Annotated in this window: 46 protein-coding genes and 6 pseudogenes; 24 read left to right on the top strand and 28 right to left on the bottom strand. The window is 59.8% G+C overall.

The annotated features are described in order from the left end of the window. Window positions 1-316: 316 nt before the first annotated feature. Together PQR42_RS41845 and PQR42_RS41840 are read right to left on the bottom strand one after the other, a co-directional pair. The gene (locus tag PQR42_RS41845) at window positions 317-469 is read right to left on the bottom strand and encodes a hypothetical protein (RefSeq protein WP_408495566.1); all 153 of its coding nucleotides are present in this window, start codon (window positions 467-469) and stop codon (window positions 317-319) included. Between the two features lie 505 nt (window positions 470-974). Further along, the gene (locus PQR42_RS41840; RefSeq protein WP_408391649.1) at window positions 975-1109 is read right to left on the bottom strand and encodes a DUF3563 family protein; all 135 of its coding nucleotides are present in this window, start codon (window positions 1107-1109) and stop codon (window positions 975-977) included. Window positions 1110-1978: 869 nt separating this feature from the next. Between PQR42_RS41840 and PQR42_RS41835 the strand changes: the two genes are divergently transcribed. After that, the gene (locus PQR42_RS41835) at window positions 1979-2929 is read left to right on the top strand and encodes a YncE family protein (RefSeq protein WP_408495569.1); all 951 of its coding nucleotides are present in this window, start codon (window positions 1979-1981) and stop codon (window positions 2927-2929) included. 69 nt (window positions 2930-2998) lie between these two features. Beyond that, window positions 2999-4006: pseudogene (locus PQR42_RS41830) on the top strand (sterol desaturase family protein). A gap of 513 nt (window positions 4007-4519) precedes the next feature. Here PQR42_RS41830 and PQR42_RS41825 read toward each other — a convergent pair. From PQR42_RS41825 to PQR42_RS41785, 9 genes and pseudogenes are all read right to left on the bottom strand, one after another. Continuing rightward, window positions 4520-5835: pseudogene (locus tag PQR42_RS41825) on the bottom strand (MFS transporter). A 23-nt stretch (window positions 5836-5858) separates the two neighbouring features. Continuing rightward, window positions 5859-6623, bottom strand: a complete 765-nt coding sequence (locus PQR42_RS41820; protein WP_408495564.1) for an enoyl-CoA hydratase — start codon at window positions 6621-6623, stop codon at window positions 5859-5861. Continuing rightward, the gene (locus PQR42_RS41815) at window positions 6620-7786 is read right to left on the bottom strand and encodes a CaiB/BaiF CoA transferase family protein (RefSeq protein WP_408495562.1); all 1167 of its coding nucleotides are present in this window, start codon (window positions 7784-7786) and stop codon (window positions 6620-6622) included. The genes PQR42_RS41820 and PQR42_RS41815 overlap by 4 nt, the downstream gene beginning before the upstream one ends. Window positions 7787-7951: 165 nt before the next feature. Continuing rightward, window positions 7952-8842 carry a LysR family transcriptional regulator gene (locus PQR42_RS41810; RefSeq protein ID WP_408391662.1) on the bottom strand — a complete coding sequence of 297 codons (891 nt, stop codon included), beginning with the start codon at window positions 8840-8842 and terminating at the stop codon, window positions 7952-7954. 385 nt (window positions 8843-9227) lie between these two features. Next, the gene (locus PQR42_RS41805; RefSeq protein WP_408495560.1) at window positions 9228-10724 is read right to left on the bottom strand and encodes an efflux transporter outer membrane subunit; all 1497 of its coding nucleotides are present in this window, start codon (window positions 10722-10724) and stop codon (window positions 9228-9230) included. A 17-nt stretch (window positions 10725-10741) separates the two neighbouring features. Beyond that, window positions 10742-13846, bottom strand: coding sequence for an efflux RND transporter permease subunit (locus PQR42_RS41800; protein ID WP_408495558.1), 3105 nt, complete (start codon window positions 13844-13846; stop codon window positions 10742-10744). Between the two features lie 16 nt (window positions 13847-13862). Further along, window positions 13863-15137: an efflux RND transporter periplasmic adaptor subunit gene (locus PQR42_RS41795; protein WP_408391671.1), complete on the bottom strand. Its 1275-nt coding sequence runs from the start codon at window positions 15135-15137 to the stop codon at window positions 13863-13865. Between the two features lie 279 nt (window positions 15138-15416). Beyond that, the gene (locus tag PQR42_RS41790; RefSeq protein WP_408391674.1) at window positions 15417-16811 is read right to left on the bottom strand and encodes a heavy metal sensor histidine kinase; all 1395 of its coding nucleotides are present in this window, start codon (window positions 16809-16811) and stop codon (window positions 15417-15419) included. After that, window positions 16808-17479 (bottom strand): heavy metal response regulator transcription factor, encoded by a 672-nt coding sequence (locus PQR42_RS41785; protein ID WP_408259785.1) that lies wholly within the window; start codon window positions 17477-17479, stop codon window positions 16808-16810. Before PQR42_RS41785 ends, PQR42_RS41790 begins: the two co-directional genes overlap by 4 nt. A 221-nt stretch (window positions 17480-17700) precedes the next feature. Between PQR42_RS41785 and PQR42_RS41780 the strand changes: the two genes are divergently transcribed. The 3 genes from PQR42_RS41780 (at window position 17701) to PQR42_RS41770 (ending at window position 19188) form a co-directional block, all read left to right on the top strand. Next, on the top strand, window positions 17701-18006 hold the full coding sequence (locus PQR42_RS41780; RefSeq protein WP_408391676.1) for a hypothetical protein: 306 nt from the start codon (window positions 17701-17703) through the stop codon (window positions 18004-18006). 371 nt (window positions 18007-18377) lie between these two features. Continuing rightward, entirely contained in the window at window positions 18378-18689 is a 312-nt protein-coding gene (locus PQR42_RS41775; RefSeq protein WP_408391679.1) for a DUF4148 domain-containing protein, read from the top strand. Between the two features lie 106 nt (window positions 18690-18795). Continuing rightward, window positions 18796-19188 carry a hypothetical protein gene (locus PQR42_RS41770; protein WP_408495555.1) on the top strand — a complete coding sequence of 131 codons (393 nt, stop codon included), beginning with the start codon at window positions 18796-18798 and terminating at the stop codon, window positions 19186-19188. Between the two features lie 700 nt (window positions 19189-19888). Here PQR42_RS41770 and PQR42_RS41765 read toward each other — a convergent pair. Both PQR42_RS41765 and PQR42_RS41760 read right to left on the bottom strand, forming a co-directional pair. Then, window positions 19889-20491, bottom strand: a complete 603-nt coding sequence (locus PQR42_RS41765) for an ANTAR domain-containing response regulator (RefSeq protein WP_408495553.1) — start codon at window positions 20489-20491, stop codon at window positions 19889-19891. Next, entirely contained in the window at window positions 20488-21675 is a 1188-nt protein-coding gene (locus PQR42_RS41760; RefSeq protein ID WP_408495551.1) for a transporter substrate-binding domain-containing protein, read from the bottom strand. Before PQR42_RS41760 ends, PQR42_RS41765 begins: the two co-directional genes overlap by 4 nt. Before the next feature lie 402 nt (window positions 21676-22077). On the opposite strand from PQR42_RS41760, the gene PQR42_RS41755 reads away from it, so the two are divergent. From PQR42_RS41755 to PQR42_RS41720, 8 genes are all read left to right on the top strand, one after another. Then, window positions 22078-23325, top strand: a complete 1248-nt coding sequence (locus tag PQR42_RS41755; RefSeq protein WP_408495549.1) for an urea ABC transporter substrate-binding protein — start codon at window positions 22078-22080, stop codon at window positions 23323-23325. Window positions 23326-23409: 84 nt separating this feature from the next. Next, window positions 23410-25020, top strand: a complete 1611-nt coding sequence (gene urtB / locus PQR42_RS41750) for an urea ABC transporter permease subunit UrtB (RefSeq protein WP_408495547.1) — start codon at window positions 23410-23412, stop codon at window positions 25018-25020. Then, complete coding sequence (gene urtC / locus PQR42_RS41745; RefSeq protein WP_408391695.1) at window positions 25017-26153, top strand: urea ABC transporter permease subunit UrtC; 1137 nt, start codon at window positions 25017-25019, stop codon at window positions 26151-26153. The genes urtB and urtC overlap by 4 nt, the downstream gene beginning before the upstream one ends. After that, window positions 26150-26905 (top strand): urea ABC transporter ATP-binding protein UrtD, encoded by a 756-nt coding sequence (urtD, locus tag PQR42_RS41740; RefSeq protein ID WP_408495545.1) that lies wholly within the window; start codon window positions 26150-26152, stop codon window positions 26903-26905. Before urtC ends, urtD begins: the two co-directional genes overlap by 4 nt. A 2-nt stretch (window positions 26906-26907) precedes the next feature. Then, entirely contained in the window at window positions 26908-27612 is a 705-nt protein-coding gene (urtE, locus tag PQR42_RS41735) for an urea ABC transporter ATP-binding subunit UrtE (protein ID WP_408391701.1), read from the top strand. A 60-nt stretch (window positions 27613-27672) separates the two neighbouring features. Then, entirely contained in the window at window positions 27673-28668 is a 996-nt protein-coding gene (locus tag PQR42_RS41730) for an acetamidase/formamidase family protein (RefSeq protein ID WP_408391760.1), read from the top strand. Window positions 28669-28680: 12 nt separating this feature from the next. Next, window positions 28681-29451 (top strand): SDR family NAD(P)-dependent oxidoreductase, encoded by a 771-nt coding sequence (locus tag PQR42_RS41725; protein ID WP_408495543.1) that lies wholly within the window; start codon window positions 28681-28683, stop codon window positions 29449-29451. An 896-nt stretch (window positions 29452-30347) separates the two neighbouring features. Beyond that, entirely contained in the window at window positions 30348-30950 is a 603-nt protein-coding gene (locus PQR42_RS41720) for an ANTAR domain-containing response regulator (protein ID WP_408495541.1), read from the top strand. 80 nt (window positions 30951-31030) lie between these two features. On the opposite strand, the gene PQR42_RS41715 is transcribed toward PQR42_RS41720, so the two are convergent. The 12 genes and pseudogenes from PQR42_RS41715 to PQR42_RS41660 form a co-directional block, all read right to left on the bottom strand. After that, complete coding sequence (locus tag PQR42_RS41715; RefSeq protein WP_408240441.1) at window positions 31031-31792, bottom strand: SDR family oxidoreductase; 762 nt, start codon at window positions 31790-31792, stop codon at window positions 31031-31033. Between the two features lie 171 nt (window positions 31793-31963). Beyond that, window positions 31964-32851 (bottom strand): 2-hydroxy-3-oxopropionate reductase, encoded by an 888-nt coding sequence (gene glxR, locus PQR42_RS41710; protein ID WP_408183496.1) that lies wholly within the window; start codon window positions 32849-32851, stop codon window positions 31964-31966. Window positions 32852-32903: 52 nt separating this feature from the next. Then, window positions 32904-33890, bottom strand: a complete 987-nt coding sequence (locus PQR42_RS41705; RefSeq protein ID WP_408391717.1) for a 2-hydroxyacid dehydrogenase — start codon at window positions 33888-33890, stop codon at window positions 32904-32906. A 58-nt stretch (window positions 33891-33948) separates the two neighbouring features. Then, window positions 33949-34380 (bottom strand): GlcG/HbpS family heme-binding protein, encoded by a 432-nt coding sequence (locus tag PQR42_RS41700; RefSeq protein ID WP_408391720.1) that lies wholly within the window; start codon window positions 34378-34380, stop codon window positions 33949-33951. A gap of 146 nt (window positions 34381-34526) precedes the next feature. Further along, entirely contained in the window at window positions 34527-34790 is a 264-nt protein-coding gene (locus tag PQR42_RS41695; RefSeq protein WP_408391762.1) for an FmdB family zinc ribbon protein, read from the bottom strand. 188 nt (window positions 34791-34978) lie between these two features. Then, complete coding sequence (locus tag PQR42_RS41690; RefSeq protein WP_317015130.1) at window positions 34979-35911, bottom strand: acetamidase/formamidase family protein; 933 nt, start codon at window positions 35909-35911, stop codon at window positions 34979-34981. A gap of 70 nt (window positions 35912-35981) precedes the next feature. Further along, window positions 35982-36722, bottom strand: coding sequence for an ABC transporter permease (locus tag PQR42_RS41685; protein ID WP_408495537.1), 741 nt, complete (start codon window positions 36720-36722; stop codon window positions 35982-35984). 102 nt (window positions 36723-36824) lie between these two features. Beyond that, complete coding sequence (locus PQR42_RS41680; RefSeq protein ID WP_408391725.1) at window positions 36825-37637, bottom strand: ABC transporter ATP-binding protein; 813 nt, start codon at window positions 37635-37637, stop codon at window positions 36825-36827. Window positions 37638-37654: 17 nt separating this feature from the next. Continuing rightward, complete coding sequence (locus tag PQR42_RS41675; protein WP_408495535.1) at window positions 37655-38719, bottom strand: ABC transporter substrate-binding protein; 1065 nt, start codon at window positions 38717-38719, stop codon at window positions 37655-37657. A gap of 370 nt (window positions 38720-39089) precedes the next feature. Beyond that, window positions 39090-39343 (bottom strand): annotated as a pseudogene (locus tag PQR42_RS41670) (integrase core domain-containing protein); the annotation flags it as partial. A gap of 246 nt (window positions 39344-39589) precedes the next feature. Next, window positions 39590-39883, bottom strand: a complete 294-nt coding sequence (locus PQR42_RS41665) for a hypothetical protein (protein ID WP_408495533.1) — start codon at window positions 39881-39883, stop codon at window positions 39590-39592. 15 nt (window positions 39884-39898) lie between these two features. Next, window positions 39899-40105: a hypothetical protein gene (locus tag PQR42_RS41660; RefSeq protein WP_408495532.1), complete on the bottom strand. Its 207-nt coding sequence runs from the start codon at window positions 40103-40105 to the stop codon at window positions 39899-39901. 44 nt (window positions 40106-40149) lie between these two features. On the opposite strand from PQR42_RS41660, the gene PQR42_RS41655 reads away from it, so the two are divergent. Together PQR42_RS41655 and PQR42_RS41650 are read left to right on the top strand one after the other, a co-directional pair. Continuing rightward, window positions 40150-40368: a hypothetical protein gene (locus PQR42_RS41655; RefSeq protein ID WP_408495530.1), complete on the top strand. Its 219-nt coding sequence runs from the start codon at window positions 40150-40152 to the stop codon at window positions 40366-40368. A 140-nt stretch (window positions 40369-40508) separates the two neighbouring features. Then, window positions 40509-41143: pseudogene (locus PQR42_RS41650) on the top strand (IS630 family transposase); the annotation flags it as partial. Here PQR42_RS41650 and PQR42_RS41645 read toward each other — a convergent pair. Further along, a pseudogene (locus tag PQR42_RS41645) lies at window positions 41143-41643 on the bottom strand (ISKra4-like element ISBusp5 family transposase); the annotation flags it as partial. The pseudogenes PQR42_RS41650 and PQR42_RS41645 sit on opposite strands and share 1 nt — an antisense overlap. A gap of 62 nt (window positions 41644-41705) precedes the next feature. Continuing rightward, a complete protein-coding gene (locus PQR42_RS41640) occupies window positions 41706-42842 on the bottom strand; it encodes a porin (RefSeq protein WP_408495528.1) in 1137 nt (378 codons plus the stop codon). A gap of 487 nt (window positions 42843-43329) precedes the next feature. Between PQR42_RS41640 and PQR42_RS41635 the strand changes: the two genes are divergently transcribed. From PQR42_RS41635 to PQR42_RS41615, 5 genes are all read left to right on the top strand, one after another. Continuing rightward, window positions 43330-43989: a winged helix-turn-helix domain-containing protein gene (locus PQR42_RS41635; RefSeq protein ID WP_408495526.1), complete on the top strand. Its 660-nt coding sequence runs from the start codon at window positions 43330-43332 to the stop codon at window positions 43987-43989. Between the two features lie 115 nt (window positions 43990-44104). Then, window positions 44105-44584 (top strand): YncE family protein, encoded by a 480-nt coding sequence (locus PQR42_RS41630; RefSeq protein WP_408495524.1) that lies wholly within the window; start codon window positions 44105-44107, stop codon window positions 44582-44584. Window positions 44585-44607: 23 nt separating this feature from the next. Continuing rightward, window positions 44608-45126: a YncE family protein gene (locus tag PQR42_RS41625; protein ID WP_408495522.1), complete on the top strand. Its 519-nt coding sequence runs from the start codon at window positions 44608-44610 to the stop codon at window positions 45124-45126. 432 nt (window positions 45127-45558) lie between these two features. Next, entirely contained in the window at window positions 45559-46731 is a 1173-nt protein-coding gene (locus tag PQR42_RS41620; RefSeq protein ID WP_408495520.1) for a LysR family transcriptional regulator, read from the top strand. A 102-nt stretch (window positions 46732-46833) separates the two neighbouring features. After that, window positions 46834-47988, top strand: a complete 1155-nt coding sequence (locus PQR42_RS41615) for a porin (RefSeq protein ID WP_408391743.1) — start codon at window positions 46834-46836, stop codon at window positions 47986-47988. 69 nt (window positions 47989-48057) lie between these two features. Here PQR42_RS41615 and PQR42_RS41610 read toward each other — a convergent pair whose 3' ends face one another. Further along, on the bottom strand, window positions 48058-48345 hold the full coding sequence (locus PQR42_RS41610; RefSeq protein ID WP_408391746.1) for a DUF4148 domain-containing protein: 288 nt from the start codon (window positions 48343-48345) through the stop codon (window positions 48058-48060). Between the two features lie 363 nt (window positions 48346-48708). On the opposite strand from PQR42_RS41610, the gene PQR42_RS41605 reads away from it, so the two are divergent. From PQR42_RS41605 to serC, 4 genes and pseudogenes are all read left to right on the top strand, one after another. Continuing rightward, the gene (locus tag PQR42_RS41605) at window positions 48709-48909 is read left to right on the top strand and encodes a hypothetical protein (RefSeq protein ID WP_408391748.1); all 201 of its coding nucleotides are present in this window, start codon (window positions 48709-48711) and stop codon (window positions 48907-48909) included. A gap of 7 nt (window positions 48910-48916) precedes the next feature. Next, window positions 48917-49084, top strand: a complete 168-nt coding sequence (locus tag PQR42_RS41600) for a hypothetical protein (protein WP_408495518.1) — start codon at window positions 48917-48919, stop codon at window positions 49082-49084. Continuing rightward, the gene (locus PQR42_RS41595) at window positions 49081-50163 is read left to right on the top strand and encodes an ATP-grasp domain-containing protein (protein ID WP_408495516.1); all 1083 of its coding nucleotides are present in this window, start codon (window positions 49081-49083) and stop codon (window positions 50161-50163) included. The genes PQR42_RS41600 and PQR42_RS41595 overlap by 4 nt, the downstream gene beginning before the upstream one ends. Further along, window positions 50160-51255, top strand: a pseudogene (gene serC, locus PQR42_RS41590) (3-phosphoserine/phosphohydroxythreonine transaminase). The gene PQR42_RS41595 and the pseudogene serC overlap by 4 nt, the downstream one beginning before the upstream one ends. The last annotated feature ends 646 nt before the right edge of the window (window positions 51256-51901 follow it).

The following is a 51901-nucleotide window of genomic DNA, read 5'->3' as shown; positions in this document are numbered from 1 at the left end:
GTTGTTCTTGATGCTGCCGCCGCCGCACGTAATCAGCACTCGCGCGTTGGGCGGGACGTGCGCATCGAGTGCGGCGATCTGGCCTTCGCCGAAAATGATTCGTGTGGGGTTATGAAACATGAAATTTTGCATGAAATACCTTTCCGGTAATTTAGATGACCGGTCGTCTTAAGCTTGATGAAAAATTGTGACTGATCGAGATCCAAGGAGGTCAGGAGGATTGAGACGTTAGGCGCGTCGATCACCTCGGCGTCCCGTTCGGCTTGTCTGATAAATGCGCTGAACTCCATAGCTGCCTCCACCACAACTACGTTTTCTATACTCGGACCAAGCCGGCACGGCTGACGGAATGGAAAGCGCCATAACGGCAGGTTGCAATCGCTTCAGCGTCGGACTGTGAAGCGGCCTGTGCGAAGGCGACCGACCAACGGCCGCAGCCAGCGCGATAACGGATCAAATAGATGAACATGGCAATCTCCTGTGGTATTCACTATCAACGCGTCTTGGCGCCTTTCGGCGCTGACCGGACGGGTTGATTCCATTCTGGCCAACCGCTGTTGACTCGGTCCTGTCTCTCGGATTACATGCTTGTTATCTCGAAGCAATTTGTGCGCGTCGCAGCCATCCACCGATTTCTTCCGCACGAACGCTGAACCCAATACGACTTCGGACATGCTGTCAGAGAATGGCTCTCGCCATACGTAAGCGGCGAGCGCTTTCTCGATGAGAGAAGAATAGGTTTTGCCGAAGGGCGAATCTACTCTACGGTCGGGTATGCCGATACCGCGTTAGCGTTGCCTGGTTATACGGACGTATAACCGCGGTAAGGTGCGCTCCTTCGGCGGATGAAAAATGTCCCATCTGAGCCGCCTGCGAAAAATGGCAACGACGACGCATTGTCCTCTTCGCGACGGGCATAGAGCGGGGCATTGGCGCCGCTATCGCGAATCGCTCGCGACCGGGGCCGGCCTGAGCTAACCGTCAAACTCTCTCATCCGGCGCTCAAGCTCGGCAATATCCTTCGAAGCTGCGAGGTGTTCATCACGGCGGGTCCGGTGGAAATTTCTCAGCCACTGGTCGAGGCGTTCTAATAGGAGCGTCAAAAGCATACGTATACCCGATTCGGTTGATGGCTATTTAAGGTTTCGTTGGCGGAAACGCTTTACCGTTGTGCATGCAGAAGCTCTTCTGGCACTGCACGGTATTCCCGAATGGTAGATAGCAATCCGACGGCGTTCCCTTGAGGTCAGTATGTGATGCGGGCGACTCTCATTCAATCGAGTGGATGCATCGAAGCATGCCAAACGTACAGCGTTTCATGCCACGCCGGGCGACTGATTTCTTTTGTGTTCGTTGTCGTGCGGACTGACAGAACCGGGGAGATACTGCCTGGACGTCGATCGGTTGAAATTCCCGGTCATCATGCGGGCTGCGTCCATCGAAAGTGAAAGTATGGGTTGTGCGACAACTGTCCTTGGACAAACTATGGATGCCGCGTAGCGCAGGTGGTACCGCGTTGGGTCCGCTAGCCGCCGTTCGCCTTGCATCGAGGACCGGCCGTAACGGGGTCGCGTGCGGCCGATCGCCGGCAGGCAGTAAGCGGCCAAGGATGGGCGGTCGTCATCCGCAGTCCACGGGCCGTTGCTCATCCTGTAACAGACACTCCCGGTATTTTGATAGTCGACCTTCACGGGTCGAGCGAGATCAACTGGGCAACCGCTTGCCTCGTGAACGCAGAAAACCGAATGGTTCGATAGCCTGGTTGCGCGGCAATTTCTGCATCTGGCCTCGCCTGTCGTGTCATCGATAGCGGCGGTTCAAACGTTAGAAGGGGGACAGTCGCTACCGCGACCAACGAAGGTCCGACATCTTTATTACATTCCACCTCAATGTATCTTTCCGCGTGAATACGATCCAAATGCCATTTTCTATCGTTTCCATTACAAGGATCGGAGCGCTCGCCGCGTCGCTGTGCGGCATGCTGGCCATAGCGAATTGCGCGAATGCCGCGGATAGCGTAATCGTGCTCGATTCCGGTGAAGCGCAACTGACGCTGATCGACGAGGTCACGCACAAAATCATCGGCACGGAGCCGACCGGCAAGGAACCACATCATCTGATGATCACGCCCGACGGCCGCTCCCTGGTCGTTGCTGATTCGGTGTCGAACAACCTGATGCTCGTCGACCCGCACACCGGCAAGTTGCAGCGCATTGTGGAGGGCGTCGAAGATCCGTATCAACTCGGCTTCTCTCCGGATCGCAAATGGTTCGTCACGGCTGCGCTGCGCATGAACCGCGTCGACATCTACCGCTATGACGGTACGAATATGGCGCTGGTCAAGCATATCGAACTGGCGAAGACACCCAGCCACATGACGTTCGCCTCCGACAACCGCACCGTGTTCGTCACGCTACAGGATTCCGGCGAACTCGCAGCGATCGATCTGCCGACCCAGAAAGTGCTTTGGAAAATGCACGTGGGCAATGAACCCGCAGGTCTGTGGATGACTCCCGGTGACCACTACCTGCTGGTCGGCATGACTGGCGAAGACGATGTGGCCGTGGTGGACTGGCACAAGCAGCAGATCGTCAAGAAGATCCACACGGGCCGTGGCGCGCACAACTTCCGCAACCTCGTCGACGGCAAGCATGTAGTGGTCTCCAATCGCGTCGACAGCACCATCAGCATCATCGACTACACCACGCTCACCAATGCCGGCGATATCACCGGCTTGATGCCCGGGCCCGATGACATGGAACTAACTCCCGACAAGCGCTATCTATGGGTGGGATTCCGCTTCGCGAAGCATGTGGGCATCATTGATCTGACCACCCGCAAGCTGATCGATACCATTGCGGTGGGCCGCTCGCCGCACGGCATCTTTTTCGACAACCGTGCGCCGGTCGTGGCGCCTAATCCAGACTAGGCGGGGCAAGTCCTCTGAAACTTGCCGTTACATGCGCTCTGGCAGAACTGCTAAAACACGAGGATTCTGATGTTTCATGAAATCGTCGCACAACTCGACAATATGGTGTCCGCGCTGCAGACGCTCTTATATGTCGACGTCGTGCAGCCGTTCTTCTATCGCTTCGGCTTGATGGGTTACGATGAAGACAGCTATGACGCACTGTACTGGGTGATTATCGGCGTGCTGGAAATCGTCGTGATGTATCTTGCGTTGCGGCCGCTTGAAGCGCTGCGCCCCATTGAACTGTGGCAGGATCGCAAGGCGCTGCGCGCCGACGTGATCTACACGTGGATCATCAAGCTCGGCATCATCAACATTGCGTTCTTTTTCATGTTGCAACCGCTATTCTTTCACTGGCAGAGCCTGATATCGATCTACGACATACCGAACGTCAATATCGACGGCCTCTGACCAGGCGTGACGGATCAGCCAGTCGTGTCGTTCCTGATCTATCTGATCGTGCTCGATTTTGCCGGCTACTGGTATCACCGCTGGCAGCATCGATTCGGCGTGTGGTGGGAACTGCATGCGGTGCATCACAGCCAGCAGCAGATGTCGCTGTGGGCCGATGACCGCAACCACTTTCTCGACGACATCATCCAGGCAGCGTTCTTCGCGGCGATCTCGCTGTTTATCGGCGTGCAGCCGAGCCAGTTCGTGGTGCTGGTCGCGGTCAGCAACTCCCTGCAGAGCATCCAGCACGTCAATGCACGCCTGCCGTATGGCTGGCTGCTCGAGCGCATCATCGTCAGCCCGATCTTTCACCGCCGCCACCACGCGGTGGGCTACGGCCATGAAGGCACGGCTTACGGCTGCAATTTCGGCGTGCTGTTTCCGTGGTGGGACATGATGTTCCGCACCGTTTCATGGAACCCCGCCGTCGAGGCGACCGGCATCCGCGACCAGCTACCCGTGCCGCATGGTTCAGGGCGTTCGTATGGCGACGGATTGATCGCGCAGCAGTGGCTCGCGTTTGGCCGAATTGTGAAACGTCTGCGCGGGCAAAGGAATTACGCGGGTGGTGCCGTGGAGTGAGTGCAACTGACGCCGTGCACCTTGTTGCTGCGGTCGCACAGAGCTGCGCCGCATGTTTGCGACCCGGTCAAAACCCGACAGCGCCGTCGGCCCTGGTCCGCGCGCCCGGAGTTGCGCACGTTTTGTAACCGACCGCTTTGGATGGTGCAGCGGACGGTCGTGAGTCGCACCCGGATGTCTCCGGGGCGCGGCCACTGCCGGTCGCGGCAGGCAGCAGGCGCATTGAGCGTGGCAATGGAGCCATACAGCGGCGCTAGCCGCCTCGCGTCACGCACCGACCAACGAACAGAACAAACCGTGCAACCATGCCGCACGTTAGGGCGGCCCGACGAAATCGACCTCCCCAACTAATGTGATGGTCCACCCCGCCCCGCCGGACGGGTTAGGCTGTTGATTTTTTGGGGGGACTCGCAGTGTCTGTGGTCTGTGGACCGGCAGGCGATATTCTGGAGTGGAGGGCGCTCGTGCCCATCCACTCCCGCTACAAGTCCCCTAAGGCATTTACTTTTTTTTTCAGTTTTTATCGACAATCGGGAACGCTGCATCTCGACCTGCGTACTCCGAAGGCGCCGCTCGCTTCGGCGTTGCGACGAACGGCATATCCGGTTTCATGATAAAAGACAGCAGTACACCGCAGGCCATTACGCCGATGGACAGCAGAAAGGTGACATTCCAATTCCCCAGTCGGTCGATCAGATAGCCCGCCACAACCGGGCTGACGATCGCTGCCGTGAAGCCCGTTCCGCTCATGATGCCGCTGGCCGTACCCGAGCGGTCATAAGCGATGTCCATCGGAATAGCCCACATTGGCCCGATATTCATTTCGTTGAAGAACATCGCCGCGGCCAGAAAAATCAGCGAATACATCGGTTCGTGGATCAGCACCACCGGGATCAGCGACAAGCCGGTCATGGTCATGCAGAACGCTACCAGGACGCTGCGAGCGAGCTTCAGGCTGCCGGTGCGTCGAAGCAGCTTATCGCTAATGAGGCCGCCGATCAGATCGCCGAACACACCGGCGACGAACACCCCTGACGTGAAAATGACCGCCTTCTTGATGTTCAGATGGAAGCTATGCATGAAGTAGAGCGGCATCCAATCGAGCATCAGCCAGAGGATCCAGTTGTAGCAAAGTACACGGCAGAGACAGGCAGCAAACGACGATAGAGACGCGCCGAGATGCCGGGCACTTCCACCGGACGAACTCTCGGCGGTGGCAGGCTCTCAATTTCGCCAGTTGTGATGCGTGGATGATCCGCCGGTTTTTCTGTGTAGCTCACGTACCACAGGACCAGCCAGCCGAAACTCAGCGCGCCGAGCAGGTAGAAGGCGAATCGCCAGTCGAACGCAGTCATCAGAGCCAGCACCAGCATCGGCGCCACCGCGTTGCCGAGCCGCGCCGACGAGTGAGTGATACCTTGGGCCATGCCGCGCTTGTCCTTCCTCACCCACGACGCCATTGCGCTGGTGGACGCGGGGAAGGTGGCGCCTTCGCCCAGGCCCAGCAGCAGCCGAGCCGCGACGAGCGTTGCGAAGCCGCCGGCGAAGCCCGTCAGCGTTGTCGCCACCGCCCAGATGAAGGCACAGGCGATCAGCGTGCGCTTGGCGCCGAATCGATCGCTGACCCAGCCGCCAATGAACTGGAATATCACGTACGGGTACGCGAAAGCCGAGAAAATGAAGCCGAGTTGCGTGTTGCTCAGCCCGAGTTCGGACTTGAATTGCCCAGCGGCGGTGCTGATGTTGACGCGGTCGACGTAGGTGATGAAGTACATCAGGCACAACATCAGCAGTACGGTAGTGGTCGCCTTGAACTGTATTCGTTTCATGTCTCGCTCCACATTGCTCGTTGTTATTTTTCAGACGATCCCGAGGTAAAGGCGACCACGGCGTCTTTGAAACGGGCGCTGCCGTACACCTCTTCGATCAGATCTTCGTCGTCGAGCCGCTGTTCGACGACGATGCGGCGCAGGCTTTCCTTCACGGCCTTCTGCGTGACCGGCGAAAGCGCCATGAGTCGTTGCGCGAGCGTATGGGCGTCGTCTTGCAGTGTGTCTTGCGAGCACACGTCATAGACATAGCCGCACGCTAGCGCTTCGTGCGCGGTGAGGTATTCGGCGAGCAGCAGCATCTTCTTGACCTGCGGCACGCCGAGCGCCGCATACAACCGTGCGATGTTGCGCGACGACAGCGTGTTGGAGAGGGTCTTCGCGATCGGCGCCCCGAACCGCGAGCCGTCGCTACAGAGCCGGAAATCGCAGGCCGTTGCCAGTGCCAGGCCGCCGCCGACGGCCCACCCGTCGATCACGGCAACCGTGGGCACCGCAATGCGTTCGACCGTGTCGATCACTCGCTCGACGAAGGCCTCGTAGGCGACGCCATCGCGGCCGTTGCGGAAGTCTCTGAAGTACGCGATGTCTGTGCCTGACATGAATGACTTGCCGCCCGTGCCCCGGAACAGGACGCAGCGCACGCCGCTGTTCTTTGCGCACTCAGCGATCAGCGTCAACAGCGACTTGTACATATCGAGCGTCATTGCGTTATGCCGCTCAGGGCGGTCGATCACGATCTCCGCTACGCCCGACTGATGGATCGTGAGACTGACCAGTTCGCTCATGGCGCCGTCCCGTCGATCTCGGCGAAGATCTCGTCGTTGTGCTCGCCCAGCAGCGGCGGATGACGACGCACCGTCTGCGGCGTGCCCAGCATCTTGACGGGAAAGCCAATGTTCTTGACCTTGCCTTCGTTCGGGTGATCGATCTCCATGCACATCCGACGGTGCGTGGCGTGCTCGCTCTCGAACGCTTCGGGATAGGACAGGATCGGGCCGGCCGGAATGCCGGCGGCGAGCATCGCGTCGACCCAGACGGCGCTGTCGCGCTTCGCGAATTCCTGCTCCAAGGCCTCGATCAGCGCCTCGCGATTCTTCAGTCGCAGCGACACGCTCGCATAGTCGACGTGAGCGACCAGGTCCGGACGCTCCAGCAGTTCGCACAGCTTCGTCCAGAGCTTCTGATTGGTGGCGCCCATCACGAAGTAGCCGTCTCGCGCCCTCACGGCCTGGTAGGGCGCGCTCATTTTGTTACTGGTACCGAGGGGCGTCGGCGGCACGCCCGTGCCCCAGTATTCCGACATGTCCCAGATCGAGAAGGCCATGACCGAATCGAACAGTGACGCGTCGATGTGCTGACCCGCACCGGTTTTCTGCGCGCCAACGTAGGCAGACAGCAGGCCGTAGACCGCGAACAGCGCGCAGCCGATGTCGGCCACTGGTACTCCGGCCTTGACGGGTTTGCCGCCCTTGTAGCCGGTCACACTCATCACGCCGGACATGGCCTGTGCCATGAGATCGAAGCCGGGCCTCGACGCCCACGGTCCGCTTTGCCCGAAGCCGGAGATACTGACGTAGACGATCTTCGGATTGATCGCCTTGATCGACTCGTAGTCGATGCGCAGACGCTGCACCACGCCCGGACGGTAGTTTTCGACGATCACGTCGGCGGTCTTGGCGAGCTTGTAGAAGAACTCGCGCCCTTCGTCGCTCTTGAGGTCGAGCGTCAGCGAGCGCTTGTTGCGGTTCATGTTCAGGAAGCCCATGCTGTCGGGCCCTTTCATCTTGAAGCCCATTGCGCCGCGGGTCTGGTCGCCTTCGGGCGGCTCCGCCTTGATTACGTCCGCGCCCATATCGGCCAGCAGCATGCAGGCGAACGGGCCCGCCATGACCTGGCTGACGTCCAGCACGCGGATGCCTTGCAGCGGCAGATGCTTCGATTCGGTCATCCCGAGTCTCCTCTGTAAAAGGTGTGAGTGAGACCGCTAAGCCATGCCGGGTGGCCAGCGGTCTTCTGCTCTCACTGTCCGCTACAGACAGGGCCGCCGCAAGAACGCCTGGATCATGTCTGGTTTCGCGCCTTGCGAAACCGGGCGGCGCGCCGCGCCCGGGGACTAGCCCGGTCTGCCGAGCAGTTCGGTCACCACGTTGCGCAGGGTCTGCTTCTGAGCGTGGCCCTCGACGCAGGACAGAACGTAGCTGCGCTGGTGCCAGTCGCCCTGGAGCTCGGCGGATGCCAGCGATTCCTCAGGATGAAAACTGCGCAGGACATCGGGCGGCATCAGGCCGACACCCAGGCCATGGCGCACCATCACCAGCATGGTGTCGAAACCGCTGACGGTGAAATTGTTGGGGAACAGCCGCCCGCGGCTGCGGTACGCGCGCTTCACGGCGGACAGGACCGCGGAGCCCTTGCCGAGACTCACGATAGGGAGATCGAGGATATCGTCGATTCCGACGGGTCCGTCGGGAAACTGGAAATGCGGACGGTTATAGACCAGCACCAGGCGGTCCTCCCTATACGGGGACTTCGCCAGATCCAGGAAGCCGCTTTTCTTCTCGTAGACGCCGACGTCGATCACTTTGTCGCGCAGCAGTTGCTGCACGATCTTGCTGTTCTCCTCGACGATCTTCAAGGAGATGCCGGGATATTTGCGCTGGATGCCGGCAATCTCGCGGGCCAGGAACTGGATGACGACGGCCTTGGGCGCGCCGATGATAATGCGGCCGTCGAGGCCCTGGTTGAGAGCATGCGCGTCGCCTTCGAGGCGGTCGATGAGGTTGTCGATCTGCCGGACGTATTGGAGTAGCTTGTCGCCCGATTCGGTGATTTCGACCCCATGCGGTACGCGCTTGAAGAGTTTGGCGCCGAGTTGGTCTTCCAGGTCCGTCACGCGGCGGGATGCGGCCGCCACTGCCAGACTGAGTCTGTCGGCAGCACGGGAAATGCTGCCCTCCTCAGCGATGGCGAGGACCAGTCGGATGGTAGTGGTGTCGAATTTCACGGAGGCTCCGGGTCGTGGCGAAGGAGTTGGCGGCGCGGGGAGAGACGCCGGACGGTTGGGGGGCTCGGGGCGCTGCCCCGATTTTGGACATGATATCGGGCGGGCAACGCCCCTCCAACTCTACGCAGCCGTTCGACTCGAACGGAGACGACTATCAAAACCCCCTATGGGCTCCGGGTGACGCGAGTCAGGGTCCGCGGAAACAGGCAGACGGGCGATTTCACATGCACATTCTGGTTGCCGCAGGGCACGCCAGCGTAGTCGACTACTGTGCCATCCGATGCCTGTTGGTTTGAGGTGGGATGGCGCAATTGCGACTGCGTCGCGCAACCGGTTAGCACGATCGCAAACGAAAAAATTGTACAAAGTCGTTTCATGATCTGTTTTATCGCGGTTGGTTTGACGGGAACGTCGAGACGAGTGAATCGGACCGATTCCACCAACCGCCACCCACGGCCTGGAACAAGGCCGCCGTATCCGCCAGTCTGGCGGCCCTTGCCTGTATCGACGCAATGCGTGCCATTTGCCAGGTCTGCTGCGCGGTCAGCACTGACAGATAAGACACTTCGCCTGAGCGCAGCTTTTCACGTTGGATAGCCACACTGCGCGAGGCAGCCTGCTCCGCATTGACGGCCGCCTGCAACGTCTTCGCGTCCGCCTGCACGCTCTGCAATACATCGGCGACGTTCTGACATGCGTTGATCACCGTCGAGCGGTATTGGGCGCTGGCCTGATCGAATGCCGCCTGCGCCGCGCGCTGGCGATGCAGCAGTGCTCCACCCTGGAAGATCGGCTGGGCGATCTTCCCGACAACGGTGAAGAACTGGTTGTATGGCGTAAATGCGTTCGCGATGGCACTGGGCGAAGTTCCCAACGCCGCCGTTAGCGATATTTGCGGCAACCGATTGGCGATTGCGACACCCACCTGCGCGCTGGCAGCATGCAATGCCGCAGACGCGGCGAGAATGTCGGGCCGGCGCTCCACGAGGGTCGATGGGAGGCTGACGGGAAGATCATCAGGCAGGCGTAACGAAGACAGGTCGAAGTCGGCCGCGACGTCCTCGTTCGGAAAGCCGCCCATGAGCGCGATCAACGCGTCGCGCTGCAGCGCCAGTTGTTTCTCGAGCGGCGGTATCGCGGTCTGCGACTGCGCAAGCACCGCTTGCTGTTGCACGACGTCCGCCTCGGCAACTTCACCGAGCACGCTTTCACGCCGAAGGATGTCGAGGAGCTCGACATTGGCCTTGATCACCTCCTGCTGCGCAGCGATCTGCCCGCGCAGCGACGCAACGTTGAACGCTGTAAGCGCTAGATTGCTGCTCAAGGTCAGATAAGCCGCTTCCAGTTCGAAACGCTGATTGTCGGCTTGCGCGGCTGTCGATTCGATCATGCGGCGATTCAAGCCGAATGCGTCGAGCGAATACGATACGGTCAGCTCGCCGGTATAGAGCGAGTAAATGCGCTGGTTGTTCGCGGCGACGGGAGCGAGGCTCGCCGTGGACGTTTCGTTTCTACTGCCCGATGCGTCGACGCCGATGCTCGGAAAGAGTGTCCCCCTCTGGCTCAGCACGTTCTCACGGGCCACGGCAAGCGCAGACTGTGCGGCAGCGATAGTTGGGCTGGCCTTGAACGCGCGGTCGATCATCGCGTTGAGCTCGGGCGACTGGAACAGCGTCCACCATTGGCCCGGAATATCGCCGCCAACAGCGAATTGCTGCGCTCCTCCCACTGCGCCGGTGGCCGCTGCGGTCTTCGACGGTAGCGGAGCTTGCGTGTAACCCGCGCCGCTCGGGGCGGCCGGCTGCCTGAAGTCAGGACCTACCGCGCAGGCCGCCATCAGTAGCGGCATCAACAGGGCGGATGAACGTTTTAGGGCAATCACGGTAAAGTATCCTTCCATCATTCTGCGAGTTGCGTTTCGCGCTCATGCAGCTCGGCAGGACGCGACGTGTCTTTGCGGCGATCGAACCACGGATAAACAGTCGGCAAAACCAGCAGCGTTAGCAAGGTTGCCGACACAAGGCCACCGATAACGACAGTCGCAAGCGGACGCTGGACTTCCGCACCCGAGCTCATCGAGAAGGCCATGGGCAGAAAGCCGAGGCTGGCCACGGTCGCAGTCATGAGCACAGGCCTTAGCCGGGTCGCGGCAGCCTGTTTCGCAGCCTTGACGGCACTCAGGCCGCGATCCCGCATCTCAACGATGCTGCTGACCAGTACGACGCCGTTGAGCACGGCGATACCGAAGAGCGCGATAAAGCCGACCGCAGCGGAAATACTGAACGGCAGTCCTCGTATCCAGAGGGCAAGAACGCCCCCTATCGCCGCAAACGGCACGTTGCAGAAGATGAGCGCTGCAAGGCTGGCATTGCCGAACATCAGGTACAGCAGCGCGAAGATCACCGCAAGCGAGATGGGCACCACGACGTAAAGCCGTGCCATCGCGTCCTGCAGGTTCTTGAAGCTGCCACCCCACGACACGGTGTACCCAGGCGGGAGCTTGACTTGCGTCTCGACCGCATGTTGTGCAGCGAGGACGAAGCCGGCGAGGTCGCGGCCGCGCACGTTGGCCTGAACGAGGGTGACGCGCCTGCCTTCCTGGCGCTCGATGGTCGACGGTCCCGGCTCGATGCGAATGTCCGCCACCGCCGACAGCGGCACGGCACGGCCGTCGCCATTGCTGATGCGTAGCGCACTGATGCGCGCCACATCGTCGCGATCCTTTGGTTGCAGGCGTACCCGGATATCGAACTGACCTTCAGCGTCGACAACCGTCCCGACATTGCGACCGCCCAACGACTGAACGACATCGAGCACCTGGCTCGCATTCAGTCCGTACCGGGCCACCGCGTCGCGCTTGACGATGACACGCAGGTAAGGCTGGCCAGTCGTCTGCTGCGCCGCGACGTCTGCCGCACCCGGCACCCGCGAGATCACAGCCGCAACCCGCTCGGCGGTATCGTGCAGTGTTTGCAGATCGTTCCCGTGAATCTGCACGGCAACATCGGCCTGGACGCCCGCGATTATGTCGTCCATGCGCATCTGGATCGGTTGCGCCCAATTGAGCGTCAGGCCTGGGACGGCGCGATCCAACGCCGCGGAGTACCTGGTGACGAGCCCGTCCTGCGTTTGCGCCGTCTTCCACTCGGATTGCGGCTTCAGCATGATGAAGGTGTCGCTTTGCTCCACGCCCATCGGGTCGGTCGGAATCTCCGAGCTGCCGCCGAGCGTGACAGCCGACTGCACTTCGGGAAAGCGCATCAGCGTGCGTTCGACCATGGTTTGCGCCTCTACCGCGGACGGCACGGATATGCCGGGCAGCTTCGTCGTCGTGACGGTCAGCGCCCCTTCGTCCAGGCGCGGCAGAAATTCTGCGCCCAGCCTCGTGGCGGCGAAGACCGCGACCGCGAGCAGCGCGACGGCGAGCCCCATCGTCAGCGCAGGCTGTTGCGCGGCACGCGCGAGAATCGGTTCATAGCGCAGGCGCACCCAGTGAAGGATGCGGCTCTCACGCTCTGCGACCTTGCCGCGCAGCAACAGGCTGGCGAGCACCGGCATGACCGTCAGCGTGAGGACTAGCGACGCGAGCAGCGCGAAGATAACGGTCATCGCCATCGGCCGGAACATTTTGCCTTCAATACCCTGAAGGCTCAGTATCGGAAGGTAGACGGCCGTGATGATGAGAACCGCGAACGTTACAGGCCGGGACACTTCTTTTGCTGCCTCCAGCACGAGCGGGCGTAACGGCTGATTGGGCGCTTCGGAACGCCGCCGCACGACGTTTTCGATCATCACCACCGCACCGTCGACAAGCAGGCCAAAATCGATCGCGCCGAGACTCATCAGATTGCCCGATAGTCCCGTAGCGTACATGGCGATGACGGCGACGAGCATCGACAGCGGAATCGCCATGGCGACGATCAGCCCCGCGCGCGCATTCCCGAGCAGCAAAAGCAGCACCGCGATGACCAGCACTGCACCTTCGACCATGTTGTGAGCGACCGTATGCAGCACCCGGTCCATCAGGTCCGCGCGGTTATAGTAGGGCGCCACCTCGATGCCGGGCGGCAACGTCTGGTTGATTTCCTTGATCGCGTCCTGCACGCGCTGTGCGACGACGCGCGTGTTTTGCCCGATGCCCATCAGCACGACGCCGACGACGGCTTCGCCTTTGCCGTCACGCGTGACCGCGCCGAGCCGGGGCATTGGCGCTTCGTCGACATGCGCCACGTCATGAACGTAAAGCGGTGTGCCGCCCGCAGCGGTACGCAACACGATGTTGCCGATGTCGGTCGTGTTGCGCAGCAATCCCTCGCCGCGGATGATCGATTCTCCGCCGTTGTGCTCGATGGTCGCGCCGCCTGTTGCGCCGTTGTTCATCTGCACGGCATTGAAGATGTCGCCGACCGACAGGCCGTAACGTGTGAGCGCATTGTCGTCGACCTGCACTTCGTACGTCTTCAGGAGGCCGCCGTTCACGTTCACGTTGACCACGCCTTGCACCTGGCGCAGCCTTGGTGCGATCTGCCAGTCGAGCAGTGTGCGCAACGTCATCAGCGACTGCCCGTGGCCACGCACCTGAAACTGATAGATCTCGCTAAGGCCATCCGACAGCGGCCCCATCTGCGGCGCGGTCGTGCCGGGCGGAAGCTGGATCGTCTGCAACCGCTCACCGATCAGATTGCGGTCGAGGTACAGGTTCGTAGCGTCGGCGAATCGCACATAAATCACGGAAAGACCGTAACGCGAGATCGAGCGCAGGCTCTGCATGCCTGGCAGACCCTGCAGCGCGAGCTCGACAGGCGTGGTGATCGAGCGCTCGACATCGACTGGCGCGAGGCCGGGCGCCTGGGTCGTCACCAGCACCTGCTGCGGCGAGATGTCCGGCTCAGCATCGAAGGGCAACCGTTGCATGCTGTAGAGCCCGGCGACAATCAGTACGGCAACGAGAATCAAAACGGCGGCGCGATTTTTCAGTGCCGCCTCGACAAGTTTGGTAATCATAGCGTGCGCTCGCGGATCAGCCTTCGTCGGGAATGGTGCTCTTCATGAGCGAAGCCTTCAGCCAGTAGCTGCCGTCGGCGACGACGGACGTGCCGGCCGACAGGCCACTGAGAATCTGTGTCATGCCGTCGGCGGCATAGCCGGTGCGAACGGCGCGCCACGTGAAACGGCCGTTGCCGGAAGGGATGAATACGGCCGTCTGTCCATTCACATCCTGGAGCGCCGCGTCCGGTACAAGCGTCGCGTCCCGACCGAGCGGCGCCTGGATCTCGACCGTGCCGAACATATTTGCGCGGAGTGCGCCGTCGCCGTTAGGCAGCTCGCAGCGGACCGCTACTGTGCCGGTGTTGGTGTCGACCTGGTCGGCGACATCGATGACGCGGCCGGTGAACTGTCGATTGCCATACCCATCGAGGTGGACAAGCACCGTCTGACCGGGGCGCACTTCTGCGGCTTCGCGTTCAGGGACGTTGGCTTGCACCCACATCATCGAAAGATCGGCCAGCGTCACAATCGGCGCCGACATGTCGACGATGTTGCCTGCGCCCGCGCTCACGCTGCTGATCACACCGTCGAACGGCGCGACGAGCGCACCCAGCGAATCGCCCGGACTCAGTCGGGCTAGCGTGGCCGTTCCATTGCTTCGGCTCGCCGAGGCACCGATCGGCATCAGGCGTTGTTGCATGCCCTGCCACTTCTGCAGGTCTGCCTGGCGCGACTTCAGCATGGCCTGCGCATTGACCGCGGCAGCACGGCGGCGGTCGAGCTCGCTCTGCGCGATGCCGCCTCCGGTGACGAGCTCGGTGCCGCGCTGCAGTGCCGCATTGGCCGCATCGGCTGCAGCCTTCGCGTCCGCCACTGCGGCGGACGCACTTGCGACCTGACTACGGATGTCGCTCAAATCGAACTCGTCCAGCGTAGCGAGTCGCTGCCCCGCGCGTACATGGTCGCCTGCGGCGACATCGACAGCAACGATCCTTGCCTTTGAAGGAGAGCCTAGCTGCGCGAGCCGCTTCGCGTTGAATGCGACAACACCGGTAGCGGCAATCGTATGCACGCCGGGCCGAAGCTCCGCTCTCGCGAACTGCAAGTTGACGTTCGCGAGCGCCTCGGGCGACAGGTCCACGGTATTGGGCAGAGGCGGAGCCTGATCGACTGCCGTGGCTGGCGGCGCTGACCCGGTAGCCGCGGGGGAAGTCCGCGAGTGAAGGGAAAACAAGGCACCGCAAAGAACGAGGATGCCCGCTGCACCGACAGACAACTGCAGACGCTTGCGATAGCGGATGTTCACGAAAGCTCTCGATGGTTGAACAAACGTTGGGATCCCGAGGGATCGCGACGGCTTCCCTCAGTGCTGGAGAGTGCATTTTCGTGTTGTGCGTCTGATTGCGAGGTGGCGGGGAGATGTCATTTCGGACATCTTGGGGAGGCAAGCGCAGATTGCGCCGTTGGTTTGAGGACGGAAGGCGGACGCGGCGCGAGCCAGGGCACGCCGTCTTGAGCGGATCAGCTAACGGAACTCTGCGAGAAAAGAATGCCGCGCGATTGCGCGGCACGGCGACTCAGGGTGTCACTCGGTAAAGGAAGGAAAGTAAAGCGTGAAGGTCGTCAAGCCGGCGCGGCTCACCACGTCTACTCGGCCACGATGCAACTCCATGATCGATCGCACGATGGCGAGGCCGAGTCCCATGTTCTTCGCCGACCCTTGCCGCGCGGAATTGACTCGATAAAAGCGGTCGAAGATCTTGTCGATATGCTCGGGCGGGATGGTTTGGCCGGTGTTCGTGACTTCCACGGCAACGTACTCGTCGGACCGGTAGGCGCGCAGCGCGATCTTCGATTCGGCGTCAGCATGCGCAAGCGCGTTCGATACCAGGTTGCTGAGGGCGCGTCGAAGCATCGACGGATCGGCGCGAACCTGGATCGCGCCGTCGATGGCGAAATGGACGCCCTTGTTCTCGGCCACTCCTTCAAAGTACGAGGTGAGCCTTGCGAACTCTTCATGGCAATCGAGTACGCCCGGCCGAAGCAGTTCCTTTGAATGGTCCGCTCGCGCGAGGAACAGCATGGTCTCGATCATCCGTTGAAGGCGCTGGCATTCTTCGATGTTCGAGTCGATCAGTGCTTCGTACTCCTCGATGGATCGCTCACGCGAAAGAGTGATTTCCGATGCGCTGATCATGTTGGCGAGCGGAGTGCGCATATCGTGCGCCAGATCGGACGAGAACTGCGAAAGTTGCGCAAATGCACGTTGAAGCCTGTCGAGCATCCGGTTCACCGGACCCGCGATGTCATGGAGTTCGACGGGTCCGCAGCCGATATCGAGGCGCTCACCAAGATTGTGGGCTTCAATGCGCGAAATTCGTTGGCCGATGGTTTTGACCGGCCTCAATCCCCGTTTTGCGATGGCGTAGCCAAGTAGACCCATCAGCGCGGAACCACCGAGGAGAACGAGCCATACATCGCCTTGATAATCGCGAAGGACGGAGTAGCGTTCCATCGCTTCATGGGCGAGCAGCACGCGTATCGATTCACCTGAACGCAACGTTTCGTCGCCGAATACGCAGCGAGAAGGCCCGATGGACGGCGGAGAGCATGAATAAGTCTGTTGTTCTGCCGGATTGCCCGACCCAATCGACCGCAAGGGCTGGTCCCCACGGCTTAAGTCGGCCAATACCCTTCCTTGACCATCCAGTATGGCGAATGAGATTGCGGGATGCGCCAGCAATGCCTCGCGAAACTCGCCGTTATTTCTGCCGATCGCCTCTGCCGAGCCGTATTCGCGAGCTGCCGCCAGAAACCCGCCGAGCTGGACCGAAATCTCGCGGTCGTCGCGGTCCATGAGTTGGCTCGACAGCGAATGATAGAGAAGGGCGCCGGCCAGCGAGAGCACCAGTACGGCGACGACGGTAAAAGCGAGACTCAGACGCCTGAGCAGCGAGTACGCTCCGTCCGCGGCAGTCATGGCCGCTCTTCCATCACATAGCCCATGCCACGGACCGTATGGAGCAGTTTCTTCTCGAATGGGTTGTCGATCTTTGCGCGCAGACGCCTGACAGCCACTTCAACGACGTTCGTATCGCTGTCGAAGTTCATGTCCCAGACGTGTGACGTGACGACTGCGCGCGTGATCACTTCACCCTGCCTCTCGGCGAGGAGCTTCACAAGCGTGAATTCCTGCGCAGTCAGGTCGATGCGGACGTCACCGCGCCGCACACGGCGCCTGAGGAGGTCGATTTCCATATCGCCGACACGCAGCACAGTGTCGACCGATTGCGTGGGTCTGCGCAGCACCGCGCGAATCCGCGCAAGAAATTCGGAGTAGACGAACGGCTTCGCCAGGTAATCGTCCGCCCCCGATTCAAGTCCGGCGACTTTGTCTTCGACCGCATCGCGCGCCGTCAGGAGGAGCACGGGTGTGCGTTTTTTCGCTCGCAAGCGCTTGAGCACCTCAAATCCGTCGATGCCCGGGAGCATGACGTCGAGTACGATGAGATCGTAGTCTTCATGGAGCGCGAGGAACAAACCGTCGTTGCCATCGTTAGAGACATCGACAGTGAAGCTTGCCTCCATCAGGCCTTTGCGAAGGTACGAGGCCATTTTCGGTTCGTCTTCGACGATCAGGATACGCATGATGAAAACCCTTTCGCACAGCAAGTCGTGCATACAATGTAGATAGTACCCGACGCTGATTGCATCTGCGCAGCGTGTCGTGTTGAGCCTGAGTTAATTGAGTAGCGTACGATACGTCTAAACTTGGCACCGCTGCGCGCCGCGCGGCAATTTCAAGCAAATACCAAGGTATGGGCAGTGTCGCCGTGGGCTCTGTAGAACCTTTTATGCCCCAACGGCGAATGCGCAAGTTCTTTTTGTTTCCCGCGACGGTGGCAGAAGAACGGCCATACCGCTTGTACGTTAGCCATCCACTGGGCGGGCCGGAAAACTTCCTCGCCCACCTGCTGCCAGGTCATGCTTTGCACGGTGCGACTTCCTTGGACCCAACCATGCTAGCTGCGGCAGGGATTACCAACTCGAAGGATAATACTGGCAACTCTATTGGCATCGCCTCGGTAGTGCTCGCTCTCCAAAACGACAGCCAGATAAATATAGAAAAACCATCCTTGCGTCGAGATGGACGGGAAATGACAAAAATGTCATGAATCGGGACGCTTGTCCGATCAAGTCTGGTACGCAAAGCCACACGCATAAATTCAAGGCTTTCGGGCCTCGAAGTCAGCCACATTCGACTTTTCTGCCAGCGGTTCGTCGGCCTATTGCGACACGCGTGACCTGCCCGCTTTCGTGTTCGGCGAACTTCCGCGTCTGCGTCTCATAGATGCAAGGAACAAATGGCGGCTCACTCCGGGAATCCAAATCCAAACATGACGGCGATGTAATGCGCGCGTCAGGACAGGTCCACCTTCGCTATGCAGAATAACTGTTGCTCACTCCCGTTGCGACGAGGAAGGAGATCAGCGGTTTGGATCACCGATCGAAGCCGACCAAACTCACGTTTATGAGGTAATCCACGATGAAGTCGCATTTTTATGCTGCCCTGGTTACTGGGCTGCTCGCACTCCCGACCGTCTCCTTCGCTCAGGACGCTAGCGTGTCAGTGACGCGTGCGGACGTACAGGCGGATCTGATCAGGTTGGAACAGGCCGGCTACCGGCCGAGCAAACTGAATTATCCGGCTGATATCCAGACGGCAGAGGCCCACCTCAACACGCAGGACGTCACGGCATCGAGCAACACCGATGTGGGTGGCGTGTCGGATGGCTCTTCGCAGGTGAGTGCGCCTACGACAATCGGGGGCGCCCACTCGATCTATTCCCATCACTGATATTGATCGTCAGTGCACGCGGTGACCATCAGGCTGCTAACGTGGGTCTTTTTTTGTGGCCTACGTCAATTGGTTTGATAAAGTTATGCGGGGGACGCGAGCCGGAATGAAAACGAAGCTCAAGTTGACAATGTGGTTGCGGAACCTGAAAGCGCCAGAGACCGCACGTGCTTTTCGTGCGCATCTGATAGTCGCGTCAGCGGCGGCGATGTTGATCCAGTTGGTTGCGTTGACAGCCATTTTTGTAGCTGACGTACCGGAGCACTTCTTTGAGACAGGCATTTTCCGTCTGACAGCGGCGGTGTTGATACTAAGCATAGTCGCAGTGACGAGGTACGTTGCGCGGAGCGCCTTCGTGGCTGCCATGGATCGAAACGAAGTGACATTTCTCGGTGCTCAACGCCGGCTCGTATCGGTTTCGGCAACATGTCCGCGCCGCAAACTGGTTTTTCTTCACGCCAGATTCGCCGGGTTCGTGGGAGACGTGTTCAATGAGTAGATTGGCAGAATATCCGTACGTGTCCAATCGTGACCGTACCTGAACGCGCGCCGATGTCAAAGTGCTGAACGCGATTTACAGTGGGTTCAGATGGCGTCGGCGTGAAGCCGATGGGCAACGACCCATGGCAACAGTTCGTCCGTGCGATTGACTCGATTGACGGGATACTCTGCAATGCGAACATGCGTGCGCTTCCCGTGCTACCCCTTTGAGTGGGAGTTCCATCGGGGTGAGAAGGTCACGGAGATACCCGCAGAGGGCCGTCTCCTCCTGTCGGACGTGCAAACCATGCTCGGCGCGTGTACGAAAGCGTAGGGCAGGCGCGAAGGCGAATACGGTTCTTTGTGACGACGACGGTGCACTGCTCGCGGGTGGGGACTCCAAACCCGGCAGGCGACGACACCGACGCGCGCTATTGACGCCCGACCCCTCGCTCACGCCGCAAGCGGATAAGCGCGCATCGCCAGCCTGCTCGCCTTTGCCGAAAACGCGTTCCACGAACCCTCATCGTGCCGGAAGAAAACGATGGCGGATTCAACCGACCTTAACCTCACCCATGCTGTCACTTTCGGTCCGAAACGCCGGCATTTCGGTTCCCTAATAGATGAATTTTCGAAATAGATTGCCGCCAAAGCATCGCCCATCCGTCGCGCCCAAACTCCGAACTCAATTGCGCCTGCGCGACGCCAGCGCGCCGATGTTAGAAACTCAGGGTTTCGTGTGCCTTGACGATGTCGCCAGCCACCGTCTCGATCTGTTCGCGTTTGAGCATGGCCTGTGAGCGCAGCAACTGATACGCATCTTCTTCAGACATGCCGCGCGAGTCCATTACGATCCGCGTGGCCTGCTGGATCACCCGAACCTTCGCCTGCTTCTGCTCGAGCCGTTCGATGTATCGCTCACGTGTGCGGGATGCCTTGAATTGCGTAAGCGCGACAGCGATGGCGGTCAATAGTCCAAACGAGCGGACCGGCGACGGGATTGTCGCGAACGCATTTAACCGCAGCACCGCTTCGATGGTGATCGGATTTTCGTAAGTCACGACCGGAATCACAGGCGGCGACGTGCTGGTTCCGAGCCAGGGATAATCGACTGACAGCGTCTCAGGACGCATCGCCATCAGGACGAGACCGGTGTCGCAAGGCAGGCTATCGAGGCGCGGCCAACATACCTGCACCTCACAACCGATGCGCTGAAGCTGCGCGAGCAACTCTTCACCGTCCTGATCCTGCGGATGAATCACAACGACTTTTAGCGAACGCAGGTCGCGCAGGATCGCCGGCGTCTGCGCGGTGCGCTTCATCGATCCGCTCCCGTGCGTGCGAGTTCAGGATGCGCGTGCGCGGTCCACGCTGGCGTGCTGTGAGAGACGACGTAGGGATCCGCCTTCACGCGTTCAGGCGCGCGCCCGATGATCTCGAAGCGGCCATGCGCGCCGACCCGGCCGATCAACGGATGCAGGTAGGTATGGTTATTATGCTCGTCGATACGCACGCGGCCCTGCGGCGCGTCGAATTCGAGTCCGGGCAACACGCGCAGCAACAGCGTCGGGTCGTCGGAGCCGACGCGGCGGATCGCATCCGCGAGCAGATGCATCTGGAAATAGGAGGCTTCCCAGCACATGTTGGTCGGCTGATCGTCGCCGAAGCGAGCCTGATAGCGGGCGACGGCGCCGAGGTTCGCGGCTGTATCCACACTCTGGAAGTACGCGGCTGAGGTGATGTGTCCTTGTGCGAGGTCCTTTCCCATTACCGCGATTTCGGCTTCACTGGTCATATGGCTGGCGATAGGCGTGCGGTACGGATCGAGCCCGACCTGCGCAAACGCGCGGTACAGATGCGGAATGCCTTCTCCCACTACCGTGGAGAAAATGAAGTCGGGTGCGAGTTGCTTGATCCGCTTTGCGGCATCCAGATAACTCTCCCACGGCGCATCGAGCGACAGATAGGTTTCGTCCACCTTTTCTCCGCCGCGTTCGAGGATCAGATCGCTCATCACGCGATTCGACTCGTACGGGCACACATAGTCTGAACCGATCATGCTCACGCGTGAGCCGAACTGCGTGAGCATGAAACCGGCGAGCGGCAAGGTGTTCTGATTCGGTGCCGCGCCAGTGTAGATCACATTACGGCTGTATTCGAAGCCTTCATACGGTGTCGCATAGAAGAGCAGTGCATTGTGCCGTTCGACAATCGGAATGACCGCCTTGCGCGTGCTGGACATATAGCAGCCGACAATAATCCGAACCCGGTGTTCGAGAATCAGTTGCTCGGCGAGGTCGGCATAACGCCGCGGCTGGCACTGTGGATCGAGACAGACGAGTTCGATCTCGCGGCCAGACACGCCGCCTGCGCGATTGATCTCCTCCGTCGCAAGCATGGTGGCTTGCAGTTGAGTGAGCTCCGCGGCTGAGGTCACGCCTGAGCGTGAATACAGGACGCCAATTCTGATTGCGTCCGAGGTACGTCCGGCATCAATACGGGTCATTCGTCAAAACCGATGGTCGCTACGTTTGGGGAGTACGCTGTTTGTGCGTGTGGCACGCGGCTGGTGCGCACGCGCACTGTCTTTGTGCGGCGCTGAGCCAGTGAACCGCGCAGGCTGCTTTATTTATGATGCCTGCCGCTTTGACCGGAATGCAACTGTTCAATTCGCATCCGGTCCACAAAAGGGTTTTGCGGCACGCATCGCGGCCGGCTGCAAAATCTGGCATAGCCGTTGCTTATAGAGTCACGCTGACCCGTCGTGCATAACGGGGAACCTCAGCAACCATTCGCTGTTCGAGACAAAGGCGTCTTGAGTGGCACCGGCCAAAAAAGCCCGAAACCAGCTTGTCTGGTTTCGGGCTTTTTGCGTTTGCGATTTCTAATCCATGTCGGAGTGAAGCAAATGAAAAGACGTACCTTCCTGTCGGCAGTCGGCTCCGGGTTGGTGACCGCTGCGGGCACTGCGCTACCTAAGGCTGCGTTTGCCGCGGGAGCCAGCGATCCGATCAAGCTCGGCCTGCTGTTTTCGCAATCGGGCACGATGGCCAACGGCGAGTCGCTGCTAAAAGATACGGCGCTGATGACGATCGATCAGATTAACGCGAAGGGTGGCGTGCTCGGGCGCAAGCTTCAGGGCGTCGTCGTCGATCCGGCGTCGGATTGGCCGATGTATGCGCAGCTCTCGAAGCAACTGATCCTGCGCGACCAATGCGCGGCGCTGTTCGGCTGCTGGACGTCGGTGTCGCGCAAGTCGGTGTTGCCGGTAGTCGAGTCGCAGGACAGTCTGCTGTTTTATCCGCTTCACTTCGAAGGCGAAGAGCAGTCGAAGAATGTTGTCTATCTGAACTCGCCGCCGAGCAGCTCGGTACTCCCGGCGATCGACTACCTGATGAGCGATCAGGGCGGCGGCGCCAAGCGCTTCTATATGATCGGCAGCGACTACGTCTGGCCACGCACGATCAACAAGATGCTCAAGGGCTATCTGAAGACCAAAAACATTCCGGACTCGGCATGGCGTGAACATTTCGTTCCATTCGGGCAGTCGAACTTCCAGACCATCGTGCGCGATATCAAGGACTTCGCCGCGCAACCGGGCGGCCAGGCCATCGTCGTGATGACGGTGGTCGGGGATTCTATTCCGGCAATGTTCAAGGAAGCGATCAATCAGGGCGTGCGCGCAACCGATATTCCAATTCTTGGCCTGGATGTGGTCGACAGCGATCTGGAGGGTCTCGATACGAAGCCGCTGGTCGGCCACCTCAGTTGCTGGTGCTACTTCCAGAACGTCGATACACCGCAGAACCGCCAGTTCAAGAGCGACTGGAAGAACTACGTCAGCGCGCATAACCTGAAGCATCGGCCGGACATGGTGATCGACCCGATGGTGTCGACCTACCTCGGTATCAATCTGTGGGCGCAGGCTGCCACGAAGGCGCACTCCACCAGCACGGACGCGGTGAGCAAGGCGCTCGCGGGTCAGTCGATGGTCGATCCGGCAGGCTACACGGTGAAGATGGATGCTTCCACGCAGTACTTGTGGCGTGGCGACATGATCGGCTCGATCAACGCGACTCAGGGCTTCGACATTTTGTGGAAGTCTAAAGACATCGAGAAGCCAGTGCCGTTCAGCCCCTTCATCGGCAAGGCTTGACAGTCCCTGTCGCATCGTCAGGCAGTGGTGGGATCGGCATACGCAAGCATGCCGGTCCCTTAGCAGGATGGAATGGAAACACCCATGATCAATTTCAGGCAGATCTTTCGCGCGATCGCTTGTCTGGCACTTATTTGGGCCACTACGGCGAGCGCCGCGCCGGGCCGTGCCGCGATGCTCACGTCGTTCTGCGCGACGAACGGCGATAAGGCCGCTGCACTAGAGCAACTTGTCGAAACCGGCGTGTCGGACGATACGCGTGCGCGTGCGTGGGCGCGTCAGATCGTCGACGTGATTCGTAACGGCGCGCTGGTGTGCGGCGCCGACGGTCAGGCGACACTGCAGGGAAACCCTGCGCTCGACGCCGCGACCCTCCAGCCGCGCGCCAACGCGCCGGCGGATTCGCCCTATGTGCCGAGCATCGTGATGATGCGCAGGCTCGCGGTGGCGTCGGCGGAAATGGACCTGTTCTCGCCGCAGCAGGACACCCGCGCGACGGCTGCGCGGCAAGTCGACAAGTTCTATGCATTGCTCGATCCCGCTGTCGTCGCCCGTGCGGTCAAGGCGCAGCACGACCCGGATATCGCGACCATTCTCACGCTGGCTCTGGCTAAGCGCGGGCTGAACAGCAATGTGAAGGCCGATCGCCTGGCGGCGATCAAGGCTGTGGCCGAGGTGCCGAGCGAAACCGCGCGGACCGCGCTGGCGAACTTTGCGGCGCAGGATTCCGTGCGTTCGGATCCCGACGTGCTGGCTGCCGTGCAGGGCGCGATTCGCCACATGGACACGTGGCTGTCGCTCGGCAAAGGCTTGTCGATTCTGTTTAGCGGCTTGAGCTATGCCGGCGTGTTGTTGTTGACAGCGCTCGGCCTGTCGATCGTGTTCGGCCTGATGGGCGTGATCAATCTCGCGCATGGCGAATTCATCATGATCGGCGCGTACGCGACGTATCTCGTCGAACGTTTCATGCAGACGCATTTGCCGGGCTGGTTCGACGCCTACATTTTCGTTGCGATTCCCGTGGCGTTTGTGATCTGCGCAGCGTGCGGCATGTTGCTCGAATTCTTCGTCATCCGTTTTCTGTATCGCCGGCCGCTGGAGACGCTGCTCGCCACCTGGGCGGTCAGCATCGCGTTGATCAAGCTGATTCAGGTGTTGTTTGGCTCACAGAACGTCGAGTTCATCACGCCGGGTTTTCTCAACGGCGGCATGCAGGTCTCGCCCGGCTTCTTCGTGACCTACAACCGCGTGTTTGCAATCGTGCTCGCCGTGTTGATCTTCGTCGCGACCTTCACGGTGGTCCGCTTCACGAAGCTTGGTTTGCTGATGCGCGCCACCACGCAGCTGCGCGACATGGCGCGCTGCCTCGGCGTACCCTCTGAGCGCGTCGATCGCATCGCGTTCGGCCTGGGTGCTGGCCTCGCGGGACTGGCCGGCGTAGTGTTGACGCAGATCGCCAGCGTCAATCCGTCGATGGGCACGGGCTTCGTCGTCGACTCGTTCATGGTAGTGGTATTGGGCGGTGCGGGCAGCCTCGCGGGGACAGTCGTCTCGTCGCTCGCGCTCGGCGAAATCAACCAGTTTATCGAACCGTTCTACGGAGCAGTTGCCGCCAAGGTGGCCGTGCTTCTGCTCATCGTGCTGATTATCCAGAAGCGCCCGCAAGGACTCTTTGCATTGAAGACCCGCGTATGAACACGTTCCCCGATCCGCGTACCAGCAGGAAATTCACCTTGTCGGCATTCGCAACGAAATGGATGGGCCAGACCGTTGAGGTCAGCATCGTCCCGGTGCTGGTCCTGGCGGCGCTCTATCTGCCGTTTGCCTATTTTTTGATTCCGGAGTCGAATGCGCTGCATCTGTCGCTGTTCGGCATCAACCTGATCGGGCAGATCATGTGTTTCGCGCTGCTCGCGCTGGCGCTCGATCTGGTCTGGGGCTATGCGGGCATCCTGAGCCTCGGGCACGGTATCTTCTTCGGCATAGGCGGCTATATGATGGCCATCTATCTGCTGAACGGCGCCTACGCCGAAACGCACGTATTGCCGGACTTCATGCAATACATGGGCGCGAGCGATTTTCCCGCCGTATGGAAGATGCTCTCGCGGCTCGATGTGACGGTCCTCGTCACTATCGTCATCACCGTGCTGGTCGCGGGCGCGTTCGGCTTCGTCACGTTCCGCTCGCGCATCAATGGCGTGTATCTGTCGATCATCACTCAGGCGCTCACGTATGCGCTGATGCTGCTGTTATTCATCAACGACGTGGGCCTCGGCGGCAACAACGGCATGACCGGTTTCACGAGCCTTGCGGGCCGTAAGCTCGCCGATACCCCCACACAGATAGGCCTCGCCGTGTGTTCATGCCTGCTGCTGGCGGTGGCCTATGTCGGCGTGCGCTTTCTCGCGCGCTCCAGTTTTGGCCGGGCGCTAATCGCGGTGCGCGACGACGAAGCGAGGATGCGCTTTCTCGGCTATCGCACGCATACGCTGAAGCTCTTCGCGTGGTGTCTCTCGGCGGTCCTCGCGGCGTTCGCCGGGATGCTGTACGTGCCGCAGGTCGGCATCGTCAACCCGACTATCGTTTCGCCGCAACTTTCCGTCGAGATTGCCGTGTGGGTGGCCATCGGTGGGCGCGGCACCCTGATCGGCGCAATCGTCGGCGCGGTCGTGATCAACGGACTCAAGTTCTGGCTGACCGCGCAACTGCCGGCGCTGTGGCCGTTCATTCTTGCCGGCGTGACGCTCGTGATCGTCGTCTATTTCGGCAATGGCCTGTGGGGTACGCTCAAGGCCGCCGGCAGCGAAAGCAAGGGGGGCGGCCAATGAACCATCCACAACCGGCCACCGCCATCTACATCAGCGGCCTGTCTGTCACGTTTTCCGGCTTCGCGGCGATCACGAACCTGTCGATGGAGTTTCGATACGGCGAGATTCGCGCCATCATCGGTCCGAACGGTGCGGGCAAGACGACCTTGATGGACGTCATCACGGGAAAGACCCGGCCGGCAGGCGGCGAGGTCTTTCTGAACAAGGTCACGAATCTCGCGACGCTCGACGAAACGTCTATCGCGCGCCTCGGCATCGGCCGCAAGTTCCAGAAGCCGAGCGTGTTCGAAGCGTTGCGGGTTCGCGAAAACCTCGAACTGGCGATTCGCAACGGTCGCGGATATGCGCAGATGGTTCGCTCGCGCCTCGGCGCACAGCAGAACCGGCGTATCGACGAAGTGCTCGAGACGATCGGTCTCGAGAATGAAGGGCCCCGGATGGCCGGCACGCTGTCGCATGGCCAGAAGCAGTGGCTCGAAATCGGCATGCTGCTTGTCGCTGATCCGCAAGTGATACTGCTCGACGAACCGGTTGCCGGCATGACCGATCACGAAACTGCGCGCACCGCCGAATTGATCGCGCGGCTCAAGTCGCCCGAGCGGGCGGTGGTGGTGATCGAGCACGACATGGATTTTGTCGGCGAGGTCGCTGACCTCGTCAGCGTGTTGCATGAAGGGCAGCTGCTCGGCGAGGGATCGATGGACAGCGTGCGCAACGATCCACGCGTCATTCAGGTTTATCTCGGACGGTGAGCATGCTGAAGATTTCCGCACTCAATCAGTTTTACGGCAGCAGCCACACGTTGCGCGACGTCTCGCTGAATGTGGCCGAAGGCGCCTGCACCGTCGTACTCGGCCGTAACGGCGTGGGCAAGACGACCTTACTGAAGTGCCTTGTCGGGTTGCTGCCGGTCAAAGGCGGCGAAATCGAACTGGCGGGCCAGCCGCTGACGCGCACGCCGTCGCATCGGCGCGTGCTCGCGGGTCTCGGCTACGTACCGCAAGGACGCGAGATTTTTCCGCAACTCAGCGTCGAAGAAAACCTGCGCATCGGCGCCTACGCCGGCGAGCGCAATCAGACCGCCAAGGGCAAGCAATTTTCCTTCGACGAAGTCTTTCATACCTTTCCTGTGCTGAAGACAATGCGCCGGCGCATTGCAGGGAATCTGTCCGGCGGACAGCAGCAGCAGCTTGCGATTGGCCGGGCGCTTCTGACCAATCCTAAGCTGCTGATTCTCGACGAACCGACCGAGGGCATCCAGCCGTCGATCGTGATGGAGATCGAGGCGGTGATCCGTTCGCTAAAAGGATCGCTGTCGATCCTGCTGGTAGAACAATTTTTCGATTTCGCGCAGGCGGTAGCCGACGACTATGTCGTACTGGTACGCGGGCAGGTCGTGTCGGCGGGGCGTGGGGACCAGATGGAAGCCAATAACGTCAGGGCGCTAATTTCAGTGTGATGCGGCGTCAACGTTGCGCGTCTTCACTTCGACAACCCACATTTGAGAAGGAACACCATGATGAAATGGCTCGAACAATCGATCATGCACACGCGCGGCGTCGCACGCGGCCGAGTCCGCGAAACGCACGAACTCAGCGAATCCCGTCAGGGCACATTTCACTACACCATCGGACCATACTCGACGCCGGTGATGAACATTGCCCCGGGCGACCGGGTTGTGGTTCAAACACGCGATGCATTTGACGGCAAGATCCTCACGGAACAGGATCTGCCGAGTCAGAAGCTGCGGGTGCCGTTTCTGAATCCGCAAAGCGGACCCATCATGATCGAAGGCGCTGAGAAGGGCGACGTGGTGGCGGTGTACATCGAATCGATGTTGCCGCGCGGCGACAATCCCCGCGGCACCTGCTGCCTGATTCCGCGTTTCGGCGCGCTGACCGGTACGGAATACACCGCAACGCTCAATGAGCCGCTGCCGGAGATCACACGCAAGATCGACGTGGACGAAGAAGGCGTCTACTGGAGCAAGCGCGTCACGCTGCCGTACAAGCCGCATATCGGCACACTGAGCCTGTCGCCGGAAATCGACTCGATCAATTCGCTCACACCGGACAACCACGGCGGCAATATGGACGTGCCCGACATGGGCCCCGGCAGCATCACTTATCTGCCGGTGCGCTCCGCCGGTGCGCGGCTCTTTATCGGTGACGCGCACGCCTGCCAGGGCGACGGCGAAGTGTGCGGCACCGCCGTCGAATACTCCAGCACGACCACGATCCACGTTGATCTGATCAAGGGCTGGCACATCGAATGGCCACGCCTCGAAACCGATGAGCTGCTGATGGCGATCGGCAGCGCGCGCCCGCTTGAAGACGCGACGCGCATCGCGTACCACGAACTGGTGCTGTGGATGGAAAAGGAATACGGCTTCGACCGCTGGGATGCCTACATGATGCTCAGCCAGTGCGGCAAGGTGCGGCTGGGCAATTTCGTCGATCCGAAGTATTCGGTCGGCGCGGCGATCAGCAAGAAATATCTCGCACCGGCTAACTAAGGAGACGCCGCCATGGATTTGAAACTCAAAGGCCTGAAGGCACTTGTAACCGGTGGCACCAAGGGTATCGGCCGCGCCATTGCGCAAACGCTGGCAGCCGAAGGCGCGGACGTCGCGCTTTGCGCCCGTGATGGTGCCACCGTGGAACAGACGGTGGCCGACATCGTGCAGGTCACGGGTGGCGCGGTCAAGGTGTGCGGCGCCTCGGTCGACGTTTCGAACGGTCCGGCGTTACAGGCCTGGACACGCGACGCCGCCGCGCAACTGGGCGGCATCGACATCGTGGTCGCCAATGTGAGCGCGCTGTCGATCGGCAACGATCTCGAATCGTGGCGCAAGGAGTTCGAAACCGACTTGATGGGTACGGTCAACCTGGTCGACGCCGCGATGCCTTTTCTCGAAGCGAGCAAGGCTGCCTCGATCGTCGCGATATCGAGCGTGTCCGGCCGGGAAATCGACTTTGCCGCCGGCCCTTACGGGACCTTCAAGGCGGCGCTGATCCACTACATGCAAGGCCTCGCGTACCACCTGGCGCCGAAGGGCATCCGGGCGAACGCCGTGTCGCCGGGCAACGTCTATTTCGAAGGCGGCGTGTGGGATCACATCGAACATAACGATCCGAAGCTGTTCGCGGAAGCACTTGCGTTGAATCCCAGCGGACGCATGGCGCGCCCACAGGAGATCGCGAACGCGGTCGCGTTCGTCGCGAGCCCGGCGGCGAGCTTCGTGAGCGGGGCGAATCTGGTAGTGGATGGCGCGCTCACGCGTGGGGTGCAGCTCTAAGTGCAGAGAAGCTGCGTCACGCAGGTCGATTCGACAAAAAACCAAGGAGCCTTGGCGATAATGAAAGAATCTATTCACTTCTGACTGCCGGCCACTCAACCGGCGCGGCGACCCCGCTGCCGGTATCTCTCGATCGCAAATCTGCTGGCGATAGGTGGCGCGCGTTCGGCATCGGCAATTGAACGCGTTCAATTACGTATCGCGGGGCCGTTGTCCTGATATCTACTGAGACGGGCGGTCTATCGTCAGCGTTCACCCCTCGCGACGCTTATACGTCCGTATAAGCGGGGTACCCTAACGCGGCATCGGCATATCCAACCGTAGAGTAGATTCGCCCTCGGGCTCGGCCTAATCTTCTCTCATCGCTACACCCTCGCTGCTACATCAGCGGAAAGCTCGCGGTTCGGCCCCCCGACATGGCGCTTCCGGATGCCCGCCCGACCGATTTCCTCGTTGGCGCCTTCAAGGAATCATCGTGTCACATGTTCTTCATAGCTGGATCCATATCCAAAGCAACTCATACGACGGGTACGCGATCGTGCGGTGGCCTGGCGGGACCGTTTATCGCCGTACGGTCGGCTTCTCCTCAGTACGTATGCAATGGCCGCACAGTCAGAACCTGTTTGACCGCTACCTTTGTTCAACGACTGTTTCACTCTCCTGAAGAGGGCCGCGAACTTGAACGCTGAACACAATGCGAATTTGGATATTCTTCCTCCGGGCCCCGACGATGCATTCAACGCAGTCGAGGTCGGGCCCGCAGACGAGGCTGCGAGTCTTGCTTCACTGGCTCTGCGACGCGTACTGCTGAATACCGATCCCAACGTCATATTGTGCAGCGCGCCGGAGCGGCCCGCAGACACGGGTCGCGAGTGCTTACATGCAAGGGCGGAACGATGAAGTGGACCGCGGATACCTTAGCGATCCTGCGCGATTTGCGCTCACTGAAAGTTGTTGTGATTCATCCACAGGATCAGGATGGCGACGAGCTTCTCGCGCAACTCCACCGCATTGGGTGCGACGTGGAGGTCTGCTGGCCGACACTCGACAGCTTGCCCTTCGGAACCGGGCTAGTGCTGATGGCGCTGCGCCCCGAAACCCGCTCGGTCAATTTCCCGTGGCTCGGAACCAGCATGTCGCCGCCTGTGATTCCGGTGGTGACCTACGAAAATCCGATCACCGTCGAAGCGGTGCTGCGCCTGAACGCGCTGGCGGTGATACCGTCGCCGGTGCGCTCATTCGGATTGATGACCGCGATTGCGGTGGCGTTGACGCAATGTCAGGCATTGCGAATGCGCGATCGATACATTGAACGGCTCGAGAAGAAGCAAGCGAGCGTTCGGGTGATCCAGCAGGCCACGCAGCTCGTGATGGAAAGGCGCGGCGTATCGGAAGAACACGCGTATCAGTTGCTACGCTCAAAGGCGATGCTCAAGCGCCAGCAGATCGAGGTGGTAGCAAGCGAGATCGTCAAGGCGCACGAAACGCTGACTCTTTAGCCCACAAGAATCGTCTCCCATGCGCAAGCTCACACCGCAGACACAGGCCGCGCCACGCGCCCGCGGCCGTTGTCTCTTTGCTACCCACGCCCGACAAACGGCATCTTGCTAGCCATAACGGTCATGAACTGCACGTTCGCGTCGAGTGGCAAATCGGCCATATAAAGGACCGCGCCAGCGACGTGCTCGACATCCATCAGCGGTTCGACGGCAATTTCGCCGTTGGCCTGTGGCACTCCCTTTGCCATGCGTGCCGCGAGGTCGGTGAGAGCGTTGCCGATGTCGATCTGTCCGCAGGCGATGTCGTACTTGCGTCCGTCGAGTGATGTCGATTTGGTCAGGCCGGTGATCGCGTGCTTGGTGGCCGTATAGGCGATGCTGTTCGGACGTGGTGCGTGCGCGGAGATCGAGCCGTTGTTGATGATACGTCCGCCGCGCGGCAGTTGCGTTTTCATCAGCGCGACGGCAGCGCGCGTGCAGAGGAAGGCACCCGTCAGATTCGTGTTCACGACGGCGTGCCAATCGTCCAGACTGAGTTCGTCGATATCGACGGCCGGTGCGCCGCGGCCGGCATTGTTGAAGAGAAGGTCGAGGCGGTTGTAGCGTTGTCGTATCGCGTCGAAGAGGGCGGCGACGCTAGCGGCATCGGTGACGTCGGTGGGAACAGCAAGTGCCTCTTGGCCGAGTTGCTGCGCCTCGTCGGCTAGCGCCTCGAGGGGTGCTTTGTTTCGTCCAGCGAGCACCACACGGTAGCCGTGCTGAAACAGCTTGCGAGCGGTGGCGCGTCCGATACCGCTGCCTGCTCCAGTGATCAATGCGATCTTGCCGACTTCTGAACTCATGAGACAAACCTCCATGTATCAATACGACGCACATACGATCAACACGCGCAATACAGTAATCGCGAGTTCTATCGCAATGGTGAAAAGCTGGTGAGAAAGCCTATTTCGTCTGGAAACGCTGGGCAGCGTATGGCCAGCCCAGTCGCGTCCATTCACAACAATAGGTAGCGATTAGTTGCTGGCGATTTCGTGGCTGGATAGCAATTCGATTGCCCTGCACAGAGCCGAGTGGTCGAGCTTGCTCATGCCGTTCGCGGCGCAAGCGTTCATCAGTTCCTGCGCGGACGCAGTATGAGGCAAGGAAACGCCAAGCGCCTTGGCGCCCTGCAAGGCGAGGTTGAGGTCCTTCTGGTGCAGCTCGATGCGGAAGCCCGGATCAAATGTCCGCTTGATCATCCGCTCGCCGTGCACTTCAAGAATCCGCGACGCTGCGAATCCGCCCATCAGTGCCTGGCGCACTTTCACCGGATCCGCGCCAGCCTTCGAGGCAAAGAGCAGCGCTTCTGACACCGCCTGAATATTCAGGGCGACGATGATCTGATTCGCCACCTTGGTGGTCTGGCCATCGCCGTTACTGCCAACGAGCGTGATGTTCTTGCCCATCAGTTCAAACAAAGGCTTGACCTTGTCGAACACCGCCTGCGACCCACCGACCATGATCGTCAGCGACGCGGCCTTCGCACCCACTTCGCCACCCGATACCGGAGCATCGAGATACTGGCATCCGAGTTCGTTGATCTTTCTGGCGAACTCCTTCGTTGCAATCGGTGAAATCGAACTCATGTCGACCACGATCTGGTTCGCACGGAGTCCGCTTGCTACACCGTTTTCCCCAAAGAGCACTGACTCCACGTGTGGGGTATCGGGCACCATCAGGATAACAATGTCGGCTTGCTGTGCCACCGCGTTGCCGGACTCGCAGAGCGTCGCGCCATTCTCGATCAAGCCCGACGGCGCGGGGTTCCGATCATGCACAAAGAGTTGATGGCCGCCTTGCTGCAGATTGGCGGCCATCGGCGCACCCATGACACCCAGACCGATGAATCCAACTTTTGCCATAACTTCCTCTTCAATGAGTTCTTCTTAAATCGTTGACAGCGGCGACAAGCTATTACGCCGCGGAGCGCAATACTTCGGGGTTGATACAGGTCTGCGGCTTCTCGCCTTTCAGAACGCTGATGACGTTTTCCGTCGCGATCTTACCCATCGCAAGGCGCGTCTCGATCGTCGCGGAAGCGATGTGCGGTACGACAAGCACGTTATCCAGGCTGCTCAATCCTGGCTCGAGTTCGGGTTCGCGCTCGAACACGTCGAGGCCGGCCCCCCAAATTACCTGGTCGCGCAGCGCGGCAACCAGTGCCTTTTCATCGACCAGCGGACCGCGGGCTGCATTGATCAGGATGGCTGTGCGCTTCATCTTCGCAAGCTCAGCCGCGCCGATGTAATGCTGCGTTTCCGGCAGAAGCGGCAGGTGCAACGACAGATAATCCGACTCGCACAGGAGCGTTTCCTTGTCGACGAATGTCGCGCCGACCTGACGTTCGATTTCGGGATTGCGCTGTGCGTCGGTGTAGATCACCTTCATGTCGAAGGCGGCCGCCTTGCGCGCAAATTTCGATCCGATCCGACCCATGCCTGCGACACCCAGAGTCTTGTTGTCGACGTCCTGGCCGATAAATGCCATCGGCGCCCATCCCTGCCACTTATCCGCACGCACGAAGCGTTCGGACTCAGAGATGCGCCGTGCTGTCGCAAGCAATAGCGCCCATGCATGGGTTGCCGTGGCGTCGTCAAGCACACCCGGCGTATTGGTCATGATCACGCCGCGTTGGGTCGCCGCCTGCAGGTCGAAGTTGTTGAAGCCAACCGCGTAGTTCGCGAAGATCTTGCATTGCGGGCCGGCGGCATCGAGAACTTCGCCGTCAATTGTGTCGGTCAGTAGGGTGATCACGGCGTCCCGACCCTGCACTGCTTTCAGTAGTTCATCGCGCGTGAGTGCCCGATCATGCGGATTGACCTCGACGTCGTGAAACTGCCGCAGATCGTCAATTGTCTCTTGCGAGATCATGCGTGTCACATAAACGTTAAACCGTTTCATTGATTGTTCTCTTGTTAAAGCACGATACAACACTGCAAAAAGATTACCCGCGCACAGCTCATGGCGCGTCGCCCTGCAAGCTGCATGGAGTCCCGAAGCGGGCAAGTTCGTCGGCGACAGCCTGATCTTCGGCCGGCGTGAGGCCACTGATACCGATCGCCCCGATCACGGTGCCCTGCGCGTCGCTTAGCACCGCACCGCCGGGCAACGCAGTCAACAATGGATCGCAGAAATAGCTGATGGGAATTTCCTCGCGGCGCAGCCGCGCATGGAATGCCTCCGTTGTCACACCCAGACGGGTAGACGTGTAAGCCTTCTGGTGCGCTAACTGGATGCTGCGCACGGGAGCATCGTCCATCCGGAAAAATCCAACGAGGAAGCCATGGCTATCACACACGGAAATGCACACCGGCTTGCCAAACTGCTGGCGCACTTTATCGACGGCGCGTGCGAGCAGTGCCTGCGCCAACTGGAGGTTCAAATGGCTCAATAGGTTCACCTAGTCTTTTTGGGTTGAGGACCCGGTCGGAGATGAATGGTTAAAGTCCATCGCGTCACTCTGCTGCCCGCCGCTCCGGACGGTGGGCGGCGCCGTGTTTTGGGCCGGGCGCTCGAAGGCACGCGCGGCGACTCCATTCAGCTTACCGGCGATTCGGTGCTTGACTGTGCGCGCGACCCGCAGCCGCACCCCGAGCCATGCTGATGCGTGTACACCGCACGTTCGTTGACTCGGCGTTCGGCACTCCCGGACGACGACATCAATGCCAGCGCAGGCATGGCCAGCATGCGCTGTGCGATAGCGCTACATGTTGGGCAAGCACAGGTCGCGTCGCGTTCAGCGACAGGACGCATGACGGAGAACGTGCCACAGGTTTCACAACGATAGGGATAAATCGGCATCGCCTTTCTTTCCTCTTTCTTCGAAATCAATAAATGATTTGCGCGATTACCGACAGCGTCGTTGGCCACGGAATGTTCACCGTGCCCGCACCGACCGGTGCCAGCATCGCGACCGGGGAGTCCGGTCTCGATGCCTTGTGACGGTGCCGGTCAGCCTCGCACAGAATCCGCGGCCCGATGCCGTTCCCTCAACGCTTGGGCAAGTACTTTTTGTCGACCTTGCAGATATAGGTGTATTTCGGATTCACCATCTGGGTACAGCGCGCTTCCGCGATCTGGCCGAGCAGCATGTAGGCTTCGGCACCGGGAATGCCGTAGCCCTCTTCCAGCCAATAGACCATTTCCTCGAACGCGATACGCAGCGCGTCGTCGAGCGGCCGCGCGCAGCCGACGGTACAGATGTGCGTCGGCGTCTCGATGCGCGGCCAGGTCATGCGGCTCGGCGCGCGGACGAGATCGACCTTGAGCTTCAGGTGGCCTCGAATTTCGATTGCCCCCATGCCGTTACACTCGGCGTCGCCCTGCAATGCGTGCACGTCGCCGAAATACAGGTACGCGCCTTCATGGAACACCGGAAACATGATGCGATTGCCGTTCGTGACTTCCTGGATGTCCAGGTTGCCACCGTGGGTACCGTTGTCGACGGTAAGCGTGCCGCCCGCCACCGGGGCCACGCCGATCACGCCGATCATCGGCTTGGCTTCCAGCTTGAGCGAGTCGCTCCAGTGAACGATGCCATTTTCGACGACGACGTTGCGATTCTGGATGCCGAATTCCTTCTTACGGACCCAATCCGGAAAAATCCCGATGCCCGGCCACAGCGCGGTATAACCGAGGCCGTGCACGCCAACTTCGAGGACGTCGATCACCACCATATCGCCAGGCTTCGCGCCGCGCAGGCGCACAGGCCCGGTGGCCGGATTGACGAACGGAAGCTTCACTTTCGACTCGTCCAGCTTTTCGTCGAGCTGCGTAATCAGGTGGCCGCCGATGTTCAATTCGGTTTCGACCTCGAAGGTCTCGCCCGGCGAGACTTCGGCAATGAAACCATCGGTAGCCGTCAGTGCGTACTTCAGGTCATCCTTACGGATGATCTGGTGAGGTGTGGATAGTGTGCTCATAGGATGCTGCCTACTCCTTCAGGGGTTGCTAAATGCCACCGGCCGGCAACGTCGCGGCGGATGGCTTAAATCAATCGAACTTGTGCCAGGGCATGAGGAAGCGCTCTAGCCGACCGACGAGAAACGACAGGAAGAGCGCGAGCGCGATGGTCACCACCACGCCGGCGAATACTTTGGGAATGATGTAGAGGCTACCGGCCTTGAAGATCGCATGGCCGAGCCCATCGTCTGACGACATGAATTCGCCCACAATGGCACCAATCAACGCAAAGCCGACCGTGAGCCTGAAGCCCGCGAAGATGTCGCGCAGCGAGGCGGGGATCACCAGCTTGCGGAAAGTCTGCCGCTTGGTCGCGCCGAGCGTGCGCATCTGATTGATCTGATCGTCATCGACGCTGGTCGCCCCCTTGTACGCGGTGACCAGCGCCACCACCACGACGGACAACGTCGACATGGCGAGTTTCGACCCGAGCCCGGTACCGAACCAGATGATCACGATAGGCGCGAGTGCGACGATCGGAATCGAGCCCAGCGCAACGATGAACGGCTGCATGACCTTCGAGACGAAGCGTGAATACCATAGCGACAAGCCGAGCACGGTGCCGATGACATTGCCGAACAGAAATCCGAGCAGCGTTTCCATGCCAGTCACGCCGGCGTCGTGTAGGAGACTGCCGTCCTGCTGCATCTTTACCAGGTAACCCCAGATCTGGCTGGGCGAACCGAACAGGAAGGCCAGCGCCTGACTCGAGGTCGCAACTTGCCACAGGGCGAGCAGTGCGGCGAGTAGCGCGAGTTGGCAGGCAGCCACGACGAGCTTGCCGCGGCAGCGGCGAATTAGCCTGCGCCATTTGAGGGATGCCGGGGCATACGGGGGCGCCGGAGAGCGGGTTTCTTGCACGCGGGTTCCTTTTCAACGTTCGCCCATACGCACGTCGAGCTGAGACCAGATCTCGCGTACGTGGGCGGTGAAGCCCGCAGCGTCGCGGGCGGCCATCATGTCGTTGCGGTCGCAATCCAGGTGGACCTCGTGGATCGCCTTGATGCGGGACGGACGGTGGGTGAGGACGATCACACGGTCCGACAACGAGACCGCCTCCTCGACGTCGTGTGTGATCAGCAGAACCGAGCGACCCTGACCCCTGACCAGCCGGGCCATGTCGCTTTCCAGCACCAGTTTCGTCTGGAAATCGAGCGCGGCGAACGGCTCGTCGAGCAGCATCACTTCGGGGTCGGTCACCAGCGTGCGCGCAAGTGCAACGCGCGCACGCATGCCGCCCGATAAAGCCGACGGATAGTAGTTGTAGTACGGAGCGAGTCCGACCTTGCCGAGCATCGCATGCGCCTTTTTCTCGCGATGCGCGCGCGACATCCCGGTCAGTTCGAGGCCAAGCGTGACGTTGGCCAACACGTTGCGCCACGGCATCAGCATGTCCTTCTGCAACATGTAGCCGATGCCCTTGGGGACGTCGTCCAGCGCCTGACCGTGCCACAGCACCGCGCCGCGCGTCGGCTGCGTAAGACCGCTCATCAGGTTCAGCAGCGTGGTCTTGCCGCAACCGGACGGGCCCACCAGGCTGACAATTTCCCCAGCGCGCAGGCTGAAGGAAATGTCACCGATGACCTGATTCAACTCGCCTTCATCTTCGCCATACGATTTGCCGACCCCGCGCGCAACCAGCGGGGCGTGCGGGCGGGCGGTCCCCCCCGCCTGCGCCGCAGGCACTACTGCGCCCGCTACATTCATTTGGACACCGCCACCGTTACGCCCGCACCCGCCGCAGCGGTCTTGGCGGCCTTGTTAGAAAAGGTGTTGTCGATCACGTCGCTATAGGCCAGCGTCCCTTGTACGTTGCCCAGGTACTTCTGCATGGATATCAGCTTGTCCCACTGCTGCCGGTCGACCGGCAGCGTCTGCGCCGGGATCTTGTACTGCAACTCCATGTCGATTGCCTTGTTCACCACGTCGGGCGGCAGGTCCGGGAACTCCGCACGGGCAACCTCCTTCGCATAGTCGGGCTTGGCATACGTAAGACGCGCGGCTTCTTCCAGTGCGTCCACGAGCGACTGCACGACCTCGGGATGCGCCATGGCATATTCGGGCAGCACCATGATCCCCGTATTGCAGAACGGACCCATATAGCTCGAGAAGTCGAATATCACTTTCGCCCCTTGCGCCATCGCAGCCGCCACCATCGGCTGCTGCGCAAACGCGATGTCGGCGCGACCCGCGAGCATGGCGCCGATTTCCGTGCCTGGGGTGACTTCGACGATCTTCGCGTCCGTGCCGACTTTCAGGCCATTGTCCTGCAGCAGTTTCTTCGTGACGCTGTACTCGGTATTCGGATCAGGCGACGTGACTAAGGTCAACCCCTTGAAGGCCTTGGGATCGGTGATGCGCGCCACGGTCTTCGATACGCCAAAGTAATGTGCACGCTGCACCAGCGTCCCGACGACCATGCCCGGTCCGCCGCGCTCGCGAGACATCTCCACCATGGTCGGATCGCCGACGGCAAACTGCGCGGTCTTGCCGAGCACCGCGGCGAAAGCCTGCGTGTCCCCACCGGCTGCGGTCAGGTGTATGGTCAGCCCGTGCTTCTCGAACAGCTTCGCGTGCTGTGCAACGTAGAGGTCGATGTAACCGAGGTTATGTACGGCCTCGGAAAACTCGATGGGTTGCAGCGACGCCGCGGCAGCGGAGTGAGCGAACCCGAAAGCGCTGAGCGTGGCGAGCAGCACACGCCCAAGCTGGGGCACAACACTGGTAGCAGAGCCCGAACCGACTGCTGAAAATGTACGTCTTTTCATTGCTTCAACTCCGACAATAATGGGATCGCAAAACGAAAAAGGTCCGGCATCAGACGCGCTGATGTCGGACCTTTTTGGCCGGTGTTATCCAAGACGCCTTTGTCTCGGACAACGGGAGTGCTGTTTGATGCTCGTCGCGTACGGCGAACCCAGCGTGGCTTATTAAGCAACGGCTATGCCAGTTTGCGCCACACAATACGTGCGGGTTCTTCGATCCTTGCGGACCCCCAAATGGAAGTGGTATCACTCACATTTCACGCAGAGCAAAAGGAGCAATGTGAATGATCTGCGGATGCACCGGCTGCGCACCATTTCGCGTCACAGCACGCCATTGGTGCAACGTTGCACAGGCAAATAGCATTTGATAGCTTTAGGAAAGCTCATCCGGCGTGGGCGTCTTGCCGTAACACCATCGACCCTGATGTTCGCGCTCGTGGTTGTACTGGTCAAGCCACGCGCTAAGATCGGTCTGCAGCGCGTCGACCGATGCGTAGATCTTGTTGCGAAACGCCACACGTAGAACTCGTTGAGCATGGTCTTGTGCAGGCGCCCGACGATGCCGTTGGTTTGCGGTGACTTCGTCTTTGTGCGTGTGTGGCCGATGTTCTCGACGGCCAGATACAGGCGTGATCGCGAAGTGGCAGCTAACGCATTCGCCTTGGCGAATGCCCGAGCGGTCTTGGTGGTATGGCTGGATAGTGTTGATGTTGGTCGGCATTGGACTTGCGGTCTATGATGTCAATCTGCCGGAAGATTCTTCGGCGCCACCTTCTACTCGCGGGTGACCCGCGGCGACGTAGTCTGACCTTAGCATCCCGACTCTGATTGGACAGATCACCGCAGGCAGTGCTATTTAGAGCGCATAGCGCGTTAGCATCCAGGTTTGGCACCTATGCGCGGTTCAATTTCGATTATCTCTTGAGTACCGACGATGCCGGCAGAACCGCGGTCGATCAAGAGATCAACACCCTTGATAAAGTCATCGATCAGCATATCGCGATGTAGCAGCGCGATTACATCTCCGACGATACCGACCGGCGGATGCTTGAAAGCGATAAGGTGAATCTCACGGCCTACCGGGCCGCACTGAAAAATCTTGGGGCGATGATCCGAGCTGGCGACCTCGATGGTGCCAAGGCCACGGTGATGATTGGACCGTTGCACAATGCGGGCAGGACATCAAGGGCAGGCATAGATAGTCACATCGCCTGTAGCATCAAGCTCGGCCATGATCTGCGCGATGAGAACAGCACCGCTTACTCGCAGGCATTCTGGCTGCTGCTGAGTTGCATGGTCGCAGCGCTGGTCGTGAGCGGCGGCTTGGGCCTGCAGTTTTATCGCCTGATCACCTCGGGCCTGAACAATATCCAACAGACGTTGCAGCATGTGAGGCAATCGATGGACCTGACCCACACGGCCAGGTCGAACGGATGGACGAAATCGGCCGCACTGCGACGGCCTTCAATGCCTTGCTGGCGCGCGTGGCGGAGGTGGTCGGGGAAATTCGCGGCTCGGCCGGTTCGGTCAGCGACGACACTCAGGGCGAGTTCCGTCGCGTGTGTCAGATCCGCCTCCCGCTCATCCAGACGCGTTTCTTTCGTCCGATAAGCTTCGTAGATCGATATTCCGGCGAGGCACAGCAGGCTTAGAATCAGCGGCAGCCAGAGCTTCTGCACGAAAGACAGCTTCATATGTTTGAGAACCCGTTTATTGAGTTTTCCATAAAACATGACAACCGATTCGATGCTGGCGCGTGATATCTCTGACGGATTGATTGGAAATGCGCGCCATGGCAAAGAAGCCGTTGGACGAGGCAACGAAGAAACGCTTGCGGGCCGGCCGCATGCTAGTGACGGGCAAAGGCCCGGCAGAAGTGGCACTGGCCGTGGGGGTAGCCCGACAGACGGTGTACACATGGAAGGGCTTGCTCGATGAAGGTGGAATCGATGCGCTGCGTGCTGTGCCGGGTCGAGGTCGTCCGGCGCGGCTCGATGAGGAGCAGTTGGCGCAACTACGGCAGGCATTGCTACAAAGCCCGACCGAATACGGCTTTTGCACCGAGCTTTGGACACTCAAGCGCGTGGCTACGCTCATCAAGCGCATGTATGGCGTCGAGTTCGGGCAAACGCAGGTCTGGCGCATTCTTGGGGTGCTGGGTTTCAGCACACAAAAGCCTGAGCGGCGCGCAATTGAGCGCGACGAGGAAGCGGTGCGCCACTGGAAGCGACACACGTGGCCCGCGCTTAAAAAAAGCCCAGCGCGAAGGCTGACTGATTGTCTTTATCGACGAGACCGGCACCAGCGAGCGCCCCACGCGGGTGCGCACCTGGGCGCCGAAGGGGCAAACGCCAGTTATCCAGTTTCATTTCAACATGGAACCATGTCTCGGCGATTGCGGGCCTCAGTCGCACGAACTACCTGTTCGACGATTCGACGAAGCCGGTAGAGATTCGCCATCCTACACGTTGCCACGTGCGGTAGTCGATCAGCGATTCAAAGTTGCTTCTGAGATAAGTGACCACATTCGTGAGGCTGTAGCCCGCTTTCTTGACTTGGCGGCTCATGGCCGGATCTCGTTTCTCACGTAGATCAAGCAAGTGAGCGAGCTTTGCTGCGAACTGCTGGCAAGCCACTGAGTCTCCGGTCCAGACGTAATGGCGGAAGCGGACGAACAGAACCCACAGTTCGAACGCTGATCCACTGTCGGTGAGTCGCCCATATGCCAGACGCGTGATAGCTTGATCGACGCGTCGCAACATCCGCCCGATATGCGCCCAATCGAGAATCCATTCACTATCGTAGGGAAGGTCGTTCGCGACGCCGACCAGGCCCAGCGCGCCATCGGTCAGGACAACGAGTTCATTAGGATCCCTGTATCCACTGTCCTCCAGGAATCGCGTCATTTCATCATTCAGTCGCTTGGTGAGAAATCAGGATCCGTCGCAATGCGCCTTGGCGCAGCAACGACGGATGTCCGGACAACCTATTAGAAGCGCGTTCTCAAGCCAATTGTTGCCGCTACCTGACTGTTGCCCGACGACGCTGTCAGACCGGTGATGTCCGCGGTGATGCCGGAGTTGCCAGTACCGCTGACGTGCTGATAGACACCCTCGAGATAAACGTCGGTGCGCTTGGACAGCGAGTAATCCGTCCGCAAGCTGATTTGATTATATTTCGGACTGACGCCGCTTACACGTGCATCGGTAAATGTGTAGGACCCGATCAGAGCCAATGCCGGCGTCAGGTTATAGCGTCCATTCACTTCGTAGTTCGTAAATCGGGCATCCCCACCTGTCAGCGTCAAGCCCTTATTCGTACCGGAGGCAAACGCGCCAATACCCGTCGCTGCGGACAATTTAGTCTGCGTGATCACGACACCCGCCACGGCAGGACCGAAAGCATAGCTGAGGCCGCCACCAAACGTGCGCTGGTTGCCCGCGCTAAACGTAGCGTCGTCAGAAACCGCACCCGTCGCAAACGTCGAACCCGAGTTGTTCAGCTGGAGGTAGCCGACTGCTGCATTCAACGGCCCCCAGTTATACGACGCGCCAACGCTGTACGCACGATTCGACGCGAATCCACCAGCCTGGTTCGAGAAGCCGTACAGACCACCGAACTTGAAGCCGTCATAGCTGATGCTTTGATACTTGACCGAATTGCTGACCCGGAAGGAGTTGTCCAGGTTATCGTTGTCGTACGGGTGGGCGAAGTGCGTGCCGCCGTATTGTGTGCCGGTCAACGAAAGTGGGCCAAGGTAATCGACCACGGAGTCGTATTGACGGCCGGCGGTCAGCGCGCCATACGTTTCGCTCGACAGACCGACGAATGCCTGACGTCCAAACATGCGCCCGCCTTGACCGAGCGAGCCGCTTTGAATGCTAAAACCGTTTTCCAATGTGAAGATGGTTTTCAGTCCGCCGCCAAGATCCTCCGCGCCACGCAGTCCCCAACGGCTGCCATTCGTATCGCCGCTGGTCGCCTGGAAGTTTTTCTGACCGTGCTGATTGTTGGTGTAAGTCAGACCTGCATCGATTAAACCATACAGCGTGACGCTGCTTTGTGCATGGGCGGCGCTCGCCGAAAAGCACAACGCACTAACTGCAAACAATGACTTCTTTTTCATTCAGGTTCTCCGAAGCGAAAGAGATGTTAGAAAGGCTCAACTTCTGTGAGATGAAACCCACGGCATCTTAATCATTGGAATGGCTCCGGTCCTCGTCCGCTACGCGAATTCAGAATTGCTGGTTCTCTTGCGCATATGACTAACCCCAGATCCCGTAACGGACAAGGGCGCAAATGCTTGGTCTGCGGATAAGGCATCTGCGTAGCTATGCAGCGCTCTCCGTTGTGTGCTTGCAACGTGTTCTTTTCGATTACGCGCTACGTGGGCTGCATTCTCTTCCTGGCGAGATGGCAGCGCTGCGCTTAGGGCGACGCATATGACAAAAATGTAATCTCTCGGTCAGTGCGTGGATAAAGTGTGGTTGTGCACAATCGTTCCGCGACATTTGAATTGTCAAATCCACTCGCGGACCCGGAGGATCCATTTCGCTCGTCTCTAACCCGCCTTCGTTGCGCTCGCCCGGTTCACTTGTTTCATCCTGCCGATCATGCGTATTCTTTTAGCCGAATCGGTTGAGCGGGATGCAAGGCGACTGTCGTCGATTCTGCGCGCCCAAGGCTATGCCGTCGACCGCGTCAAGAACGATCGCGAGGCGCAACTCGCACTCACCACCGCGCGATATGCGCTGGTCGTCATGAACATGATGTTGCATCGCGGGTCGAGTCTCGATCTTCTTGTCTGGCTACGTCGCATCAATCGTGTGGTGCCGGTCTTCACCTTCAAGGAAAGTGACAGCCCCGCCGATTGTGTACGCGCCCTCGAGGCCGGCGCCGACGATCATCTGAACATGCCCTTCGACGCGCGCGAACTGGTCGCTCGATGTCGCGCGTTAGTACGTCGCTCTCAGGGGCGCAGTACAGATCAGATCCGGCACCGCGAACTGGTTATCGACGCGGCATCGCGAGTGGTGACGCGCGCGGGGAAATCGGTCAGGATATCAGGACGCGAGTGGGCAATCCTGCTCCAGCTTATTGCCTACCGCGGCGTACCTCAGTCGTCGTCGACGCTCGAAGACTGCATCTATGGGTGGAAAGAGGAAGTAGAGAGCAATGCGATTCAGGTTCACATCTCGAACCTTCGCAGGAAGCTCGGCGCGGATACGATCGAAACGGTGCGGAGGGTCGGATATGTCATCAGAGACGAGTAGGGGAGAAGTGACGTCCAATCTGCAATCGAATGTGATCCCGTATCTTCACGAGACAAGCGACCGCGGTCACCAAACAATGTTTCAACTCTCCGGATTCTTTTTTGCGAGCAAGCTCATGAAGATTCGCTTCCGCCTGCTGGTCGCCGCCGGCCTTTGCATGGCATCGACTGCATTCGCAGCACAACCCGCCACAGCTCCACTCGCGCTCGTTTCCGTCACTCCGTTGCCGAACGTGACCGGCGGCGACTTCGATCATTTCGCAGTCGATCTGTCCCGCTCGCGTCTTTACGTGTCGGCCGAGACATATGGGTCCATCGAAGCGTTCAGCCTGCCCGATGGCGTGCACATCGCGAGTATCAGGACGGTTGCGAAAGCGCCGCACAAGATTCTGCTGGCAAATGGAGGCAAGGAACTGCTGATAGCCGACGCGGGCGATGCGGCCCTCAAGGTAGTCGACACGACGCGCTTCAAGGTCAGGAAAACCATCGCACTCGCCCCCAACCCGACTCCGGTACTGCGGACCGTAAAAACGGCATCTTCTATATCGGCAACGGCGGTGCGCAGTCACATCAGGATCATTCCTACATCAGTCTGATTTCGCTTACCAAGTATTCCGTGATGGGCCGGATCGACGTGCCCGCCGGTCAATTGAAAGCCATGGTCATCGATCCGGCGACGCACCGCCTGTTCGTAAACATGCGCGACAAAAACGAAGTCGGCGTGATCGATTTGCGTACGCACAAACTGACGGCCACCTGGCATGTTCCGGGCCCGAGCCGAAATTCGGCCATGGCCTTCGACCCGAAGAGCGAGCGCCTGTTTATCGGTTCGCGCGACCCCGGCAAGCTGTTTGTGATGAATGCGAGCGACGGCTCGATCATCCAGTCGCTCGCCATCGTCAACACGTCGGATGACATGACTGTCGACTCGGCCCATCATCACCTGTACATCACCGGTTCGACCGGTCTGGATGTCGTCGACCCCGTCGGGCCGGAGCAATACGCGGTCAAACAGCATCTCGACACGCTCGGCGGGAAGACCTCGGCCTACATTCCATCGCTCCAACGGCTCTATGTCGTTCATACGAAGGGCCCCGACGCGGCGATGGCGGGACTGCAGGTGTTCAGTGTGCGCTGAAGCGCGAAGCCGCTCTGTCAGAGCTGGGCCCGGCATCGAACCCGGTGAACGCGCGGCGGTATTGAGGCCTTTCTATCGCAGTGTCGGGAACGCAGCGCAGGCAACGGTGAGACGCGGCCTCGGCCTGTGTCTCGTCGCTGCGATCGCGCGCTTTCATGGCGTCGAGATCGCGATAGGCGATAATGGGCCGGGTAACAATTGCTCGTGTAGGTAACGGTCGTATGCTCTTGTCATCGTCAAAGCTACGAACCGGTTCGACACTCATGTAAGAAATTCGATACCGACTTCACCTCGCAAAAAGCCAAAAAAAGTATCTGACGACGAAGCCAAAAAAAAATAGGTGAACCGGATTCCATTCCGACTTAAAAATTAAGACTACCTTAAATAAATCTAATCCAGGAAAATAACAATCCTGTAATCTGCCAGACGGCTTTGGGTAACGACGTGGCGGCTATGCTGAGAACTAACCTCCCGCGGTCAGGCGTGCACGTAGCGATGCGGTTCCTGCCCTCGCGTGGAGCTCGACGTTCAGCATATGGAGTGCCCACCTATGGTTTCTCACCCCTCCACACCGCCGTATTGCGCCCAATGCCTGTCATCCGGTGCGCGCCGGAGAACACGATGAACCAGTTGGCGTCGATACGCATCTTCGCCAAAGTCGCGGAGTGCCTGAATTTTGCTGAAGCCGCCAAGCAATTGGGCATTTCCAATTCGGTGGTCACGCGCAGTGTCGCGACGCTCGAGGAACACCTGGGCGTTCGGCTCGTCAACCGGACTACGCGGCGGGTATCGTTGACGGGGACGGGCCAACTATATTGGAAGCGCTGCATCGAGTTGCTCAGGCAGCTCGAAGACATGGACGAATGTATTGCCTCCGCAGTGGGACAGCCGGCCGGTTCGTTGCGGATCGCGGCGTCGTCGCTGTACGCGACCACGGATCTGCCGGATATGCTGGCCGCTTATCGCGCCCAGGAACCCGGCATGAGTTTCGACCTGACCGTGTTCGATAATATGAGCGACATCGCGGCCAGCGAGTTCGATGTCTGTTTCAGTGCGGAACGTCGCCTGCGTGATTCATCGTTGGTGTGCCGGCCGCTCGCACAAACACGCGACGTGATTGTTGCCAGCCCGGACTATCTGGCGCGTCGCCCTGCGCCGTGCACGCCGGCCGAACTGGCCTCGCACGACGTGCTCGTCGCATCGGATGCGCCGAGCCGCTACTGGGAGTTTAGCGACGCCCACGGCACACATCGCGTCGTCGTGCAGCCGATCATGAACATACAAAGTCCTCAGCTCGTCAAGCGGGCGGTGCAGGCGGGACTCGGCATCGCGCGCCTGTCACGTTCGTTCGTGCGGAACGAACTGGCCAACGGCAGCTTGCGGGCGCTGCTGGACGACGCGACACTATGCGGCGACGAACGTACTGTTTGGCTGTTGTATTCCGGGCGACCATACATGGCGGTTGCTTTGCGCGGCTTCGTCGATTTCGTTGTGGAGCGTTATCGTCATAAACCGCGGGAAAACAAGGCAGAAAACGAAACGAGCGTCGGCCCGGAGCAACACCGATCGAGCAATACTGAATTGCTGCGGGTCGGGATTTTGTAGGTCCTAAAGTGCGAGCACCTGACGTTGGCTGCGATTCCAAGCTGCGCGATTAGCGCGAGCGACGCACCGGCGCGGTGTTCTCATCCACAAGGATCCGCATTCATGAAAAAACTCCTGATTGCCGCAGTTGCCAATACGGCGCTTGGCTGTTCGTTTGCCCCTATCAGCGCGATGGCGCAAAGCAGCGTCACGCTGTACGGCCTGATCGACGAAGGCCTGAATTACACCAGCAATACCGGCGGCCATTCGAACATACAGATGGAAAGCGGTTTTGCGCAAGGCAGCCGCTGGGGCCTGAAGGGTTCGGAGGATCTGGGCGGCGGCACCAAGGCTGTCTTCCAGCTGGAAAACGGATTCGACGTCAACTCGGGCAAGCTCGGGCAAGGTGGGCGGATGTTCGGGCGTCAGGCCTACGTCGGCTTAAGCTCGGCGCAATTCGGCACGCTGACGATGGGTCGCCAATACGACTCCGTCGTCGACTTCCTCGCACCGCTCACGGCGAACGGCAACTGGGCCGGCTACCTGATGTCGCATCCATACGATAACGACAACACCGACAATTCGTTCCGCCTGAACAACAGCGTGAAGTACATGAGCAATACTTACGGCGGCTTTACTTTCGGCGGTCTGTACGGTTTCAGCAACCAGGCAGGTGGCTTCGCGAACAATCGGTCTTATAGCCTCGGCGCGCAATACGTGGGCAGCGCAGTGACGGTGGCCGCGGCTTATATGCAGATCAACAATCCGGGCGGCACGACAGGTGGTTCGCTCACAACGGACGACACCGACTTTTTCGCCGGCCGTGAGCAAGTCTGGGGCGCGGGCATCAACTACACGATCGGACCGACGATGCTTGGCTTTGTGTATACGCATACAAGCCTGAACGACGCGACCGGTTCGGTATACGTCGGCAACTTCGCGAACACCGCGAGCAGCCTTAAATTCGACAACTTCGAGCTCAACGCCAGGTATCAATTTACCAAGGCCGCGTATGTCGGTGCGATGTACAACTACACGATTGCCCATTTCAACAGCAGTGCAGGAAATTCAAAGCCGAAATACCAGCAGTTCGGCTTGATGGCGGACTATAACCTGTCAGTGCGCACCGACGTCTACGTGCAGGGCTTGTACCAACACGCATCGGGTGGCGGCACAGTGTCGGCGCCATTGAATACGGCGTTTATAACGGGCGCGGATGCTCCGTCGTCGAGCGCCAATCAGTTCCTCGCGCGCGTCGGCATCCGGCACACGTTTTAAGCGCTTGCGCTTTGCGGTTATCGGGCAGTGTGTGCCCGACGACCTGGCGCCACGCATTGCTTTGCTGGATCAGTTTGACATTGATTCTGAAGGGACGGCTGTCGGGCCGGCGGTCTTCGTCATGCTTGCGCCGTCGGTGCCGTGCCGGATTGAATAGATCTCTCGATTACGCGCGATGGCCTGTGCCGACGGCGGATAGTCTTCCTTGGGCGCCGGCACAAGGCCGTCTGCCTCGGCCTGCAGGAGTTGCGCGCGCACCTCGGCGCGCGTCAGCTCGTGAGGCGACGACTGGGCAAAAGCATTGGCGCCGAAAGACAGGCTGAGGACGGTGACTGCGAAGGCGGTAAGCAGCTTCATGGTGTTTCTCCGGTTGGCGAGGAATGAGTGGCTAGAACCACTATTCCCATTCTGGTCGTTCCGGCTGTCGGCGCACTGACTCCAGGATTACCGTTTTGTTAACTACACGAGGCATTGAGTGCATCTGCTTTGCAGCGCGTGCCTCGACGACGCGGCCTCAGCTAGTTCCTCGTGGTCTGAGCGACGCTGTACGAGCCGTTGCATTAACTCTTTTTCATCTTCGCGCGAAAAGACTGCAAGAGCCCCGCGTCTAACATCTTGCCTATATGGAGGTTATGACGACGCGTATCGCAAGCCGACTGCACGCTCGAGGTAGCGGTCGTTGGGCGCAGCACTCTGCCATTTTCACAGAGAGGAACACACATGGGTACACCAAAGCACCGCGCAACCCCGGTAGGTCTGTCGCTGGTTGTCGACAACTCGCGGGCGGGTGAGAGGTCGGCGAATCGCGGAGCGACGTCCGGGCAGGCCATTCATGAGGGCTGGTTCGAAGAAGAAGTGGGCTATGTCGGCATACGGCCTTCGGCGCTTCACGTTGTGTCGGATTCGAATGAAAGCGAATGAGACGGCCATGACTGATGCACCCCGTCAGGCCTATCAATCACTGGGCCTGAGCGTATTGTTAAGAGCGGCAACCGCCGGCGACGATCTGACGCCAATCGGCGTGAGTCTGCTCGAGTACGCACAGCACCATGACGATCCAGACGACTACTCGATCTCTCGCTTGTGTTGGAGATGAAGTACGAAAAGCAGGCTGCGCTTGCCGTTCAGCAGCAGGCATTGCAGATGCGCCGACTGTACCGTATCAGGAATGCCAGCAGCGAAAATCCATCGCTGAAGTTGCTCGTGCTGAAAGCGCCCGGCGACCTGATGGCAAATACGCCGTTCGAATGCCTTCTTGAACACGCCGACCTGCAGATCGACGTGCTTTATGTCGACCGACACACCACGCAGGAACGCGGTTTGCCGGAGCACGACGTCGTCTTGGTGGCCGCGTGCGCGCTGGATAAAAACGCTGCAGCTCTCACTCGGATCGCCGCGTTGTTGCGCGAGACAGAGAAGCGCGTGCTCAACAATCCCGAAGGCATCGCGCATACGACGCGCGATGCTGCCTACGCGTTGCTGGGAGGTGTCCCGGGCATCTGTATGGCGCCAACGACACGCGTTTCGCGAGCTCAAATTCTGGATCTGCTCGCAGGTCGTTCCGACAACCTCTTCATGCTGGACGTGAACTATCCGCTCATCATCCGCCCGGTCGGATCACATGCCGGCGACGGGTTGGAGCGCGTTTCGTCTGCCGCGGAACTTGCCGATTACGCGGATCGATCGGCTGATGCCGAGTTTTACATCGTACCCTTCATCGATTACAGCAGTGCAGACGGTCTGTTCCGAAAATACCGGATCGTGATGGTCGGTATGACGCCCTTTTTGTGTCATATGGGCATTTCGGCGCACTGGATAGTTCACTACCCATACGCGGAGATGATCGCGCATCCTGAGCGTCGGGGTGAAGAGGAACGTCTAATGAGCAATTTTGACACGACCTTTGCGGTGCGCCATCGTGGAGCTTTGCGGGCTGTAGTCGAGCTGACCAGTCTGGACTACGTCGGATTTGACTGCGCCGAAACAGAGGACGGCAGGCTGCTCATTTTCGAAATCGCGACAGGTATGGTCGTGCACGATATGGATGACGCGGCCTTCTTTCCGTACAAACTTCCGCAGATGCGCCGCGTGTTCAGTGCATTTCATCAAATGCTGGTCGCTGCAGGCACGGTGCGGACTACCACCACCATCAAACAAGAATGTCGATCAGAATGAATTCCAATGTTTTGAATTTTTCAGGTGGTCCTGGCGCGCTGCCTGAAATGGTTCTGGAGCAAACTCGTACTGCCATCGTCGCTTTGCCGGAGACAGGCGTTTCCGTGCTCGGTATGAGTCACCGTTCGGACTGGTTCCGGTCGATCTTGGCCGAAGCGGAAATGAACCTGCGGGAGTTGCTCGGAATCTCGGGCGAATACGCCGTCACGTTCCTGCAGGGCGGCAGCAGTCTGCAATTCGCCACGATTCCAATGAACTTTGCGACGCCTGCGCATGCGCCGCCCGAATATGTGACGTCTGGCTATTGGAGTGGCAGGGCGACCGCCGAGGCCGCGAAGGTAGTGACCAGAAAAGTCGCATGGGACGGCCGCGAAACGGGCTATCGACAACTTCCCGAACTTCAGGATCTGGATATCAATCCGTCGGCCGCATATTTGCACTACGTCTCAAATGAGACGGTTGAGGGCCTGCAGTTTCCGATCTTGGACAATGCAGTGAGCGTCCCGCTCATTGCGGACATGTCCTCGGACTTTTTGTCGAGAGCGTTTCGTTCAGATCGGTACGCGGTGATGTACGCGCATGCCCAGAAGAAGCTGGGTCCGGCCGGCGTGACAGTAGCGGTAATTCGGCGCGATCTGCTTGAGCGGATTCCGGACGGGCTACCGGCTATTCTGGATTTTCGCACGCATATTTCTCACGGCTCGAACTTTCAATACGCCGCCCGTGTTTGCGATCTATGTGCTGAACCTGGTGTCACGCTGGCTTCGCACTGAAGTTGGTGGGCTGGAAACGATGCAAGCGATCAACGTACGAAAGGCGCAGTGTCTCTATGGCGCTCTCGACGCAATGCAAGATGCGGTCTCCATCCACGCGGCGCCTCGCTGGCGGTCGCAGATGAACGCAGCATTCACGTTCGGTGATGCCCGGCTCGACGATGCGTTCATCGCTGTAGCGGGCGAACGAGGCATGGTCGGTCTCGAAGGACATCGTTCGATCGGTGGGTTGAGAGCGTCGCTGTACAACGCGGTGACGGAAAATGCCGTAGAAAGTCTCGCCGACGCGTTGCTGGAGTTCGCGCGGCGCCGGGCCTGAGCACAAGCGAGGTAAAAGGTTCGCGGTGATTCGTGGGGGTGTCACTTTCGAAAACCAGTTCCCGCTCAGCGTTAGACGCCTGTTCATGGTGCCCTCGCGAGGACAGCCAGCCAACGGGAGACGGAGCATGCCATCAGCCGGCTGTATGCAGGCCGCGCGTCAAGGAGGAGGCGCCGGTCCCAGAGTGGCACCATCAGCACGTAGGCCAAGCACACGGCGCCGTCTGCGCCCACCCCACCATGTCAAATGGAGAGTGCACGCCGACGCACGCGCGCGCCTATGCCACAGCGGGACTGGCGAGCAGGCTATGCTGTAGCGCGTGAGTTCCACGAACAATAAGCTCAGCGCGACGCGCGCGAGGACGGAGATTTCGGAGACCGCCGTCCAACGGTTTTCGACCGGTTTGCCGCCGGGCGGACGCGCGGGGCGAGGGGAGCGTGTTCGGGCTGGCAGTTGTTTTGCGGATTGCAGCGCGGCATCAAGTCGGGCTTTTGCCGCGCGACAACGTTGGCCATCGTGGCCTGCAGGTTTGGGGTTTGACCGTGCTGCGTGTGAGGTCGAGATTCAGGCGTGATGTTCCCGGGCCAGGATCACGACGTGCCGCGCATGACGGTATGATTTCACCGTCAAAGCAAAGCGGAGCAAT

Origin of the sequence: Paraburkholderia sediminicola (genome assembly GCF_046027355.1) — a bacterium.
Classification (GTDB): Bacteria; Pseudomonadota; Gammaproteobacteria; order Burkholderiales; family Burkholderiaceae; genus Paraburkholderia; species Paraburkholderia sediminicola_B.
Note: the sequence above shows the minus strand (reverse complement) of the source record. Positions and strands in the feature narration are given on the sequence as shown.

Coding starts and splice junctions, on each gene's coding strand:
- PQR42_RS41815 (WP_408495562.1), bottom strand. CDS start 7,786: ATGACCGAATCGAAGCATCTGCCGCTGCAAGGCATCCGCGTGCTGGAC.
- glxR (WP_408183496.1), bottom strand. CDS start 32,851: ATGGCAAAAGTTGGATTCATCGGTCTGGGTGTCATGGGTGCGCCGATG.
- PQR42_RS41635 (WP_408495526.1), top strand. CDS start 43,330: ATGCGTATTCTTTTAGCCGAATCGGTTGAGCGGGATGCAAGGCGACTG.
- PQR42_RS41605 (WP_408391748.1), top strand. CDS start 48,709: ATGGGTACACCAAAGCACCGCGCAACCCCGGTAGGTCTGTCGCTGGTT.
- PQR42_RS41845 (WP_408495566.1), bottom strand. CDS start 469: ATGTTCATCTATTTGATCCGTTATCGCGCTGGCTGCGGCCGTTGGTCG.
- urtC (WP_408391695.1), top strand. CDS start 25,017: ATGAACACGTTCCCCGATCCGCGTACCAGCAGGAAATTCACCTTGTCG.
- PQR42_RS41640 (WP_408495528.1), bottom strand. CDS start 42,842: ATGAAAAAGAAGTCATTGTTTGCAGTTAGTGCGTTGTGCTTTTCGGCG.
- PQR42_RS41610 (WP_408391746.1), bottom strand. CDS start 48,345: ATGAAGCTGCTTACCGCCTTCGCAGTCACCGTCCTCAGCCTGTCTTTC.
- PQR42_RS41655 (WP_408495530.1), top strand. CDS start 40,150: ATGGACGAAATCGGCCGCACTGCGACGGCCTTCAATGCCTTGCTGGCG.
- PQR42_RS41600 (WP_408495518.1), top strand. CDS start 48,917: ATGACTGATGCACCCCGTCAGGCCTATCAATCACTGGGCCTGAGCGTA.
- urtE (WP_408391701.1), top strand. CDS start 26,908: ATGCTGAAGATTTCCGCACTCAATCAGTTTTACGGCAGCAGCCACACG.
- PQR42_RS41755 (WP_408495549.1), top strand. CDS start 22,078: ATGAAAAGACGTACCTTCCTGTCGGCAGTCGGCTCCGGGTTGGTGACC.
- PQR42_RS41775 (WP_408391679.1), top strand. CDS start 18,378: ATGAAGTCGCATTTTTATGCTGCCCTGGTTACTGGGCTGCTCGCACTC.
- urtB (WP_408495547.1), top strand. CDS start 23,410: ATGATCAATTTCAGGCAGATCTTTCGCGCGATCGCTTGTCTGGCACTT.
- PQR42_RS41660 (WP_408495532.1), bottom strand. CDS start 40,105: ATGCTGCAACGTCTGTTGGATATTGTTCAGGCCCGAGGTGATCAGGCG.
- PQR42_RS41725 (WP_408495543.1), top strand. CDS start 28,681: ATGGATTTGAAACTCAAAGGCCTGAAGGCACTTGTAACCGGTGGCACC.
- PQR42_RS41840 (WP_408391649.1), bottom strand. CDS start 1,109: ATGCTTTTGACGCTCCTATTAGAACGCCTCGACCAGTGGCTGAGAAAT.
- PQR42_RS41760 (WP_408495551.1), bottom strand. CDS start 21,675: ATGACCCGTATTGATGCCGGACGTACCTCGGACGCAATCAGAATTGGC.
- PQR42_RS41765 (WP_408495553.1), bottom strand. CDS start 20,491: ATGAAGCGCACCGCGCAGACGCCGGCGATCCTGCGCGACCTGCGTTCG.
- PQR42_RS41690 (WP_317015130.1), bottom strand. CDS start 35,911: ATGAGCACACTATCCACACCTCACCAGATCATCCGTAAGGATGACCTG.
- PQR42_RS41595 (WP_408495516.1), top strand. CDS start 49,081: ATGAAGTACGAAAAGCAGGCTGCGCTTGCCGTTCAGCAGCAGGCATTG.
- PQR42_RS41630 (WP_408495524.1), top strand. CDS start 44,105: ATGAAGATTCGCTTCCGCCTGCTGGTCGCCGCCGGCCTTTGCATGGCA.
- PQR42_RS41780 (WP_408391676.1), top strand. CDS start 17,701: ATGCGCAAGTTCTTTTTGTTTCCCGCGACGGTGGCAGAAGAACGGCCA.
- PQR42_RS41720 (WP_408495541.1), top strand. CDS start 30,348: ATGAAGTGGACCGCGGATACCTTAGCGATCCTGCGCGATTTGCGCTCA.
- PQR42_RS41675 (WP_408495535.1), bottom strand. CDS start 38,719: ATGAAAAGACGTACATTTTCAGCAGTCGGTTCGGGCTCTGCTACCAGT.
- urtD (WP_408495545.1), top strand. CDS start 26,150: ATGAACCATCCACAACCGGCCACCGCCATCTACATCAGCGGCCTGTCT.
- PQR42_RS41625 (WP_408495522.1), top strand. CDS start 44,608: ATGGGCCGGATCGACGTGCCCGCCGGTCAATTGAAAGCCATGGTCATC.
- PQR42_RS41770 (WP_408495555.1), top strand. CDS start 18,796: ATGAAAACGAAGCTCAAGTTGACAATGTGGTTGCGGAACCTGAAAGCG.
- PQR42_RS41835 (WP_408495569.1), top strand. CDS start 1,979: ATGCTGGCCATAGCGAATTGCGCGAATGCCGCGGATAGCGTAATCGTG.
- PQR42_RS41730 (WP_408391760.1), top strand. CDS start 27,673: ATGAAATGGCTCGAACAATCGATCATGCACACGCGCGGCGTCGCACGC.
- PQR42_RS41790 (WP_408391674.1), bottom strand. CDS start 16,811: ATGACTGCCGCGGACGGAGCGTACTCGCTGCTCAGGCGTCTGAGTCTC.
- PQR42_RS41715 (WP_408240441.1), bottom strand. CDS start 31,792: ATGAGTTCAGAAGTCGGCAAGATCGCATTGATCACTGGAGCAGGCAGC.
- PQR42_RS41695 (WP_408391762.1), bottom strand. CDS start 34,790: ATGCCGATTTATCCCTATCGTTGTGAAACCTGTGGCACGTTCTCCGTC.
- PQR42_RS41785 (WP_408259785.1), bottom strand. CDS start 17,479: ATGCGTATCCTGATCGTCGAAGACGAACCGAAAATGGCCTCGTACCTT.
- PQR42_RS41705 (WP_408391717.1), bottom strand. CDS start 33,890: ATGAAACGGTTTAACGTTTATGTGACACGCATGATCTCGCAAGAGACA.
- PQR42_RS41820 (WP_408495564.1), bottom strand. CDS start 6,623: ATGAGCGAACTGGTCAGTCTCACGATCCATCAGTCGGGCGTAGCGGAG.
- PQR42_RS41615 (WP_408391743.1), top strand. CDS start 46,834: ATGAAAAAACTCCTGATTGCCGCAGTTGCCAATACGGCGCTTGGCTGT.
- PQR42_RS41800 (WP_408495558.1), bottom strand. CDS start 13,846: ATGATTACCAAACTTGTCGAGGCGGCACTGAAAAATCGCGCCGCCGTT.